Below are 55,420 nucleotides of genomic sequence, written 5' to 3' on the forward strand. Positions count from 1 at the left end.
CGGTTCGAAGAGGCTCTCGACCTCGAAAGCGGGGACCGGCGCACCGCTGTTCTCCACGGTGAGCACGGCGCGGTCGCCGATCGCTCGGGACCGGATCGCCACCCAGCCGTGCTCGGGAAGGTTGTAGCGCAGTGCGTTGTCCAGCAGATTGAGCACGAGGCGTTCCAGCAGCAGCGGATCTCCGAGCACGGTCGCGGATTCGAGATCGGCGGAGATCTCGGCCCCCGGCCGCGCGGCGCATGTTGCGACCGCGTCGGCGGCGATGTCGGCGACGTCGATGCGACGGTGTTCGGTCAGCCGCTGTTCGCTGGTCGCCAGCACCAGAAGGCCGTCGATGAGCCGTTCGTGCCTGCGGTTGACCTCCAGCAGCGTCGCCCCGAGCCGGCGGGTGGACTCGGGAACGCCGGGGTCTTCCAGCGCCACCTCGATCAGCGTCCGGTTGATGGTCAGCGGTGTGCGCAGCTCGTGGGAGGCGTTCGCCACGAACCGGCGCTGTCCGTCGAAGGCCCGGTCCAGGCGCTCGAGCATCGCGTCGAACGTGTCGGCCAGATCCTTGATCTCGTCCCGCGGACCGTCGAGGGCGATGCGCTCGTGCAGGCTGGTGTCGGCGACGCGCCGCGCGGTCGCGGTGATCCGCTGCAAGGGATGCAGGGCGCGTCCGGCCAGCAACCAGCCGAATCCGCCCGCGGCGATCCCCACCGCGCCGAGCGATACCAGCGACCAGACCAGCATGGCGCGCAAGGTGTCCCGCCGATTCCGCTGGGCCTGCTCGGTCAGCGCTTCGAACAACTCCGTGGAGACCGGCGCCCGGTTCCGCTCGGCGCGCTCGAGCAGATACTCCCGTACCACTTGCTGCGCGCCGCCGCCGGGCCGTCGCTCCAGCGACTGGTTCAGGTAGAAGTACATCAACGCGATGAGTACCGCACCGGCCAGGAAGAACGCCGTCGCGTACAGCAGGGTGAGCCGCAGCCGGATCGTGCGCCCGCTCATCGGATCCGGTACCCCACGCCGGGCTCGGTCTCGATCACCCGCGGCTCGCCCAGCTTCCGCCGCACGTTCATGATCGTGTACCGCACGACGCCGGTGAACGGGTCGATGTGCTCGTCCCAGGCCTTCTCCAGCAGTTGCTCGGCCGAGACCACGCCGCCGTCCGCGCGCAGCAGCTCGGCCAGCACCGCGAACTCCTTGCGCGACAGCGTCACCGGTTCGCCGTTCCTGGTGACGGAGAACCGGTGCGGGTCGAGCCGGATGCCGGAGCGTTCCAGCACCGGGGGAGCGGCGCTGCGCGCCCGGCGCCCGAGCGCCTGAATACGGGCGACCAGCTCGGCGAACGCGAACGGTTTCGTCAGGTAGTCATCGGCGCCCAGCCCCAGACCCGCTACCCGTTCGGCCACGGCGCTCGCCGCTGTGAGCATCAGGATCCGGGCCGAGCCGCCGGACGCGGTGAGCGTGCCGCACACCGCGTCACCGGAGACGCCGGGTAGATCCCGATCGAGTACCACCACGTCGTAGTCGTTGACGCCGGTACGCTCCAGCGCCGCCGCGCCGTCGTACACCACGTCGACCGCCATGGCATGTCGGCGCAGCCCGTCGGCGATCGCGTCGGCCAGCAATGTCTCGTCCTCTACAACAAGCACCCGCACCCCGTCATCGTGCCCCCTGCCGCTGTTGGTCGGCCGTTAGTTCGGCCCGGGGCCGCCGTCCTGGGTAGGCTCGCGACGACCCGGCGCACCCGACTCCGCAGGAGAGACAAGTCATGGCAGGCGACTGGAACACCCAGATCATCGAAGAATTCCGCGCCAACCAGGGCAAGGTGGGCGGCCCCTTCGAGGGCCGCGAGCTGCTGCTGCTCACCAGCATCGGCGCCAAATCCGGTCTTCCGCGCACCAATCCGCTCGCGTTCGTCCGCGACGGCGACGACATCGTGGTCATCGCCTCCAAAGCGGGCGCTCCGACCAATCCGGACTGGTTTCACAACGTGCGCGTCAATCCGACGGTCACCCTCGAGATCGGCATCGAAACCCTCGAGGCGACGGCGACTCCGATCACCGAAGGGCCGGAGCGCGATCGCCTCTACGCCGCGATGGTCGAGGTGATGCCCGGTTTCGCCGAGTACCAGGAGAAGACCGACCGGGTGATTCCGGTCGTCAAGCTGACGCCGCGCTGAGCGGAGCCGGTGCGCGGTTCGATCGATCGCGGCGGGCGTCAGCCTGCCGTGATCCCGGTGATCAGCGTTTGATCGGTTCCGGTACGCGTGGTGATGAACTGGGTGAAGGTGTTCGGTTCTTCTTCCGGGAACTGCTGTGTCAACCGGACTTGCCACCGCGCTTGGCCGTCGGGGCCGTCCCCGGCCCGGGAGATCTCGACACAGTAGCGGGTGCCCGCGGGCACCTGGTTGATGCCGCGCTGGATCTGATCGGCGGGCGAGACCGCCGCGTCGGGGGCCACCACCGCGCGGGCCCGGTACCCGGACCGTTCGGCGTAATAGGCGTACTCGAAGGCGAAGATCGCGTCGGGGCCGTTGCCGGTGCCACCCGGATCGGTGCCGGAAACGACGTCGGCGGTGCGCTTCTGCTCACATCCCAGCGTGGCGATCGCCCACGGGGGCTTGACGCGTGAGGTGGATGCCGAGGTGGTCGGCGCGGGCCCGGCCGTGCCCGGTGGCGACGTCGCCGCCACTTTGCGCGAATTCGCGTCGGACCCGTAGATCATGGCCAGGCCGATGGAAACTGTGGCGACCACGATGCCGAGCACGATCAAGACCGTCAGTGAGCGGTTGCCGCGCTGTTGATCGGTGCGCCGCGGATGGCGCACCGGGGTGCCGGGATGGATGCCGGAGCGATTGACGATCCCGGGCGTCGTGACAGGGCCGTCCGCGGACTCGACCGGCTCCGGCTCCACGGGCGCGGGGCGCTGCTGCGCGGCCACCGGTTGCGGCACTCGCGCGGCCGGTGGCGCGGGTTCGAGCCATTGCTCCCACTCGCCGAGGCGCGGGCGGACACTCTGCCGTTCCGGCGGGCGCGGCGGTTCCGCGGCCTCGTACTCCGGCTCCCGTCGACGAATCTGCTTGCGGCGTCCGGGTGAACGCCGTCGCTTCGATGGCTTGCTCGCGGGAATGCGCAGCATCGGCAGACCCGTGTCGAACGGATTGGCCTGGCCCGCGTCCTGACTGGGATGTTCCCGGTCAGGGGGTGTCATCGTCGAATTCGCCCAGCACCGGTACGACCGCTGTCACAGCGGACGGGATGGTCACGCCGAGCTGTCCGTCGCGCGGCTTGTGCTCGTGGTCCTCGCCGCCCGGCGGCGGAGCAGGTGGCAGCACCATGCCGCCGGTCGGGCCGGGATGAACGGGGCGGTCCGGGCTGCCCGCAGGCGTCGGCGGCGTGGCGTCGCCCGGCGGTGCGACCGCTGGCGCCGGCTTGCTTTCCGGCTTCGGCACGTCCGCCCGCGCGGCGGGCGCGGAGTTGCCGGGCGGGATCACCGAACCGGGCCCGGTCGACGGCTTGTGCTCCTGCGACCCGCCGAAGTCGAACAGCTTCGAGGAATTCTTCGAGTCGTCGCCATTCGTGCCGGAGGTACCGGAGTTGGTGGTCGAGCCCGGGTTGATCAGTTCCGGGATCGCCTTGTCCGCGGCGGCCGCGACGGTGTCGATGCCGTGGATGCCGACTTCGGCGATCTTGTCGATGATGTGCGTGCCGATGTCGACGCCCGCGTTGATGGCCGTGGTGCCGAGGTCCACCCCCGCGGAGATCAGCTGCTGCTGCAATTGGAGTTGCGCGGCCATGGCCGGATCCATGGGTGTCGTGGTGGCGGGCGTCGTGGCGCCGGGCGTGGTGGCGCCGGGTACGACCTGCCCGGAGTTGCCGGGGTAGACGGCCTGCCCCTGTCCGTGGGAGACGCCGGACGGTGCGGTGACCGTGAGCGGTCCCATCTCGTCGAGTCTCCTGGTGTGGTCGTCCATTTCGGTGCGCGCGGCCGTCACGGTGGTGAGCGCGTCGCGCAGCGCCTGGGTGGCGCGGGCGATGACCGCGTCGGTCTCCGGCGCGGAGGTCGAGTTGTCCAGGATCTCCCGTGCGTCGCGCCGGAAGTCGGCGATGATCTGGTCGACCTGCCGCGCCGCCCGCCCCGAGGTGGCGTGCGCGTCGGCGAGGACGGACAGGTAGGCGGGGCCCCGATCGGAGATGTCCCCGATCTGGGTCTGCGTGGTGCGCATCGCGGGCACCGCGCTGTCGGCGGCGCGGGAGGTCCAGGTGGACTCCAGCGCGTGCAGGCCTTCGCGGTGCGGGCCCTCGGTGTCCGCCACCTGGGTGGAGGCGGCCGAGAGCGCCCCGGTCGCGGCCGCGCTCGGCACCCCGACGCCGGTGCCGAGCGAGGAGCGCAGCGTCAGCAGCGGGCGGACCAGCGCGGCCACGATCGGCGGGTCGGCCCCCGGTTCGGTGCTCGACGGCCGGGTGGTCTCGGCGGCGGGCTGGGTGGTGTGCGAGCGTTTCCGCAGTCCCATAAGGCTTCTCATGCCAGTGCCTCCCCCGAACGGGTGATCGCGCCCGCCGTTTCGGCGTCGACCTCCTGCGCGTTCTCGCTGTAACCGCGCAGGACCCGGCCGTAGGCGCCGACCAATTGTCCGGCGGTCGACAGCGCTTCCGCGTGTTCGGATACGGCCGCCGAGAAGCGCGCCGCGAATTCCGCGCCCACGAGACCGAGATCGGCGGCCAGCCGGTCGGGATCCACCGCGCCGGAGGCGACCGTGGCCGCCGACGCCAATTGTTTCGACACCGCGTCCGCAATCGCGGTGTAGGCGGCCATCGCCGCCGGGTCGAGCTTGAGCGTGTCCACTGTTCCCCTCCCGGATCCCAGTCTGTCGCTACCGCGCCATGATTCACCGCCAAGGGTACTGTGCCGGAGCGCTGTCATGCGCCCGATCCTCGGTGGTCCGTTTTGTATAGCCGCCACCCTTCCGCGTGTCCGGCGCGCGGCGCGGCGCGAGCGTGATCCCGCCGCGTCCGCGGGCATGGTCCCTGGTGTCGGCCGACGTCCCTGTTCACGCCCTTCGCCGCACCGGCCGCATCGGCCGTCCACCTGAGCAAACGCGCGCGTGTCGAGATTGTTATTCGAAACAACAAATTAGCTGTTGTGCGCTCCGTCACAGTCCAATATGTTGCTGTGAACAACATTCGCTCCACTCCGACCGGCCGGGAGCTCGTCCCGGCCGGTGATGAAAGGCCCACTCATGCGCAAGGGCATGTTCAGCGCTGCCGCGTTGTCGTTCGCGCTCCTGGCCGCCACGCTCACCGCGTGCGGCGACGATTCCGCGAATTCCGGCGGCAGAACGCAGATCGGCGTGATCCTCCCGGACAGCAAGACCTCCGCCCGTTGGGAGACGGCGGACCGCAAGTACTTACAGCAGGCGTTCGAGGCCGCGGGCGTCCGGGCCGATATCCAGAACGCCCAGGGCGACAAGAACGCCTTCCAGACCATCGCCGACCAGATGATCACCAACGGCGCCTCGGTCCTGGTGATGACCAACCTGGACAGCGGCACCGGCAAAGCGGTGATCCAGAAGGCGAAGTCGCAGGGCGTCACCGTGATCGACTACGACCGGCTCACTCTCGGCGGCGGCGCCCAGTACTACGTCTCCTTCGACAACGTGAAGGTCGGCAGCCTGCTCGGCGAGGGCGTCGCGCAGTGCCTGACCGATCGCAACGCGGCGCGTCCGGTGGTCGCGTATCTCAACGGCGGACCGACCGACAACAACGCCACGCTGTTGAAGACCGGCTACGACGGAGTACTGAAGGCCCGGTTCGACGCGGGCCAGTACGTCAAGGGGCCCGATCAGGCCGTCCCGGAGTGGGACAATACGAAGGCGGGCACCATCTTCGAACAGATGCTCACCGGTCGGCCGGACATCGGGGGTGTTGTCGCGGCAAACGACGGTTTGGCCAACGCCGCGATAGCGGTGCTGAAGAAGCAGAAGCTGAACGGGCAGGTGCCGGTCAGCGGGCAGGACGCCACGGTCCAGGGCCTGCAGAACGTTCTGGCGGGCGACCAGTGCATGACCGTCTACAAGGCGATCCGGAAGGAGGCCGAGGCGACCGCGAAACTCGCGGTGGCCCTGGTGAAGGGGGAGCAGGGCAGCACCAACGGCGCGGTGCGCGACCCGGAGTCGAACGCCGACGTGCCGTCGGTGCTGCTGGAGCCCAAGCCGATCTACCCGCGCGACGTCAAGGACGTGGTGGCCGACGGTTACGTCACCAAGGCCGAGCTGTGCACCGGCGAGTTCGCGAAACTCTGCGCGGACAACGGAATCTGATATCGCACGCCCCTTCCGCGGTTCGATGAGGGGATTGCGGAAGGGGCTCCATCCTTCGGAGGAGCTACCCGAATGTCCGAACTGCCGGTCATCGAATTACGCGGAGTAGAGAAAAGCTTCGGTCCCGTCCACGTCCTGCACGAAGTCGCCTTCAGCGCCTATCCCGGCGAGGTGACCGCTCTCGTCGGCGACAACGGCGCGGGCAAGTCCACGCTGGTCAAATGCATCGGCGGCACCCATCCGATCGACGCGGGCGAATTCCTCTTCGAGGGCACGCCGGTGCAGGTGCACAGCCCGCGCGACGCGGCGGCGCTCGGCATCGAGATCGTCTACCAGGATCTCGCGCTCTGCGACAACCTGGACATCGTCCAGAACATGTTTCTCGGCCGGGAACGCAAGCGCGGTCTCGTGCTCGACGAATACACGATGGAGGAACTCGCCGGGAAGACGCTGGCGAGCCTGTCGGTGCGCACCGTCAAATCGGTCCGGCAGCAGGTCGCCAGCCTGTCCGGCGGACAGCGCCAGACGGTGGCCATCGCGAAAGCCGTGCTGTGGAACAGCAAGGTGGTGATCCTCGACGAGCCGACGGCCGCGCTGGGCGTCGCGCAGACCCAGCAGGTGCTCGAGCTGGTGCGCAGGCTTGCCGACCAGGGGCTGGCGGTGGTGCTCATCTCGCACAACATGAACGACGTCTTCGCGGTGTCCGACCGGATCGCCGCGCTCTACCTCGGCCGGATGGCCGCGCAGGTACGGACCTCCGACGTGACGCACGCGCAGGTCGTCGAATTGATCACGGCGGGACGCAGCGGTGCGCTCGGCCTCGAGGCGAGCGGAGCGACCCGATGACCGCGGTGACCACCGAGCGGCGACCGGCGGCGGCGCCGGTGACCGACCTGATGAGCGGCTACGTCGGCCGGGTGCGCGGCGGCGACATGGGTGCGTTGCCCTCGGTGATCGCACTCGTCGTGCTCTCGGCCGTCTTCTGGGCGGCGCGCCCGGTCTTCATGTCCGAGGCCAACTTCGCCAATCTGTTCACGCAGGGTGCGGCGATCGCGGTGATCGCGATGGGGCTGATCTTCGTGCTGCTGCTCGGCGAGATCGACTTGTCGGCCGGGTTCACCAGCGGTGTGTGCGCCGCCGTGCTCGCCGTGCTGCTCACCGACAAAGGATGGCCGTGGTACGCGGCGGTGCTGGTGTCGCTGCTCACCGGCGTGGTGATCGGGCTCGTGATCGGCACGGTCGTGGTGAAGATCGGGATCCCGTCGTTCGTGGTGACGCTGGCGGCGTTCCTCGCGCTGCAGGGCGTGGCGCTGAAGATCATGGACAACGGCCGCAACATCTCCATCCGCGACGAGACGATCGTCGCGATCGCGAACAAGAACGTGCCGCCGGCGATCGGCTGGGCGTTGTACGCGGTGCTGGTCGCCGGATTCGCGCTCGTGCAGTACCGGAAGTTGCGGGCGCGCACGAAACTCGGGCTCACCGGCACGACGGCGCGGGCGGTCGTGGTGCGCGTAGCGCTGCTGGCGATCGTGGCGGGCGCGGCGGTGCTGGTGCTCAACGGCGAGCGCAGCCGCAACCCCGCGTTGCACTCGCTGGCGGGAATGCCCGTCGTCGTGCCGCTGATCGTGGCGCTGTTGCTGCTGTGGACGTTCGTGCTGGACCGCACCGCGTTCGGCAGGCACATCTACGCCGTCGGCGGCAATGCCGAGGCCGCCCGACGCGCGGGCATCGCCGTGGATCGCGTGAAGATCACCGCCTTCGTGCTGTGTTCGACCATGGCGGCGGTCGGCGGACTCATCGCGGCGTCGCGCGCGAACTCCGTCGATCCGAACACCGGCGGCAGCGACGTGCTGCTCACTGCGGTCGGCGCGGCGGTGATCGGCGGCACCAGCCTGTTCGGCGGCCGCGGGCGGATGCTGGACGCCGTGCTGGGCGCCGCGGTGGTCGCGGTGATCAACAACGGCATGGGGCTGATGGGCTATAGCGCGGGCACGAAATTCGTTGTGACAGGATTCGTGCTGCTCTTGGCGGCCGGAGTGGACGCCCTGTCCCGTAGGCGTGCGCTCCTCCAGCGATGAACCCCCCAGCCCCGTGACGAAAGCCCGGTGAATGCGAGCAGCACCTTCGCCCGAGGAGATCCGCACGCGCAATCTCGCCGCGTTGCTGCGGCATGTGCACCGTGACGGCGCGGTGTCGCGCGCCGCGCTCGCCGAGCGAATGGGGTTGAACCGCAGCACCATTCTCGCGCTCACCACCGATCTGGCGGCGGCGGGTCTGGTGAGCGAGGAATTGCCAGGGCAGACCGGACGGGCGGGCAGGCCGTCGCTGGTGGTGCGGCCGCGGGCCGACCGGGTCTACGTCGTCGCGCTGGACGTCGGCGCCGACCGCCTCGCCGCCGCGCGGGTCGGGCTGGGCGGTTCGGTGCTCGAGCGCACCGAGACCGCCCGTCCCGGCGGCGCGTTCGACCCGGGCGAGGTGATCGCCGCGCTCGCGGCGATGGCCAGGGCGATGATCGCCACGGCCGCGCCCGACGCTCGGTGCGTAGGCGTCGGGGTCGCGTTCTGCGGCATGGTGCGCGAGGAGGACGGCGTGGTGCGGTACGGGCCGAACCTCGGCTGGGTGGACGTCGCGTTCGGCGCCGAGCTGACCAGGGAACTCGATCTCGGCCTTCGCGTCGCGGTCGGCAACAACGCCAACCTCGGCGCGCTGGCCGAACGCGAACGCGGTGTCTGCGTCGGCCTGGCGAACTCGATCTACCTGCACGGCGACGTCGGCATCGGCGGCGGCATCATCGTCAACGGCGAATTGCTCGGTGGGGACGGCGGTTACGGCGGGGAAGTCGGCCACATGATCGTGAATCCGGGTGGGCGGCCCTGCGCCTGCGGATCCCGGGGCTGTCTGGAGGCCGAAGCGGGCGAACTCGGGTTGATCGCGGCGGCGGGTCGCAGCGATCCGCCCGGGCAAGCGGCGGTGGACGCGATCGTCGAGGCCGCCGCCCGCGGCGACACGACGGCACGGGACGCGCTGCGCCAGGTCGGCGAATGGCTCGGGTACGGCGTCGCCAATCTGGTGAACGTCTTCAATCCGTCGGTGGTGGTGTTCGGCGGCGTGCTGCGGGAGATCTATCTGGCCTCGGCGGCGCAGGTGCGCAGCCGGTTGGCGGTGAACGGCCTGCAAGCCGTCCGCGAACGGGTCCGTTTGCGCACCAGCGCGCTCGGCGGTGACGCGACCCTGATCGGCGCCGCGGAACTGGCCTTCACCGACGTGCTCACCGATCCGTTGCAGACGCCGGCCCGACCGTCCGCCGCGCGCGCCTGAGGATTCCGGCCGGATTCACGCGGCCCCTGCCGCGCTGAACTCCGACAGGTGGCCGGCGAGCAGTCGTACGCGCACCCGCTGTTCCTCGGTGGTTTCCTCGGGGTGGTGGATCTCGATGCTCAGGCGGTCGTCGAAGGTGCTGATGATGATGGTGCCGCTCGGCTGCTGGAGCCGGTGCCCGGTCTTGTCCGGCTTGCCGAGCATGATCGAGCGGAAGTCGGTGATCCGCAGTTCGTCCGGCACCCGTGGTCTGCGCACGCGTCCCCAGTTGGTGGCCAGCACGATTCCCGGTGCGCGCGGTGGAGGGCCCGCGGTGATCTCGGGGATGTGCAGCGGGGTCTGCTGCACCATGCCCGTGTCGAGTCCGGCGCGCAGCGTATCGCTGATGTCGCGGGCCAGATCGACGAGCGTCGCGCCGGTCCGCCGCGCCGGGGCGAAGTTCGCGAAGCCGAGCACGTTGGTGCCTTCGGTCATCCCGATCGGTGGCGTCACCCGGCTGCGCAGGTCGACCGAGTAGGTGTAGGACAGGTCGGTGAGCGGCAGCCCGCGCAACTCGGCCTCGGTGAGCAGGATCGCGGCGGAGGCGAGGCCGTTGATCGTGGTGTGCTCCCGGTGCCCGAGCTCGACCAGCGCCGCGGTCTGCTTCCGGGTCAGCCTGCAGCGTGCGGTGCGGGGGACGAGGTAGCCCGGATCCTCCGGGCCCGAGCCACTCCGGGCGACCTCCATGGGGCGGTGTGGCACGGCCGGGGCGTCGATCTTCCGCACTCCGCGCTCGTGCAGCAGGTCTTCCACCGGACGCGGGAAGCCGTGCGGGGGCAGGTCGGCCTGCCCGCTTCGGACGAGGTCGGTGTAGCAGGACCACAGCTCGGCGAACACGGCCAGCGAATGATAGGCATCCGCGACGCTGTGGTGGGTCACCAAGGTGACCCCCGCGCCGGCGCCGTCGCGGACGACGCTCAGCGCGGTGACCGCGGTGCGCTGGTCCAGCCGAGCGCCGGTGAGCAACCGCTCGGGAGCGGCTTCGGCGACCGTCAGCTCCGGTGCGGCTCCCGGTGATTCGAGCAGAAGGTGCCCGCCGCGCCCGTCCGGCTCCAGGCGGGCGCCGAGGATCGGGCGGGAGCGAACCACGGTTTCGAACGCCGCCGACAGCGCGGCGAGATCCAACCGCCCCGCGACCCGAAGCGAATAGCCGACGAGCACTTCGCTGTTGGCGAAGATCTCCTCGCTCGGCGCCAGCGGGCGGATGACGGTTGCTGCGGTCATGTCGCTTCCTTCACCTGAGCCTGTCCCGAGGCTAGTCCGAAGCCTGGACGCGCCAGGATTTTTCGGCAGCATCATGTGTTTCCTGTATCGGCTGATCTGCGGCCGCCGTTTCGTCTCGTTGCCGTAACGACACCTCGTCCGAGACCCACCCTCCGGCTCGGAGCCCAGGGTTAGCTGCGCCAGCTTCTAGAGTGATACTCTAGAGTTCTGCTCTAGAGGAGGCTGCCATGACCGAACTCGTCACCTACCGGCTCGACGGCGGGGTCGCCACGATCACGCTCGACGACGGCAAGGCGAATGTCATGTCCGAGCACATGATCGGCGCCATCGCCGCCGCCCTGGACCGGGCCGAGGCCGACCGGGCGGTCGTCCTGTTGACCGGGCGCCCCCGGATGTTCTCGGCCGGCTACGACCTGGCGACGTTCTCCCGTTCCGTCGACGACATCCGCCGTACTCTGCGAGCCGGCGGCAACCTGGTCCATCGGCTACTCGGTTTCCCGTATCCCGTCGTGGCGGCCTGTCCGGGGCACGCGATCGCCCAGGGGGCGTTCACGCTGCTGGCCACGGACGTGCGATTCGGTGTCACGGGGGATTTCAAGCTGGGCCTCAACGAGGTCGCCATCGGGCTGACCATCCCGCACTACGGCGTGGAAGCGGCGCGGCACCGGCTCACCGCGCCCGGCTTCGACCGGGCGGCGAACACCGGAATCCTGGTGGGGCCCGAGGAGGCCAGGGATTTGGGCTTTCTCGACGTGCTCGCCGCCGACGCGGACGACCTGCGCACGCGCGCGACGGCCGAAGCGCACCGATTGACCGGAATCGACTTCGCGGCGCACGCCGGGACGAAACTGCGGGTGCGTGCGCAGGTGCTCGCCGCGGTCCGGTCCGGCATCGACGCCGAGTTCGGCGCGTAGCGGGCCGTGCGCACCCGGGAGCGGATCCTGGCCGAGGCGACCGAACAGCTTCTGGCCAAGGGGTATCCGTCGTTCACGATGGCCGGCGTGCGCGATCGGCTGGGCTTGTCCAGCGGCAGCATGTTCCACGCGTTCGGATCGAAAGCCGAATTGGCCGCCGCGGTCTACGTCTGCGGGATGCTCGACTATCAGCGGACGGTACTGGACCACCTCGACGCGCCGGATATCGGTCCCGAGCGGGCGATCCGCGCGATGCTCGCGGCCCATCTCGGCTGGGTGCAGGATCATCGCGACCTCGCCCGCTTCCTGTTCGCCACCTTGCCGGACGAGGTGGCGCGCGCCGCCGAGCCCGAACTGGCCCAGCACAATCGGGCCTTCTTCGCCGCGCTGCGGCGCAGGTACCGAGAGCTGCTCGCAAGCGCGGACGGGGGCGGCGACGGCTATCCGGTGGCCCACGCGATCTGCGTCGGACCGGCGCAGGAGTATTGCAGGCAGTGGGTGCGCGGGCGGGTATCGTCGCCGCCGCGCTCGCTGACCACGACCTTCCAGGATGCCGCCGTCGCCGCCCTCGCCACGCTGAGGCGTTAGCCGCTCGACGACCGCGGTCGATCGCTGCTCACCACAAGACGGGGACGTGAACGAACGATCGAGTAGCGCAGCCCACCGGACGCGGGTCCGCGCCGAGCGTGGCGCGGTGACTCGCCGCCGATGCACGAACCGGCACACCGTCGCCTGCTGTTCACCGCAGTGCGGCCCGGGTCGCGCGGCATCGATGGCCGTCGGCGCTCGCACGCGGATCTCCGCGCCGGTTGCGGATCGGCCACGGGTGATCGACAGTGGTTGTCGAGTTTCGGTGCGGCGACGGGAGGCCACCATGGACCGTGCGGACGTGGTAGTCGTCGGGGCGGGATATGCCGGGCTGTGTGCGGCGCGGACGTTGCGAGCGGCCGGTCGGGATGTCGTCGTCCTGGAGGCGAGTGACCGTGCGGGCGGTCGCACGCTGACCGCGCGGGTCGGGGACGGATGGGCCGTCGATCTGGGCGGACAGTGGATCTCGGGCGCGCACACGCGATTCGCCGCGCTGGCCGAGGAGTACGGCGCCGCGACCTTCGCGCCGCCCGAAGGGGTCGACCTGCTGGTGGAGGGAGTGGTCCGGCGGCCGTTCGCCGGCGCCCGCCCGCCGCTTCCGACGTTCGTCCTGCTCGTGCTCGCCCAGGCCATGTGGCGGATGGAACGGATGGCCGCCCGCATCGACCTCGCCCGCCCGTGGACCACACCGGGCGCGGACCGGCTGGACGCGATGACCGCGGCGACGTGGTTGCGCCGGAACGTGCCGGAGCGGCGCGCGCGGAACCTGGCGGAGGTGATGATCGGCGAGGAGCTGTGCGTCGACGTGGGCAGCATCTCGATGCTCGGTCTGCTCACCACGATTCGCTCGGCGGGCGGCGTCGAGGCGGGGATCACCGCCGAGACGGTGACCCGCCTGTTCGTCGACGGCGCCGATGGGCCCGCGCTGGCCATCGCCGCCGAACTGGGCGACGCGGTGCGTCTCGGCGCGGCGGTCACGAGTATCCGTCAGAGGGCGGACGGTGTGCGGGTGAGCGCCGACTCCGGTGACGTGGACGCCGGGCACGTGATCGTGGCGGTGCCGCCCACCCTGGCCGGACGCATCGCCTACGACCCACCGCTGCCCGCCGCGCGGGACCAACTGACCCAGCGCATGCCGATGGGCTCGGTCCTGAAATCGTTCGCGGTCTACGAGAGGCCGTTCTGGCGCGACGACTCGTTCACCGGCCAGTCGCTGAACCTGCACGATCCGGTGCCGGTCACCTTCGACGCGACCCGCCCCGGCGGTCCGGGCGTGCTCGGCGCGCTGGTGCCGGGCCGGGCCGCGCAACGGCTGGCCGCCCTACCCCCCGGCGAGCGACGCGCCATGATCATCGGTTCGCTCGTGCGCGCCTTCGGGCACGTCGCCCGCGAGCCGATCGAGTGGCACGAAAAGGTCTGGGCCGACGATCCATTCACCCGCGGCGGCTACAACTCCTTCTTCCCGCCGGGCGTCTTGACCACCCTCGGCTCGGCGCTGCGCCACCCGGTCGGCGCGATCCACTGGGCCGGAAGCGAAACAGCCACGGAGTGGTCGGGCTACATCGAGGGGGCGATCCGCTCGGGCGAGCGCGCGGCCGCCGAAGTGCTGGCGGCCGATCGTGCCGTCGCGACAGCCTGATTGCCGCAAGGTTGCCAGAAGGCTGGCTCCGGCCTGGGGGAGGGATCACAATGGAGAGGTGTTCCAGCGGATCGTGGTGGGTTACGACGACTCGCCCGGCGCCAGGGCCGCCTTGACGATGGCGCTCGACTTGGCGTCGGTGCACCACGCCGCGCTCACGGTCGTCGCGGTCGAAGAGTATCTGCCGCACTACGGCCCGGTGGTCGGTGAGATCGAGGACGAACGCTCGATCGGGGAACAGACCTGCCGCCGATGGCTCGCCACCGCCGCCGAGACCGCCGAACAGCGCGGCATCGCGGTGCGGGCCGAACTCCGCGCGGGTCAGGCGGCGCGGGAACTGGCCACGGCCGCCGCCGATCACGATGCCGACCTGCTGGTGCTGGGGCGCAGCGGGCACTCGGGCATCTGGGGGCGTTTCATGGGCAGCACCGCGGAGAAGGCCGCACGGCACGTCGGGTGTTCGGTTCTCGTCGCGCACGACGGCGTCGAGAAGGCCGGGCAGGAGTGAGTGCGGCGTCGTTGCCCGCGGTGGCGCCGCCGCGAAGGCTTCGGGTAAGAGTTCTGCGTGACCGATGAACTGACCGAGGAACCGGCAGGCATCGCCGATCGCGCGCGGGGCCCCGCGCGACGGCGGGATTTCTGGCGAACCCATGGCTCGGCCTCGGTGGTCGTCGCCCTCGGCGGGGCGCTCGGTGCGCTCGCGCGCTACGGTCTCGCCCAGGGGTTGCCCGGCCGCCCCGGGCACTTCCCGCTGGCCACCTTCGTCACCAATGTCGCGGGCTGCTTCGCGATCGGCGTGCTCATGGTCGCGGTGACCGAGATCTGGACTGTCCACCGGTTGCTGCGCCCCTTCCTCGGGGTGGGCGTGCTGGGCGGGTTCACGACCTTCTCGACCTACGCCAACGAGGTCCGCGGTCTGCTGCGACCGGGCACGATCCTCGTCGCCGCCGGTTATCTGGCGGGCACCCTGATCTGCGCCCTGCTGGCCACCCTCATCGCCATGTGGCTCACCAGGGCCGGATACGAGCGCCTGCGGCACGGGTGGAGGAGGGCGTCATGACCGTGCTTCTGGTTCTCGTAGGGGGTGCGATCGGCGCGCCGTTGCGATATCTCATCGACCGCGCGGTGCAGGATCGCCGCGACAGCCTGTTCCCCTGGGGCACGTTCTCGGTCAATCTGATCGGCTGTCTCGTGCTCGGCGCGCTCAGCGGAGCGGGGACGGCGCTGGCCTCGCCGCTGTTCGTCCTGCTCGGCACCGGACTCTGTGGAGCGCTGACCACCTACAGCACCTTCGCTTACGAAACCCTGCGGCTGGCCGAGCGCGGTGCCTATTTCTTCGCGGCGATGAACGTGGTGGTCAGTGTCGCCGCAGGGCTGATCGCGACGGTGTCGACCTATGCGGCAGTGCACGCCCTGTTCGGCTGACCCGCGCCGACGAGCGCGTGTGCGACGTGATCCAGCTCACTTCGCCGCACTGTCGCGCGCCGCTCGGGGTCGGCTAAGCTGACGTGACAGATGCAGATATGCGCATACATTCGGTGCTGGAAGGGGTCTGGGTCGATGGGACACGAACATGGTCACGCGCACGGGCACGGGCTGTCGGGTGCGGCCGATCGCAGGTGGCTGACCATCGCGCTGGCCCTCATCGCCGGTTTCATGTCGGTCGAGGTCGTGATCGGCGTGCTGGCCAACTCGCTGGCGCTGCTGTCGGACGCGGCGCACATGCTCACCGACGCCGCGTCCATTGTCCTCGCGCTCATCGCGATCCGGCTCGCGGCCCGCCCGGCGAACGGCAAGTACACCTACGGCTACAAGCGCGCCGAGATCCTTTCGGCGCAGGCCAACGGAGTCACGTTGCTCGTGCTGGCGGGCTGGCTCACCTACGAGGCCGTGCGCCGTCTGCTGGAGCCGCCCGAGGTGACCGGTGGCCTCGTGCTGGCGACCGCGCTGGCCGGTGTGGTGGTCAATATCGCGGCCACCTGGGCGATCAGCAAGGCCAACCGCTCCAGTCTCAACGTGGAGGGCGCCTTCCAGCATGTGCTCAACGACCTCTACGGGTTCATCGCCACCGCCGTTGCCGGCCTGGTCGTGCTGACCACCGGCTTCGCCAGGGCGGACGCGATCGCCACGCTGATCGTGGTCGCGCTGATGGTCAAGGCGGGGCTCGGGCTGGTGCGCGAATCCGGCCGGATCTTCCTGGAGGCGGCGCCCGCGGGCGTCGATCCGGACGCGCTCGGGCGCGGACTGGTGGACATCGAGGGCGTCGACGAGGTGCACGACCTGCACGTCTGGCAGATCACCTCCGGTGACATCGCCCTGTCGGCGCATGTGCTGGTCCGCGCGGGTGCGGACTGCCACGGACTGCGTCAGCGGATCGAGCATCTGCTCGATCACGACTACGGCATCACCCACACCACGTTGCAGGTCGATCACACCCACGCCGTCACCTCCTCGGCGGGCGCGGAGGCGCAGCGCCTGCTGCCGGTGCTGGAGGACCACTGCGACGACGCCCACGGCCCGGTGCACCGCGACCGCCCGTCATCCGCGGCGAACGCCGCGCCCTGACCTACCGGGCACCACGCGCATGGACGATGGCGGGCGGGATGTCCCGCAGCTACGTTCGACGCCCCACGGAATCGGCGGCACCGTGTAGTGCGGTGTCTTGGCGCGGTCAGTGATCCAGGCGGGGGAACGGCCGCTCGGCCTCCACCAGATAGGCCAGCTCCAGCAGGGTGCGTTCGTTGCCGCGGGTGGCGGCGAACTGCACACCGACGGGCAGCCCCGCGTCGGTCAGGCCCGCGGGAACGGTGAGGGCCGGCGTCCCGGTGATGTTGTTGATCGGAGTGAAGCAGACGTAGGCGCGCAATCGGTCGATGAGTTCGTCGAACGGCACGGTCGGGCTGAGGTAGCCGAGTTCCGGCGTGGTGTGGCCGAGCGTGGGAAGCAGCACCGCGTCGTAGGGTCCGAGTGCCTGTTCGTAGGTGGCCGCCGCCGCGCGTAGTCGGTAGAGCGTGAGCGGAGTGTGCAAGGCCCGGCGGAGGAAGAGGGCGCGGAGGCCGACGGTGAGGTCGTCCACGCGGCGCGCGTCGAATCGGCGGTCGAGGAACCGTCCCGTCATGGTGATCGCGGCCGCGAGCAGGCCCCAGTAGTGCAGGAAGGCGCGTTCGATCGTCGCGTCGAACGGCAGCGGGACCGGCTCGACCGAATGGCCGCCTGCCTCGAGGACACGCGCCACATTCTCGACTGCCTCCCGGGTCGGACCTGCGGCCAGCGGCCCTGCGAGGTTGTCGAGCACGACCGCTATCCGCATGCGCCGGGTCGGCGGGCCGTCGACCCGGCCGATCGGTGGCAGCGCCGGATTGCGCCAGTACTGTTCGGCCGCCGCGGTGTACACCGCCGTGTCGCGCACCGTCCTGGTCAGCACTCCTTCACTGACGATGTCGACCGGCAACGTGCGCGCCAGCCCGGACACCACATGCCGTCCCCGCGTCGGCTTCAAGCCGACCAGTCCGGCGCACGCCGCGGGGATCCGGATCGATCCGCCACCGTCGTTCCCGTGCGCGATCGGGACGACACCCGCCGCCACCAGCGCGGCGGCCCCGCCCGACGAGCCGCCCACCGAATAGCCGGTGTGCCACGGGTTGCGGGTGGGCGCGAGGTGCGGCGTCTCACTGCTGGCATTGAAACCGAACTCGGGCATGGCGCTCTTGCCGAGAACGGTGAGGCCGGTGCTGAGGAACTGCCGGGTATAGCCGCTGTGCGCACCGGCGGGGCGCGCGCGGAACGCGGCCGTGCCCTGATTCGTCGGCATCCCGGCCACGTCGGTGTTGTCCTTCACGAAACTGGGCACGCCATACAAGGCGCCGGTCCGCTCGGCGGGCAGCAGCGGTTGCGCATAGCTCGGGTAGGCGACGGCCGCCAGCTCTTCGACCTGCCCGGCGCGCGCCGCCGCGGCGGCGGCGAGTTCACCTGGCGAGAGTTCGCCGTCGCGCACCAGGGTGGCCAGGGCGACGGCGTCGTGGTCACCGAGCGCGTCGTCACCGAAGGCGTGGACGCGCGTGGGTAGTGGAATATGAGCGTCGGCGGTCATCCCCCGAATCTAATGTGTGCAGCAGGCAGCTCGTCCAGAGCGGAAAGGACAGCAGGTGGCGGCGACATATCCGGATCCGGTGCCGCCGAAGGGCCGGGTCGGCTCGCTGTTGTTCGCCCTGCCGCCCGCGGGCAGGCGGTGGAGCGTGGCGCTGCGCGCCGCGCTGGCGTTCGCCGTCCCCGCCGCGATCGTCACCGGTCTGGGACACGCGGACGCGGCCGTGTTCGTCATGTTCGGCGCCTTCGCGGTGCTCTACGGCGAAGGGCGGCCGTTCCGGGTGCGCGGCAGGGTCGTGCTGACGGCCGGATCGGCGCTGCTCGCCGCCTGTGGCGCGGGCGCGCTGATCGGCGGAGTGCTGGACGCGGGGTTCGGTTCGTCGCTGCTCATGGTGCTCGTGCTGTCGGCGATCGCGGTCGTGGCGGTGTTCGTCATCGACGCGCTGCGGCTCGGTCCGCCGGGTGCGCTGTTCTTCGCGCTGGTCTGCGCGGGCGCGATGAAAGCCGTTGAGGCCGGGGCTGATGTGGTGACGCTGTTGCTCTGTACGGCCTGCGGTGTGGTCGCGTCGATCGTCGTCTCGATGGCCGGGGCGCTGCGCGATCGCCGCAAACCCGAACGGATCGCGGTCGACGCGGCGGTCCGGGCGGTCGACGCCTACGTCGCGGCCCGGGAGGCGGGGACGCCCGCCATCGACCTGCGCCACCGGGCGGGCGCGGCGATGGCGGACGCGTGGGCGGCGGTGTACGACGCGGGCGTGCCCTCGGATCCCGGGGAAGCCGAACTGCTGACCACCCTGCAGGGTGCGCGGCGCGGCCTCGCCGGGCACGTTCCCGACGACGACACCGACGATCTGCTGGTCGATCCGCTGGTCTCGTTCGCCCGGCCCGGCGTCGGTTTCCGGCTGCGGCGCTCCCTGTCGTTCTCCTCGCACGCGGCGATCAGCGCGATGCGCGTCGCCGCGGGCTGTGTGGGCGCGGGTGCGCTGAGCGCGCTGCTCGGTCTGGACCGGCCGCACTGGGCGGTGCTCAGCGCCCTCATCGTCCTGCAAGCCGGGCCCGATCGCGTGCGCGGGCAAGTGCGGGCCATTCACCGGTTCGTCGGAACGATCGCGGGCCTCGGGCTGTTCGCGCTCATCTACCAGCTCGGGCCGACCGGGTACGCGCTGATCGCACTGGTCGCCGCGTTGCAGTTCTGCATCGAGCTGTTCGTGCCGCGGAATTACGCGCTGGCCGTCGTCTTCATCACGCCGGTCGCGCTGATCGCGGGTGGGGTCGCCACCACGGGCGGCCCGATCGGGCCGGTGATCCGCGATCGGCTGTGGGAGACGATGATCGGCGTCGCCGTCGCCGTGCTGGCGCTGCACGGCGTCGCGCCCCACGGGCACCGGCGCACCTTCCACCGGATGGAACAGCGGGTGCGCGCCGCCGCCCGCGCTCTGCTCGACCACCTGCGCCGCAAGCCGATGGACGCCGAAGCGTGGGTGCTGGTCCAGCATCTGCAATTCGAACTGGTCGGCGTGGTCCGCAGCGGCATCGACTCGGCGACCGACGACCCCGAGTGGACCAGCGAGTACTGGCCGGAGCACGCGGCCCTCGCGCACTTCGGCCACGATCTGCTCGCCGCTTGCTGGGTGCTGCAACCCGGACAGCGGCTGTCCGACGTGGACGGCTGGGCGGCCCGCCTGACAGCAGCCCGGTTCGACCCGGAGGCGACGGCGGGACCGCCTGCTAGCGTTCGGCGCATGCATGACAGCGTGACCGTCCGGATGGCCGCCCCCGCCGACGAGATCTGGGAATTGGTCAGTGACATCGAGAACACCGGGCGGTTCAGTCCGGAGACGTTCGCGGCGGAGTGGCTCGGCGGCGCCACCGGGCCCGCGGTCGGCGTGAAGTTCCGCGGTCACGTCAACCGCAACGGCTGGGGGCTGAAGTACGCGACGGTGTGCCGCATCGTCGCCTGCGAGCCCGGTCGCGAGTTCGCGTTCACCGTGCTGGGACCGAAGGGCATGCCGGTCAACACATGGCGCTACGTCTTCGAACCGGTCGACGGCGGCACCGATGTCACCGAGTCGTTTCAACTGCACAGCAACCCTGTGCTGCGGCTGTACTGGTTGCTCGCCGGGTGGACGCGCGGCAAGACCAACGTCGAGGGCATGCGCGAGACGCTGAACCGGATCAAGGCCGTCGTCGAATGACCGACAGCCGCCCGGCCCCGGAAACCTCGACTGCTCCCGTGCTGCTCGTGCTCGGCGCCGGTCCCGGTGTCGGGCTGTCGGTCGCAGGCCTGTTCGCCGCCGACGGCTTCACCACCGTGCTGGCCTGCCGGTTACCCGAGGAGGCCGAACCGCTGGCGGCGTGAGGCCGATCCGTTGCAGCTCTCGGTCGCCGCGTTGATCGAGGACTTCACCGTGGGCGCCGCGGCTCTACTGCCCGCGGTCCAGGCAGCGCGTCCATTCCTGGCCGATGGCGCGCGCGTGCTGGTCACCGGCAGTGCGGCCGCGGACAGGCCGTGGCACCGGGCCGCCTCGCTCGGCGTCCAGAAGGCGGCGGTGCGCAACCTGGTCACCAGCTTGGACGCCACCCTCGCGCCCGTCGGCGTACGGGCCGTCGCGGTGCAGGTCAACGGAGTGCTCGGCGAGGGAGCGTTCACGCGGGACCGGGTCGCCGCGGCGCTGCACGTGGCGGCCACTCGCCCCGTCGAGGGGTGGACGCCGCACGTCTCCTACGACGGCTGACTACCTGGGCCGGATCGCCGCGAACTCGATGGGCAGGTGCGCGGGCCCGCGCAGATTCACGTGTTCCCGGTACGGCGGCGGGTCCACCGGCAGCGAGGGGTCTTTCATTCGTTGCGCGAACCGGGTCAACGCCACTCGCGCCTCCAAGCGAGCCAGGGGAGCGCCGAGGCAGAAATGCGCCCCGAGGCCGAAGGCCAGGTGGCGATTCTCGCGCGCCGGATCGAATCGGTCGGGGTCGCCGAACACCGACGGATCGCGGTGCGCGGCGGCGATCAGCAGCACCACCAGATCGCCGCGCTCGATGTCCATGCCGCCGATGCTGAGCTCGTCGGCGGCGACGCGCGGGATCAGCTGGACCGGCGGGTCGAAGCGCAGCGTCTCCTCGACGACGCCCGCCGCCCGGTCCGGATCCGCGCGGAGGGCGGCGAGTTCCTCCGGCCTGCGCAGCAGCGCGAGGATCGCGTTGGCGATCAGGTTGACGGTGGTCTCGTGCCCGGCGACCAGCAGCAGCGCGCAGGTCGAGATCAGTTCCGCGTGGGTGAGCACGTCCCCGGCGTCTTCGGCGGCGATGAGTTCGGACAGCAGATCCGGGCCCGGGGTGCGCCTGCGGCGGTCGATGAGTTCTTCGAAGTAGGCATGCAATTCGGTCCCGGCGCGCCGGATCTCGGCGGGGTCGGCGCGGAATTGGGCGGCCGCGCGGGAGGTCGGGTCGAGCGTGCGGGACAGCAGCGCCGACCAGGCGCTCAACCGCGCCTCGTCCGCCAGCGGGACGCCGAGCAATTCGCAGATGACGGTCACCGGCAGCGGATAGGCCAAGTGGTCGACGGCGTCGAAACGTCCCGCACGAGCGCGCTGGTCGAGCAAGTCGTCGACGATCTCGGTGATCCGGGGCTCGAGCTGCCGCACGACGCGCGGGGTGAACGCCTTGGACACCAGGCGGCGCAGGCGAGTGTGATCGGGCGGGTCGAGGAACAGGAACGACGGTTTCGCCTGTGCCGCACCGTCTTCGCGGGTCCCGTCGTAGATCGGCATCGAACCGAGCTGCAACCGGGCCAGCGACCGGTCGACGCTCGCGCGCGGATCGCGCAATACCGCGGCGCAGTCGGCGTAGCGGGTCAGCACGACCACCGGCGCCGTGCCGATCCGGAACGCGCCGCAGTCGCGTAGCCGCGCGAACAGCGGGTACGGATCCGGCCGTACCGCGGGGTCGAGCAGGCGCACGTAATCGTCGGTCGGGTGGTTCGTGGTCGTCATCGACACTCCCAGCTGTCCGGCCCGGAACGGGCACCGGTATGTCAGTATTATTCCGATACCATCAGTAGGAAAGCAATACCGTGACGGGATGCGAAAATAGCGCCATGACATTGCGGCGCCCGGTCGACGATTCGGTCACCCGCGTCGTCGAACTGCTCGGCGACCGGTGGACCATCCTGCTCATCGCCGAGGCGTTCTTCGGGGTGCATCGTTTCAGCGATTTCGCCCGCAATATCGGCATCACGAACCGCAACCTGCTCACCAGCCGCCTGCGCATGCTGATCGAGGCGGGCATCTTCACCCGCACCGACCACGGCGGCGGGCGCGTCGACTACCACCTCACCGCCGCGGGCCGCGAGTTGTATCCGATCGTCACGGCGATGATGGTCTGGGGTGATCACCATTTGGTCGGGCCGGAGGGCAGGCCGGTCGTCCTGGAACATCGCACCTGCGGGCAGGAGACCTCACCCATGCTGGTCTGCGACCACTGCCGCGAGCCGATCGACCCGCGCGAGGTCGAACCGAAGGCGGGCCCCGGCTTCCATCAGCCACCGGGCGCCGAACAGGCCGGTTGAGAAGATCGCTCGGGCCGAGCATCCGGGCATCGGCGCTGACGACGCATCGAACTCGCGGTGGGCGTCACCTGTTCCGAGCGGTACGAGAGGGGGTAGGCCGAGCGCGGCGCGTCGATGGCGGGAGCGGCCCCCTGAAGTGTGTTGCGGCCGAGCCGCGCTCAGGACAGCTGGTTGACGAATGCCTCGGCGAGATAGAGCGGTAGGAGTAGGTAGTACAGCAGCATCGCCATCGAGCCGGCTCCGATCGTCAACGCGGGGTCCCGCGCGGTGCCGTCGCGGGTGTGCCGCGCAGGGATTGGAGACCGATTGGTCTCGCGAGTGCAGGAATGTAGTGCAGCTTCCCGGCATCGGCAAGGGCGGCCAGCGTGTCGGCCGGACGGACCCTATCGAAGCGCGCTGCCCTGCACCCACTGATCCCACGGCAGCCCCCAGTCGCCGTTCTGCCAGACTTCCAGCGGGGCGCCTCCGGTGTTGCGGATCTCCACGACGTCGCCGGGGACGGCGAAATCGAAGAACCACCGGGCGTTCTCGCCGCTGAGATTGAGGCAGCCGTGCGAGACGTCGGTGTTGCCCTGGGCCCAGATGGTCGAGTCGAGCTGGTGCAGGTAGATGCCGTCGGTGCTGATCCGGGTCGCCCAGCCGATGGCCTCCTTGTAGCCGAGGCGCGAGTTGATCGGCAGGCCGTAGGTGGAGGAATCCATGATCACCGGATTGGCCTTGTCCATCACGGTGTAGATCCCGGGCTGGGTCCAGAACGTGAGCGTCTTGCCGCCGATGACCTCGCTGCCGCCCATACCCATGGAGGTCGGCATGGTGCGGATCAGCTTGCCGTTCTCGAAGACTTGGATCTGCTTGGTGTTGTCGTCGGCGATCGAGACGTGCGACGCGCCGATGGTGAACGTGGTCTTGGTGTCCTCTTGGCCGTAGAGCCCGCGGCCGAGTTCCTGGCCGTAGATGTTCGCCGCCACACTGACCTTGGTGCCCGGGGTGTAGTACTCCCGCGGACGCCAATGCACGTTGCGATCGTCGAGCCAGTACCAGGATCCCTCCACCGGCGGGTCGGTGGTGACCGACAAGTGCTTCTCGGCGACGGCGCGGTCGGGGACGTCCTCGTCGAAGTGGGCCACCACCACGGTGCCCACCCCGAACGTGCCGCCGTCGGACAGCGGAGTGCCGCCCGTGGTGGTCAGCGACACCTTCGTCTGATTGTTCGGGGTCAGCGTGGAGAAGGTCGCGGTGGTCGGCCCGGTCCTGCCGGTGACGGTGAGCCCTTCCGCGGTCACCGTGTAGGTGCGGCCGTAGCCGAGCGGCTCGGTGGGCTTCCAGGCCGTCTTGTCCGGCGTCATGATCCCCTCGACGGCGTTGCCCTGCTCGTTGGTCATGGTGACCGAGGTCAGCTGCCCCTCGGTGGCGCTGACCTGGATCGGTGCGAGCGGATCGACGTTGCGGGCCCCCGACGCGGGCGTGATGGTGAGGGGCGAGGGCGCCGGGCCTGCCGCTCCCGGCGTACCGCCCGGCTCGGACGACGACGAGCACGCCGCCACGATCACCGCCATGACCAGGGCGATCCCCGCGACGACTCCGGATCGGACGCGACTGGTCGCCAATGCATTTCTCCTGTTTCAGCCCAGCGCAAACGAATGGCGCACCCGCGCCCACTGCCCCTTCGCATTTTACCGACCGCTCCATGCGCAACCCCACGCGAAGGAGGACCCACGGCAGATTCCCAGCCGGCGCACAGGAAGGGACTCGGCGGCGGGATCGTCACGGCTGCGCGGCCAGGGGTGACGGCCGAAAGTGCCGATCGGGACGGTACCGGTGCGTGCCATGCTGGGGGCCGGAACCGACCGAGGGGAACGCGTGCAGAATCGCCCATCGGCAGCGGAGCTGCTGGAATCGATCGCCGAATTGCTCGAGCAGACGCTGCTGCCCGCCCTGCCAGCGGGGTTGCAGCACAAAGCGCGGGTGGGCGCCAATCTCGCCAGGATCGTGCGCAGGGAGATCGAATCGGGCCCCGCCGCGGCCGAGCACGAGCTGCTCGACGCGGTGGCCGACGGGGATGACGAGCGACTCTGGGAAGCGCTGGTTTCGATCGTGCGGGCCGATCTGGCGATCGCCAAACCCGGGTACGACGCCTGGACGGGCGAGTGAGCGCCGACCTGGCACGCGGTCTGGCCCGGTTCCTCGAGGCGGGGAGCGGCCGCGCGGTGACGGTGTCGAACGTCGAATACCTCTCCGCGGGCGCCCGTCGCCGAAACGTCGCCTTCGAAACCGACCTGGAGGGCGGAACGCGACGCTTGGTCGCGACCATCGTGCCGAGCGCGATCGAGCTGGTTCCGGTCGACGTGGAGGCCGCCGTCCGCGAACTGGCAAGGACGCACGGTGTGCCGGTGCCTCCCGTGGTGGCGATCTGTACCGACAGCGCCTACGTCGGCGGGCCGTTCGTGGTCTCCGAACGGGTGGACGGGGAGACCGTGCCCCGCAAGGTATTACGGCTGACGGAGGCGGCGCGTCTCGGCGAACGAGTGGCCGAACAGCTCGGTGCGGCCATGGGCCGTCTGCATGCCATCGACCCCGCGTCCGCGCCCGCTCGCCTGCCCGAAGCGGCCGCCGATCCGGAACGCCAGCTGGCCGAGGCGGGCGAGCAGGTGCGCGCGCTCTTGCCGGACCGGCCGGTGTTCGCCCTCGCGCTGCGCTGGCTGGAACGCCACTGTCCGCCCGCGCCGCCCCGTACCGCGCTGCTGCACACCGACATGCGCAACGGCAACATCGTCGTCGGGCCCGACGGCCTGCGAGCGGTGCTGGACTGGGAAGGCGCGCAGCGCCACGGCGATCCGATGCGCGACGTGGCCTGGCCCGCGCTGCGCATGTGGCGCTTCCGCGCGGACGACCGGGAATTCGGCGGGCTCGCGGGCCGCGCCGCGTTCGTGCGCGGCTACCGGCGCGCGGGCGGCGATTTCGATGAGGACCGGTTCCGCTGGTGGAAGGTGATGTGCACGCTCGCCTGGGGCATCGGGCTGGCCGGGCAGGCCGCGGCCCACTCGGACGGCAGCGTGCGAGACATCGTGATGGCGGCCAGCGGGCGCCGCGTGCCGGAAATCGAATGGGACCTGCTGATGCAGATCCGACCCACTGCGAAAGGCTGATGCCCGATGGATTTCGAGCTACCCGCGGAACTGGTCGAATACCTGGCCGAACTCGACGCGTTCATCGAACGCGAGATCACGCCGCTCGAGCAGGCCGACGACAACATCCGCTTCTTCGACCACCGCCGCGAGGACGCCCGCACCGACTGGGAGCGCGGCGGCCTGCCGAACGCGCGATGGGAGGACCTGCTGGCGGAGGTACGCAGGCGCGCCGACGCCGCCGGGCATCTGCGGTACGCGTTCCCCGCGCGGTACGGCGGCCGGGACGGCACCAACCTGGGCATGGCCGTGATCCGCGAGCACCTGGCCCGGCGCGGCCTCGGCCTGCACTGCGATCTACAGAACGAGCACGCCATCGTCGCCAACAACGTCGGCCTGCTGCTCATGCTCGAACACGGCACACCCGCGCAGCGCGCGGAGTGGGTGGACGGCTTGGCCTCGGGGACGAAGTTCTTCGCCTTCGGCATCACCGAGCCCGAGCACGGCTCCGACGCCACCCACATGGAGACCGCGGCGGTCCGCGAGGGTGACGACTGGGTGATCACCGGGCAGAAGACCTGGAACACCGGCGTGCACATCGCCGACGCCGACCTGATCTTCGCGCGCACCTCGGGCGGGCCCGGCGACGCGGCGGGCATCACCGCCTTCCTGGTGCCCACCGACGCCCCGGGTTTCGTCGTCGAGGAATACCTCTGGACTTTCAACATGCCCACCGACCACGCCCGTGTCTCCCTGAACGGCGTCCGGGTCCCCGACAGCGCCGTCTTCGGCGGCGAGGGGCGCGGCCTGGCGGTGGTGCAGCACTTCTTCAACGAGAACCGGATCCGCCAGGCCGCGTCCAGTCTGGGTGCGGCGCAGTACTGCGTCGACCAGTCGGTGGCCTACGCCAAACAGCGCAAGCCCTTCGGCAAGCCGCTGGCCGCCAACCAGGCGATCCAGTTCCCTTTGGTGGAGCTGCACACCCAGTGCGAGATGTTGCGCGCCCTCATCCACAAGACCGCCTGGTCGATGGACACCTACGGCACGTTCGCCGTCTCCGAGCAGGTCTCGATGTGCAACTACTGGGCCAACCGGTTGTGCTGCGAGGCCGCCGACCGCGCCATGCAGGTGCACGGCGGCCTCGGCTACTCCCGGCACAAGCCGTTCGAGCACATCTACCGCCACCACCGGCGCTACCGGATCACCGAGGGAGCCGAGGAGATCCAGATGCGGCGGGTGGCGGGCTACCTGTTCGGCTTCATGGGAAGCAAAGCGCCGAAGGGCGTGTGACTCAGAGGCGGCGGATCCGGGCCAGCCACGCGGCGAGGTCGACGTGGCCGGACGCGGAGACCTCCAGGTTCGCCACGTCCTGGGCCGCCGGGTCGGTCACCCGCCCCCGGTAGCGCGCCTGCCGCACGTCTTCCACCGTCCAGCCGTCGCGGAACGACTCCCGGATCAAGGTGTCGCTGATCCGCGGGCCGAACCCCGGCTCGGCATCGGAGAGCGCGAGAACATGGACGGTGCCGCCCGGCTTGCAGATCGCGTGCAGGCTGCGGACATAGGCGGCGCGCGGCTCGTCCTCGGTCCCGAAGACGTGGAACAGCGCGCTGTCGACGATGGTGTCGAACGCGGGCGCGGAGCCGGGCGGATCACCGGCGAACTCCGGCCGGTCGCCGAGCGCGAGGGCGTCGGCCACCTCGAAGGCGGCCGACGGCACACCCTGCTCGGCGGCGTTGGCGCGCGCGTACGCCACCGCGCTCGGCGACATGTCGATTCCGCGTACGTCGTACCCGAGCCTGGTCAGCAGGATCGTGTGCTCACCGGCGCCACAGCCCGGGTCGAGCACGCGTCCGGTGATGCCGCCGTCCCGCTCGAGCGCGACGATGGCCGGTTGCGGCTCGCCGATCACCCAGGGGGCGGTGTCGTTGTCATAGACGGTGTTCCAGAAATCAGCTGGACGAGTCATGCTCACCATGCTCCATCCTCAACCGTGCTCGAGGTCAACCCGCCACTCCCGCCGAGAGTGCCGATCCTGCTTTCCGCCGAGGCGAGGTGCGTGCGTCAGGGCCGCACCGCTGGGTACGCGCGGGTTATGAGCACACCGAATGTCGATCCGACGACGGCGGAGTCGATGCAGCAGGACGCGGATTTCGCCGACGAGCACACCAAGCCGACGCACGCCGACGAGCACCCGGCCGGCGCCGAACTCGAGACCGACGAGTCGACGCCGAGCGGGCACAGCGGCATGGATCAGTGAGCCCGGCGCGGTTCCGTGTGGGAACCGTGCCAGGGGCTCAGGCCACGGCGATCAGCCGGGCCGCGTTCGCGGATTCGTCGTCGGCCGCCTGGTTGGCGGCCAATTCGGCGTGCACCCGATCGCGGTAGCGGGTGATCTCCCGCTCGGTGGCCGCGGCGTCCCAGCCGAGGTACGCGCCGATCAGCCGAGCCACCCCGGGCGCGGCGGCCAGGCCTCGGTCGGCCGTTTCGATGGATACCCGGGTGCGGCGGGTGAGCACGTCGTCCAAGTGCAGTGCGCCCTCGTGCGTCACCGCGTACACCACCTCCGCGCCCGAGTATTCGGGTGCTCCGGTGAGCGGCTCACCCAACTCGGGCTCGCGGGCGATCAGGTCGAACAGGTCGGTGATCGTCGAGCCGTAACGGCCGAGCAGTCGCTGCACCGTCGCGCGCGGCAGGCCCGCGCGCTGCGCCAGGCTGTCGAGGTCGGCGGCGAGTTCCTGGTAGCCCACCGCGCCGAGGATCGGCAGGTGCTCGGTCACCGACGGCGCGACCGCCCGGCCGAGCCCCGCCACCGCCGCGTCCACGACGTCGGCGGCCATCACCCGGTAGGTGGTGTACTTGCCACCCGCGATGACGAACAGGCCGGGGGCCGGTTCGGCGACCGCGTGCTCCCGCGACAGCGTCGCGGTGTCGGACGACGCGCCGGACAGCAGCGGGCGCAGACCCGCGTAGGTGCCGACGATGTCGTCGCGGGTGAGCGGCTCCCGCAACACCCGGTTGACCTGATCGAGCAGGTAGCGCACGTCGGCATCGCTGGCGGCCGGGTGGTCCTTGTCCAGCGACCAGTCCGTGTCGGTGGTGCCGATGATCCAGTGCCCGTGCCACGGGATGACGAACAGCACGCTCTTCTCGGTGCGCATGATCAGGCCGGTGTCCAAGTGCAGGCGATGGCGCGGCACCAGGATGTGCACGCCCTTGGACATCCGGACGTGGAAGGGGAACTCGACGCCGGTCATCCGGTTCATCTCGTCGGTCCACACTCCGGTGGCGCTGATCACCCGGCGCGCGCGGACCGCGTGCACCCGCCCGGTCTCCAGGTCGGTGACCTCCGCGCCGACGACGCGCTCGCCGTCGCGCAGCAGCGCCGTCACCTTGGTGCGGGTGAGCACGGTCGCGCCGTGCCCGGCCGCCGTGCGCGCGATCATCATCGTGTGCCGGGCGTCGTCGACCTGCGCGTCGAAGTACCGGATGGCCCCGGTCAGCGCGTCCTCGCGCAGGGCGGGCGCGAGTTCCAGCGCGCGCGTGCGGGACAGGTGCCGGTGCATCGGCAGGGCGCGGGCGCCGCCGATGGTGTCGTACAGGGCGACGCCCGCGCCGATGTAGGCGCGCTCCCACACACGATGCCGCAACGGCAGCAGGAACGACACCGGCCGTACCAGGTGCGGAGCCAGCCGGTGCAGTAGCAGGCCGCGTTCCTTCAATGCCTCTCGCACCAGCCAGAAGTCCAGCTGTTCCAGGTAGCGCAGCCCGCCGTGGATGAGCTTGCTGGAGCGGCTCGAGGTGCCCGCGGCGAAGTCCCTTGCCTCCACCAGGGTCACGGTCAGGCCGCGGGAGGCGGCGTCGAGCGCGGCGCCCGCGCCGACCACGCCACCGCCGATGACGAGCACGTCGATCTCGGTGTCACCGAGCGAGTTCACCGCGCGGTCGCGGTATCGGGCATCCAATCGGGCGGACACAGCGCTGTCTCTCCTTGTTTCGGGGATATTCGGGTACGACGGGGTCGCCGGCTCAGTCCTCGTCGTCGATCCAATCGAGGGTGCGGGCGACCGCTTTCTTCCAGCGCGCGTAGCCGCGCTCACGCTGCGGTGGCGACCAGGCCGGGTGCCAGCGCTTCGCTTCGTTCCAGTTCCGGGCGAGTTCGTCGGTGTCGTTCCAGAAGCCGACCGCCAGCCCGGCCGCGTAGGCGGCGCCCAGGGCGGTGGTCTCGGCGACCACCGGGCGCGACACCGGCACGCCGAGGAAGTCGGCCTGCAACTGCATGCACAGCTCGTTGGCGGTGACGCCGCCGTCCACCCGCAGCACGTCCAGCCGGACGCCGGAGTCGGCCTGCATCGCCTCGACCACGTCGCGGGTCTGGTAGCAGATCGATTCCAGCGTCGCCCGCGCGAGATGGGCGTTGGTGCTGTAGCGGGACAGGCCGACGATCGCGCCGCGCGCGTCCGATCGCCAGTAGGGCGCGAACAAGCCGGAGAACGCGGGTACGAAGTACACCCCGCCGTTGTCCTCGGCCTGCCGGGCCAGCGACTCGCTCTGCGCCGCACCGGAGATGATGCCGAGCTGGTCGCGCAGCCACTGCACCGCCGAGCCCGTGACCGCGATCGAGCCTTCCAGCGCGTACACCGGCTTCTGCGAGCCGAATCGGTAGGCCACGGTGGTGAGCAGTCCGTGTTGCGATCGCACGATCTCGGTCCCGGTGTTGAGCAACAGGAAGTTGCCGGTGCCGTAGGTGTTCTTCGCCTCGCCGGGACGGAAGCAGACCTGTCCGACGGTGGCGGCCTGCTGGTCGCCGAGCACACCGGCGAGCGGGACCGCGCCGCCGAACGGCCCGTCGGGCCGGGTGCGGCCGAACAGGTCCGGATTCGCCGACGGCGCGATCCTGGGCAGCATCGCGCGCGGCACCCCGAACAAGCCCAGCAGCTCGTCGTCCCAGTTTAATGTCTCCAGGTCCATCAGCATGGTGCGGCTGGCGTTGGTCGGGTCGGTGACGTGCACGCCGCCGTCCACCCCGCCGGTCAGCTGCCACAGCAGCCAGCTGTCGGTGGTGCCGAACAGCGCGTCGCCGCGTTCGGCGTCCCGGGCCACCCCGGGGACGTTGTCGAGGATCCAGCGCAGTTTGCCGCCGGAGAAATAGGTCGCGGGCGGCAGGCCCGCCTTGCGCCGGATGGTGTCGCCGTGCCCGGCCCGCTCCAATTCGGCGGCGATGCGATCGGTGCGGGTGTCCTGCCAGACGATCGCGTTGCAGTACGGCCGCCCGGTCCTGCGGTTCCACACCACCGTGGTCTCCCGCTGGTTGGTGACGCCGACCGCGGCGAGGTCGCTCGCGACGAGATCGGCCTTGGTCAGCGTGGTCTGCACGACCGCGCGGGTGCGCTCCCAGATCTCGGTCGGATTGTGCTCCACCCACCCGGGGCGCGGCAGGATCTGCTCGTGCTCGAGCTGGTGGCGGGCGACCTCGTTGCCCCCGTGGTCGAACACCATGAAGCGGGTGCTCGTGGTGCCCTGGTCGATGGCGCCGACGTACCGGCTACCGCCCCGAGTCATCGCTGAGCCTCCGTTCGCCGCGCAGGTCGCGGACGCGACCGTGCTCGAAACGGAAACTACGGCGGAATGCCGGACCCGGATAGCGCTGCCATTCGACAATGTCGAACGCGCGGGCCGGTCGCGGAGAACGCAATGGCTGACCGACTCCGGCGAGGCGAAGGTATGGCGCAGCTCATACCGGGTGCGCCGGGCGTCCCACACGATTGTCGAATCACGACGCGGGGGATAGGTTTCCGGACATGCCGGGTCCGATCCAGTCGATCGAGCGGGCGGCGGCCGTGCTGCGACTGCTGGCCCGCGGCTCCGGTCGTCTCGGCGTCGGCGACATCGCGGGCGCGCTCGACCTGCCCAAGCCGACCGCGCACGGCATCCTGCGCACGCTCCAGGGCGTCGGCTTCGTCGACCAGGACCCGGCGAGCGGCAAGTACCGGCTCGGCGCGGCATTGCCGCACCTGGGCGGCGGCTACCTCGACGCGAACGAGTTGCGCTCCCGCGCGATCAACTGGGCCGACGCGCTGGCGGCGCGCACGGGCGAGGCGGTGCGGATCGGCGCGCCGCTGGACGGCGCGGTGGTTGTGGTCCACCACGTGTTCCGGCCGGACAACACCGAACAGGCGCTCGAACTCGGCGAACTCCTGCCGCCGCACGCCACCGCGCTGGGCAAGGTGCTGCTCGCCTATGACGCCGACCTGGCCGCGACGGTGCGCCGGGCCGAGCCTGCCGCGCTCACGCACCGCACTCTCGTCGACCGCGCCGCGCTCACCAGGGAACTGGCCGGCGTGCGGCGGGCCGGATGGGCGGGCGACATCGAGGAGTTCCGGACCGGCGAGGCGGGTATCGCGGCGCCGATCCGGGCGCCGGGTGGGCTCGTGGTCGGCGCCATCGGCATCACCGGCGCGGTGGACCGGCTCTGTGACGCGAAGTCGCGGCACCGGCCCGCGCTCGTCGGCCGGGTGCTGGACGCCGCACGGGCGGTGTCGCGCGATCTCGGCGCGGGCGACCGACCGCCGTCACGCCGGTGACCAGCGGATTTCCTCCAGGAGCAGTATGAAGCAGCGTTATGTGCTCGCCATCGATCAGGGCACCACCTCCACGCGGTGCATCCTGTTCGATCAGCGTGCCCGGCTCGTCGGGGTAGCCCAGCGCTCGCACCGGCAGCACTACCCGCGGCCGGGGTGGGCCGAGCAGGACGCCGTGGAGATCTGGCGCAACGTCGAGCGGATCGTGCCGCAGGCGCTGCGCGATTCCGGTGTGGCCGCCGATCAGATCGTCGCGCTCGGCATCGCCAACCAGCGCGAGACCACCGTGGTGTGGGACCGCCGCACCGGCACGCCGGTCGGGCGCGCCATCGTCTGGCAGGACGTGCGGACCGAAGAACTGGTCCGGGAATTGGAGGGCAAGCCGGGCGCCGACCGGATCCGCGAACTGTGCGGTCTGCCACCGGCGAGCTATTTCGCCGCGCCGCGACTGCGCTGGATGCTGGACACGATGCCGGGTCTGCGCGAGCGCGCCGAGCGGGGCGAGGTGCTGTTCGGCACCATGGAGACCTGGCTGATCTGGAACCTCACCGGCGGTCCGGACGGTGGCCTGCACCGCACCGACGTCACCAACGCGGGCCGTACCCTCCTGATGAACATCGGCACCCTCGCCTGGGACGACGAACTGCTGGAGTTCTTCGGCATCCCGGCGGGGATGCTGCCGCGCATCCAGCCATCGACCGCGTCATACGGCAGTACGCGCCGGGTGGTGCCCGGCATCCCGATCGCCGCCGCGCTCGGCGACCAGCACGCCGCCTTGTTCGGCCAGACCTGTTTCGCGCGTGGGGAAACCAAGTGCACCTACGGAACGGGTGGATTCCTCATGATGAACACCGGGCGTGAGCTGGTGCGCTCCGGACACGGCCTGCTCACCACGATCGGCTACCAGATCGGCCCGGAGCCGGTCTACGCGCTGGAGGGCCCGATTGCGGTCACCGGTTCGCTCGTGCAGTGGGTGCGCGACAACATCGGGCTCGTCACGAGTGCGCCGGAGATCGAAACCCTCGCCCGCACCGTCGAAGACAACGGCGGCTGCTACGTCGTGCCCGCGTTCTCCGGGCTCTACGCACCGCATTGGCGCAGCGACGCCCGCGGTCTCATCGCCGGACTGACCTCCTACATCACCAAGGGCCACATCGCCCGCGCCGTGCTGGAGGCCACCGCCTGGCAGACCCGCGACGTGGTGGAGGCGATGAACGCCGATTCGGGCCTGCGCGCCGAGGCGCTGCGCGTGGACGGTGGCATGACCTCCAACAACCTGCTCATGCAAATCGTGGCCGACGTCCTCGACGTTCCGGTGTCGCGTCCGTTCGTCGCCGAGACGGTCTCGCTCGGCGCCGCGTACGCCGCGGGCCTGGCCGTCGGTTACTGGCCCGATCTGGAAGGACTGCGGAACAACCGGCGCCTTGCCGCGCAATGGGTTCCATCGATGGACGCCGAGTTGCGAGCGGAGGAGTACGACAACTGGAAGCGCGCCGTGGAGCTGACCTTCGGCTGGGTCCGGTCGGCGAAGCGGGCGCGGCGGTGAGTCCCGGTCGTGGTCGCGTGCCACCGGGACGAGCGTGTCGGGATGGTGGGTTAGCGTCGGAAGCATGCGGCTTCACGTGGGATGTGCGATGTGGACGCACGCGGCTCGGCAGGAAAGGCAGCTCGCGCCGGGGGAGCGGCTGCGCTGGTACGCCACGTGGTGCAATGCGGTCGAAGGCAATACGACCTTCTACGCGACGCCGTCACGGCGCACAGTGGAATCGTGGGCGAGTCAATGCGATCCCGCGTTCCGGTTCGTCCTCAAGCTGCCCAAGCCCATCACCCATGAACGCAGGCTGACCGGCGTCGAGGAGGATCTGCGCTCGTTCCTCGCCGCGATGGAGCCGCTCGGGGAACGCATCCACGCCCTGTGGGTGCAGCTGCCCGGCTCGTTCGGCCCCACCGATCTCGGTGCGCTGGCCGGATTCCTGCGGCAATTGCCGCGCACCTACCGGGCAGCCGTCGAGGTTCGCCATCCCGCGTTCTTCGCCGACGAGCAGGCGGCGCGCAGGCTGGAATACGTCTTGTCCAGGGTGGGCGCCGAATGGGTTCCGTTCGACACCACCGTGCTGTTCGACGGTCCGCCCACCAGTGCGGCGGAACAGGAGGCGGCGTCGAAGAAGCCGCGGGTGCGGCGCAGGATGCGCGCCCTGACCGAGTACCCGATCGTGCGGTACCACGGCCGCGACGATGTCGAGCGCACCGTCGACGGCTGGCAGCCGTGGGTCGGCACGGTCGCCGAGTGGCTGCGCGAAGGCCGGTCGCCGACGGTGTTCGTGCACACCCCCGACAACGCGGGCTCGCTGGAGCTGGCCCGCCGCTTCCACGACGAGGTCCGCGCCCGGCTGCCACAGCTCGACCCGTTGCCGGAGCCGACGCCTGCCGAGCCGATGACCCTCTTCTGACGAAAAGAACGGTCCCGCGGGCAACTGCCGCGGGACCGTCCGGATCACTCAGGACTGCAAACCGACCTCGATCTCGAGGGTGAGCGTGATCTTGTCGCCGATCACCGCGCCGCCGTCGGGCAGGGGCATGTCGATGGTGATGCCGAAGTCGCGGCGGTTGATCACGGTCTTGGCCTCGAAGCCGGCGACCGGCCCGTGGCCCATGCCGGGGTTGACGCCGAGGAACTCCACGTCCAGCGTGACCGGCTTGGTGACGCCGCGGATGGTGAACTCGCCGTCCACGATGAAGTCGTCGCCGTTCACCCGGAAACCGGTGGACTCGAAGGTGGCCACCGGAAACTCCTCGGCCTGGAAGAAGTCCGCGGTGCGCAGGTGCGCGTCGCGCTGTTCGTTGTCGGTGGTGACCGAGTCGACCCGGATCTCTGCGGTGGCCGAGGCGCTGCCGTCCTCGCCGATGACCAGCTTGCCGGAGAAGTCGGTGAAGCGGCCGCGTACCTTGCTGACCATCAGGTGGCGTACCGAGAAGCCCAGGGTGGAGTGGGCGGGGTCGATCGCCCAAGTGCCCGCGGTGAGAGCGTTGGTGGTTCCGGTCGACATGGTGTTCTCCTTGATGATTGAGAATTGAACTAGTTGGATGTGGGTCGGGCTCGGTCGGTGGGGAAAGGGTCAGTGGGTGCCCAGTAGCTGCGCGAACGGTACCGGGTGGTCGTACGGATCGGCGGCGCGCTCGCGCGGTGTGCCGGTCAGCAGGGCGGCGAATTCCGCTGCGGCACGGTCGATCCGGGTGCTCAATCCGCCCGCCGCCGCGGATGCCCAGTCCTCGGACGCCGCGTAGACGGCGGTGGGCGCGACCACCGCGCGCAGGTAGCTGAACATCGGCCGCAGTGCGTGCTCCAGCGCCAGCGAATGGCGCGCCGAGCCGCCGGTCGCCCCGAGCAGTACCGGCATCCCGGCCAGCGCGTCCGGTTCCAGGACGTCGAAGAACGTCTTGAACAGGCCGCTGTAGGACGCGTTGAAGATCGGCGTGACGGCGATCAAGCCGTCGGCGCCGGTCACCGTATCGATCGTCGCGCGCAGCCCGCCGGGCGCGAACCCGGTCAGCAGGTTGTCGGCCAGATCGCGGGCGTGTCCGCGTACTTCGACCACGTCGAATGTCACGTCCGCGCCCGGCGCGGACAGCGCCGCGCCGGTGGCGGCAGCGAGCCGATCGGCGAGCAGCCGGGTCGAGGACGGCTGTGACAAGCCCGCGGCGACGACGGCGATGCGGGTCATCGGGTTGCCTCCAGTGCGGCGTCACGGGCGGCGACCAGGCTCGCGTGCGTCGGCGCGTCGGGCACGTGCGCCGGGCGCAGAGCCGCGAATTCCTTGCGCAGCACCGGAACCACTTCCTCGCCGAGCAGGTCCAGTTGCTCCAGGACGGTTTTCAGCGGAAGGCCCGCGTGATCCATCAAGAACAGCTGGCGCTGGTAGTCGCCGAACGCCGCACGGAAGGTGAGCGTCTTGTCGATGACCTCCTGCGGGCTGCCCACCGTGAGCGGGGTCTGCTCGGTGAACTCTTCCAGCGACGGGCCGTGCCCGTACACCGGCGCGTTGTCGAAGTAGGGCCGGAACTCGCGCACCGCGTCCTGGGAGTTCTTGCGCATGAACACCTGTCCGCCCAGGCCGACGATCGCCTGGTCGGCGGAGCCGTGGCCGTAGTGCTCGTAGCGCTGCCGGTACAGCGCGATCAGCCGCTGGAAGTGCTCCTTCGGCCAGAAGATGTTGTTGGCGAAGAATCCGTCGCCGTAGTAGGCCGCCTGCTCGGCGATCTCGGGGCTGCGGATCGAGCCGTGCCAGACGAACGGCGGTACGTCGTCCAGCGGGCGCGGCGTCGAGGTGAACGATTGCAGCGGCGTGCGGAACTTGCCCTCCCAGTCGACCACGTCTTCGCGCCAGAGCCGGTGCAGCAGGTGATAGTTCTCGATCGCCAGCGGGATGCCGTCGCGGATGTCCTTGCCGAACCAGGGGTAGACCGGCCCGGTGTTGCCGCGGCCGAGCATCAGGTCCACCCGCCCCTCGGCGAGGTGTTGCAGCATGGCGAAGTCCTCGGCGATCTTCACCGGGTCGTTCGTGGTGATCAGCGTCGTGGCGGTGGAGAGCTGGAGCCGCTCGGTCCGCGCCGCGATGTAGCCGAGCATGGTGGTCGGCGACGACGGCACGAACGGCCGGTTGTGGTGCTCGCCGGTGGCGAACACGTCCAGCCCGACCTCTTCGGCCTTGCGGGCGATCGTCACCATGGCCGTGATGCGCTCGTGCTCACTGGGCGTCCGGCCGGTCGTGGGGTCGGTCGTCACATCACCGACCGTGAAAATTCCGAACTGCACGACGCCTCCTTCGTTCTCAGTCTGTCTCAATTTGGTGGATATGGCAACCAAAGGAACGGAGCGGGGTACGTGGGTATTCCCGCTCCGGCGATGTGGCGTCGGTTACGGCAGGTATTCCGTCAGCCAGGTGCGGGTGAGTTCGCGGGTGACCAGCGCACCGGTGTCGAGTTCGGTGGTGCCGAAGGCGTGATCGAGGAAGGGGAGCTCGACGCAGCGGTGCGGCACGCGCGCGGTCTCCAGAGTCGCGGCGTAGGCGGCGGTGTGCTCGGCGAGCACCAGGTGATCGTTGGCGCCCTGGATCAGCAGGGTGGGCGGGGAGTCGCCGGTGACCTGCGCGGCGGCGCCGGTCGCGGAATAGCGGTCGGGGTACTGGTCGGGCGTTCCGCCGAGGTACTGCCGGGCCGCGTCGACACCGAGCGCGGTCTCGCTGCCTGACGCGGCGAGGTCGACCGCCGGATACAGCGCCACCGCCGCGCGTACCTTCGGCAGCTCGGCGGCGCTACCGCAGCTGGGCCGCAGGGCACCCGCGTTGATCTTGTTCGCGACGTTGACGGCCAGATTGCCGCCCGCCGACTCGCCGAACGTGGCGACCCGCCGCATATCCCAGTCGTACCGCTGCGCGTTCGCGGCGGCCCAGCTCAGCGCGCAGGCGACGTCGGCGTCCGCGGTGTTCCAGCGGTGGTTGTCTTCGTCGGAGAGGCGGTAGTCCACATCGAGGACGGCGTATCCGTTGTCGGCCAGCCAGGTCGTGTAGGCGTCGGTGCCACGGCTGCCCGTGACGAAAGCGCCGCCGTGAATGCTCACCACCAGCGGCGCCGGTCGCGGCCCCGGAGCGGGCAGGTACAGGTCCGCCTGGATCGGTTGTCCGTCCACGGTCGCGTAGGTGACGGTCTCGTCGGGCGGGTCGCCGATGGTGCTGAACGGCACGGCCGGGGCGAACGGAATCCAGACGCCCGCGGCGTCACGCGCCGCGAACACCAGCGTCGCGCTGGTCACGACGGACAGCACCAGGCCGAGGGCGGCGACGCCGGTCACCGTGCCCGCGAGGCGCCGTCCGCGCTCGCCCCCGCGAAACGCCGTCAGCGCGAGCGCGGTCGCGACCACCGCCAGCACCATGTTCCACGAGCCGAGCGCGTCGCGGACGGCGCCGAGCAAGAGCACGGCCGACTGCGCGACCGCGTTGCCGAGCAACGGCATCACCCAGGAAACCGGCAGGATCGCGATCAGTTGCGCGAGTGCGAGATACGCGGCGAGCGCTCCGGCGAGCGTGAGCAGGCCGATGCGGACCAGGCGACGCGGGGTCGCGGACTTTCCGGGCACGGTCACGTCCGCTCCTCGCTCGTCGGTCATCAAGGTCTCCGGTTCCGGGTCGGGTTCGCCGGCTCCAACATAGGTCGGTCTTCGTAGCCGCCGGTTTCCGGTGGTGGCGTGCCGGGACGGATTCGGGTAGCCGACTACGCGCGACTTCCGGTGGCTGGTCCGCAGAATCGGTCCCCACAGGGTTCGACCACCGGGTTCTCGAAGGGATGTGCATGGCTGGTTATCAGGATTGGTTGGCGCCTGCTCCGAATCCGGAGCCGCCCTTGGACAGTCGCCGCCGCGCCGAGGCGGAGCCGATGGCCTGCGATCCGGCACCAGCTCGGGCGCTACCGTGCCGGTCGCGGCCACACGCGACCTCCGGTCGGTCCAGTGCCGGGATACGCAGCGTGGTGCGGCGAAGCCATGCCTCCACCGCGCGGGGCGAGGACGAGTCGCGGTCGGCGGCACGCCGATTCGCCGAGTCGGCGGTGCGAGTCGTCCTCGAGGTGCTCGACCGCAGGAGGCCCGTGCCGCAACTGGCCGTGGTCGCCGACGCCACGGTTGTCGCCGCGGTGCGCACGTTGATCGGCGCCGGTCTCGTGCCCGGCCGCGACCTCGGCGTCGCGGTGCCGATGCGGGTGAACGTGGTCCTGGTGGACGCCAAGACCGCCGAGGTCTTCGCCACCTACGGCCGGGGCAGGCGTCATTTCGCCTTGGCGGCGCGCATCGCGCGGACCCGCTCGGCGGGCTGGCGGCTGACGGCGCTGCGCATCCGATGACGTGGTCGGCCGTACAGGGCTCGCGACCTCGGTCGCGGTGGCGCCGCCTCGCGGACCGTCGGCACCTGCGCTCAGCCGAGCTGAATGGATCGGCGTGCCATGCCGAACCAGTAGCCGTCGATGACGGTACGCAGCGTGCCGAAATCCTCCTCGCCCGCGCCGAGCGCGACGAACAGTGGCGCGAAGTGGTCGGCGCGTGGATGGGCCAGGCGAGCTGCGGGCGCGGTGCGCTCGAAGTCGAGCAGTGCGTCCAGGTCGCGGGCGGCCAGCGTCTCGCGGCCCCACGCGTCGAATTCGGCCGTGAAGGAGGGTACGTGCTCGTCGTCGGCGGTCAGCGCGCGCAAATTGTGCGTGAAGAATCCGCTGCCGACGATCAGTACGCCTTCGTCGCGCAGCGGCGCCAGCTTCCGGCCGATGCCCAACAGGACCTGCGGGTCCAGCGTCGGCATGGACAGCTGCAACACCGGGATGCCGGCGTCCGGATACATCTCCTTCAACGGCACGTAGGCGCCGTGATCGAGCCCGCGATCCGGCACGTCCGCCACCGCGGCGCCCGGTCCGCGCAACAGATTCCGCACCTTGCCGGCCAGCTCGGGCGCGCCCGGCGCGGGATAACGCACCTGGTAGTACCGCTCCGGAAAGCCCCAGAAGTCGTAGACCAGCGGCACCGTCCTGGTGGCGCCGAGCGCGATCGGCGCGGCCTCCCAGTGCGCGGAAACGATCAGGACGGCGCGGGGCCGGGGCAACGCGCGCGACCACGCCGCCAGTTCGGCGGGCCACCTCTCGTGGTCGGCGAGTGGCGGAGCGCCATGCGAGAGATACAGCACCGGCATTCTTTCGGTGGCCACGGTCATAGTGCTCCTCCCGGCTCGGTCGCCCAGGTAGTTCAAATTCGAACTCAACTGTAGCTGGTTGTTCAAATTTGAACAAGGGGCTAGGGTGGAGCTGTGGAGACCACGTGGCTGAACGTCCGCGAGATGGCGGTGTGGCAGAACTTCCTGGCGGCCGGCGCGCTGGTGGGTCGCGAGGTGGAACGGCAGCTCAAGCGGGAAGGGCTGTCGCACACCCAGTACGAGGTGCTCGTGCGGCTCGCGGACGCGCCGGAGGGCCGCCTGCGGATGACCGAACTCGCCGAGGCGCTCTACACCTCCAAAAGCGGTCTGACCTATCAGGTGACGCAGTTGGAGAAGACCGGGTTGCTGGTCCGCGAGGCCTGTCCGACCGACGTGCGCGGCGTCATCGCCGTACTCACCGCCGCGGGCCGGGAAAGGCTGGCCCAGGTCGCGCCTGGCCATGTCGCGACCGTCCGCCGCGTCCTCGTCGACGTGCTCACCGACGCGCAGCAGGGCGCTGTCGCGGACAGTCTGGGCGAGGTCGCGCGGCGACTCGCTCCCTGACTCAGGCCAGCGACGCCAGCCAGTCGTGCATCCACGACAGCGCGGTCGCTCCGCCTCCGACGGGGTAGCTGCCGTAGGCGGTGTGCGCTTCGGAGCGGTAGAACTCGTCCAGCAGCCGAGCCCGTTCCTGGTTGGCCGACTCCGAGAGCTGGCTCTGCAAAAGGGGGATTCCGCCGTTGGACATCAGGTCGCCGACGATGGCGCCCATTTCCATCTGGTAGCGCCACAGGTAGGCCGGGTCGGGGTGCGAGGTCTGGGCCAGGAAGCCCGCGAAGCGGGTCACGAAATCGTCCGACGCCGTGGTGCAGTAAAGATCGCCGATCGCGCAGATGGTGCGGGTCTGCGGGGTGAGGAGACCGAACCCGCCGATGCGCGGACCACCCGCGCCCGCGCCGCCGACCGGGGGACCGACCAGTGCGTCGGTGGGGGAGCGGCGGGGATCGGAGATGAGCCCCACCGCGGCGATCCGATGCGGCGGCACGACGCCGAGTCCGGTGCCGATCTCGGCGGCGAGATCACCGGCGGCGTCCGCGCCCTGGCTGTAGCCCAGCAGCGCGATCCTGGTCGCGCCGCACTCCCGGCCCATCGCCGCGATCATGCCGCGCGCGTTGTCGACGGCCTCGCGTTTGGAGGCGCCGTATACCTCGCTCTCCCAAGGGAAGGCGGTCGCCGCGTAACTCACGTAGTCCACCGACGCCGAGGACGGCAGGCCGCGGGTGACTCCGGCCAGCATCCCGGGCCCGGGGCGTTCACCGTCCGCGGTGGTCTCCCATGTTCCCGGGATCGCCACCACATACAGACTCGGGCAATCCGGTGCGGCGACGGCGGGCCCGCTGCCCGGCCCCACACACGACAGCGCCATCACCGCGAAACCGATGGCCGCCGAGATCAACTTCGATCGCATGGCGTTTGCTCCTGGTAGTACAGGCGCCGCAGGCGCTCCCCGGCAGGAATCGGCCTCCGCGGGCGCCGTGCGGTGGTCGGACCCGGCCCCGTCGAAGGCTGCATTGAGACTCGGTGGTCTCAAAGTGCAGCCAGGATAGCGACAGTGTGGGAGAGTGCACAATCGGAGTCTGAAGTGACGCGTATCACAGTCGATTCGGAGCCATCGGCGCTCGCCGATTGCTAGTGGCCTTGGGCGAGAAGAACTGTCATGGCCTCCGCCCATCGATCGATGGTTGCCGCCGCGGCGCGCTCGGAGGTGCGCAGCGGCCGGGACATCGCGGTGCCGCGCAGTATCGCGATGGTGAGGTCGCGGACGGCCGGGTACCGCGGATGGGCGACCAGGTCCGGACCGAACAGTGCGTCCACCACGCGCCGCAAGTCGCGCCCGGCTTTTCGTTCGGCCGCGCGCAACGCCTCGGCAAGCGCCGGATCGGTCCGCGCGGCCGCCCACAGTTCGAACTCGGCTTGCGCCGCCGGGCGCGCCATCGACTCGTACAGGGCGGTCAAGGCGCGGCGTAGCGGATCGGTCCCCGTGCCGAGCCCGGCCGCGACCTCTCGCACCGCCGCCTCGTTGCGTGCGACCAGATGTCCGACCAGTTCACCGATCAACGCGCCGAGGGTCGGGAAGTGATGCAGCAGCGCCCCGCGGCTCACGCTCGCGGCCCGCTGCACGGACAACGTGGACAGCGCCCGGTAGCCCTGCTCGGCCAGCAGGTCGGCGGCGGCGTCGAGGATGCGAACGCGGGTCGCCCGCTTCTGTTCCTCGCGTCGTCCGGCCATACCAGCTCCTCCCGTCGCCGCGACATTTTCACAGTCAATGTTGACTGTCAAATGGTGGGTACGCCAGACTGCGGAGACCGGTTCGCACCAGCGTCGAAGGGAAAGCGATGACCGACAGTGACAGCCAGGCCGACAGCGGGGCGGGCGCGTGGTATCGCAATTGGACCGAGACACCGGACACCCCGTGGGCCGGACGCCCCGACCCGGACGACGCCCGCGAGTACCGGACGCTGACCTACGAGCGGGACGGTCGCATCGCCCGCATCACCTTCGACCGGCCGGAGAAGGGCAACGCGATCACGCCCGATACGCCGCACGATCTGGCGCACGCGGTCGAACGCGCGGATCTGGACCCGCGGGTGCACGTGATCCTGGTGTCCGGGCGCGGCAAGGGATTCTGTGGCGGCTACGACCTGAGCATGTTCGCCGAGCAGAGTTTCGCGGTGGCGGGCGGGCCCGATGAGGTGGCGGGAACCGTCGTCGATCCGGTGGTGCAGGGCCGCAATCACGATCCGGCGCGGACCTGGGACCCGATGATCGACTACGCGATGATGAGCCGGTTCAACCGCGGTTTCGCCAGCCTGATGCAGGCGAACAAGCCGACCGTGGCCAAGCTGCACGGCTTCGCCGTCGCGGGCGGCAGCGACATCGCGCTGTTCGCCGACCAGATCATCTGCGCCGACGACACGAAGATCGGCTACCCGCCCACCCGGGTCTGGGGTGTCCCGGCAGCGGGCATGTGGGCGCATCGCCTCGGTGACCAGCGCGCCAAGCGCCTGCTGTTCACCGGCGACTGCCTTACCGGGAAGCAGGCGGTGGAATGGGGCCTGGCCATCGAATCCTGGCCCGCCGCCGAACTCGACGCGCGCACCGAGGAATTCGTCGCCCGGATTGCGCGCATGCCCGTCAACCAGCTGATGATGGCCAAGCTGGCGCTCAACTCGGCGCTGTACGCGCAGGGGGTGGCGAACTCCGGCATGATCAGCACCGTCTTCGACGGCATCTCCCGGCACACCAGCGAGGGATACGCCTTCCAGACGCGGGCCGCCACAACCGGTTTCCGCGAGGCGGTCCGGGAACGCGACGAACCGTTCGGCGATCACAAACGGCATCGGGCGCAGGAATGAACCCCTGCTGACGGATCGTCAGCGGGCGGGCGGGACGTTTCCCGTCGTCTCTTCCTCGATGCCGCTGTAGCCGAGCCGCACATCGTGCGCGACTTCGCCGCCGCTCACCGTGACCTGGCTGGTCACCGGCGGATAGCCGCGCGCGACGATCGTGTAGTCGCCTTCGGCGAGATCCGTGACGACATAGCGCCCGTTCTCGTCGGTGCGCGTCGTCGCGGTCGGCACGCCCGCGGCGTCGAGCACGCTGATCTGCACGTCCGGGACCGCCCGGCCGCCGTCCGACCACGCCGACCCGGCCAGCACCGCCATCGGCGTGAGTTCGATGTCGTGGTGTAGCAGCCCGCTTTCCGGCACGGTCAGCGCGGTCGCGCTGGGTCGCATGTGTTCGGCGACCGCGACCAGGGTGTACGTGCCCGGCACCACGCCGTGGCACAGGTAAGCGCCGTCGGCCGCCGCGGTGGCCGAGCCGACCACCTCGCCGTCGAGGTCGGTCAGCGTGATGGTCGCGCCGGGCAGCGGCTCGCCTTGCCTGCCGGACCGGACCACACCGGACAGCTCGCCGGAGCCGAGCAGGGTGATGTCGAGTTGCTGCGGACGGTCACCGACGGCGACGTTCACCGCGGCGGGCTGATGCCCGGCGGCCGAGACGATCAGCACGTAACCGCCCGCGTCGGGCGCGCCGAGGAGGTAACGGCCGTCGGCGCCGCCGCCCGTGCGCGCTGCCTGCCGCCCGTGCTGGTCGATCAGGGTGAGCGCGGCCGCGGGCACCGGGCGGCCGTCCTCGCGATGGACATAGCCGCTGAGTGAACGCCCTTCGTGCTCCGCGCCGTCGAAGCTCGCGCGAGGTTCGCGCCGGTGTGCGCCGTTGCTCGCGGGGTCGCCCGCGCCGTAGCCGCCTCCGGCCGCGGCGAGCACCGGTTCCGGCTCCGACAGCGCCTGCGCGGCGCCTTCCCAGACCTGATCCGCGTCCCAGTGCGACTCGGCGGCCTCCGGCTCCTCGATCGGCGTCTGCGCGACGGGCGCCGGAGCGTCCTGCAGCGGAATCTCCTTCATGAACATCAGCACCACGCAGGCCAGCAGGGCGACCCCGGCCGCCGTGTAGAACACGCCGTGCATGGAGTCGGTGAAGCCGGTGAGGATCGGCGCCTTCAGCGCGTCGGGCAGCGCCGCGATGCCGCTGGTGTTGGACTGCATGCCGCTGAGCTGGTCGGCGCCGAACCCGGGCGGCAGCGCGCCGCCGAACGCGTCGATGATCCGGTTCGGCAGCAGGTTGAACAGGATGGTCAGGAACACCGCTACGCCGAGCGTGCCGCCCATCTGCCGGAAGAAGGTGGCCGAGGCGGTGGAGACACCCATGTCCTTACGCGGTCCGGCGTTCTGCGCCGCGATGATCAGCGTCTGCATGCAACAGCCGAGCCCGAGCCCGATCACCGCGCCGATCGCCAGCGGCTGCCACAGCGGGCTGTCGTACCGCACCTGCGCGTACAAGGCCGCACCGACCGCGACTATGAAAGTGCCCGCCACCGGCAGGATCTTGTAGCGCCCCGTCTGCTTGGTGATCCGTCCCGCCGCCTGCGAGCCGACGGTGATGCCGAGCACCAGCGGCAACATGAGCAGGCCCGCCTTCGTCGGCGAGTAGCCGCGCACGACCTGGAAGTACTGCGGAACCATGGTGATCGCGCCGAACATCGCCACACCGACGATGAATCCACCGGCGATGGTGACGCTGAAGGTCGAGTTCCGGAACAGCCGCAAGGGGATCAGCGCCGAGTCCTTCATCAGGAACTCCACCAGGACGAACAGCGCCAGCCCCGCCGCCCCGATGCCGTAGCAGAGCAGCGACTTCTCCGACGACCATCCCCAGTGGCGTCCCTGTTCGGCGACGATCAGCAGCGGCACCACGCCGACCGTCAGCGTCAGCGCGCCGAACCAGTCGATCCGGTGGTGCTGGCGCTGGTGCGGCACGTTGAGCACCTTGGCCACCACGAGCAGGGCGAGCAGGCCGACCGGGACGTTCACCAGGAACACCCACCGCCAGCCGTCGACGCCGCCGAGTTCTTCGTAGTCGGAGAAGAAGCCGCCGAGCACCGGGCCGAGCACCGTCGCGGTGCCGAAGACCATCATGAAATAGCCCTGATAGCGCACCCGTTCCCGCACCGGGACGATATCGCCGATGATGGTGAACGCCAGCGACATCAGTCCGCCGGCGCCCAAGCCCTGGAACGCGCGGAACGCGGCGAGCTGGTACATCGAGTCGGCGAAGGTGCACGCCACCGAGCCGATGACGAACAGTCCGATCGCCGTGAGATAGAACGGTTTACGGCCGTAGATGTCGGCCAGCTTGCCGTATAGCGGCGTGGTGATCGTCGCGGTGATCAGGTAAGCGGTGGTCGCCCACGCCTGCTCGTCGAAACCGTGCAGGTCGTTGGCGATCTTGACGATCGCGACGCTGACGATGTTCTGGTCGAGCGCGGCCAGGAACATGCCGAGCAACAGCCCGGACAGGATGGTCAGGATCTGCCGGTGCGACAGTGACGTGTCCGCGCCCGCGTCCGGGTTCCGCGGAGCCCGGATGGTGGAATTCGTCATGAATGAGCCCTATTTCGGATCGGCGTGGTGTCGGGGAGTGGTGGTCTCTATTCCTGCGGTGAGCCGGTCGAGCAGTGCGGTCAAGGTGTCGCGGTCGGTCGCGGGCCAGTCGGCCAGGATGTCGGCCAGCCACCGGTTGCGCAGCGCGCGGTTCTCCTCGAAGACGCGAACGCCTTCCGCGGTGGCCGCCAGCACGCACGCGCGGCCGTCGACCGGGTCGGCCCGGCGCTCCACCAGGCCGTGCGCCACGAGTGATCTGCTCTGTCTGCTGATGGTCGATGCCTCGGTGTGCAGCAATTCGGCGAGCCTGCCCGCGCGCTGTGGTCCCTCGTGCACCAGGCAGAAGAGCACGGAGTAGGCGAGTCGTTCCAGGCCGTCCGGACCGGGCCGAGCGGGCAGCCACTTCGCCCGGTTGACCGCGCGCATGAACCGGACCAGTCGCTGACCGAGTTCGTCGGCGGCCGCGAGTTCGGCCGCCGTGACCCGGCGCTCGCGAGCGGTTGCGGACATGACACCACCTCGATGTTCCCCACCAGCAGATTTGATTAGCAACCACAACTAGTTGCTTTGAGCAACTATACATCCGGGTTGCCAGAGGTCTGCGCGGTGGGCCACTCGCGGGTCGCGTTGCTACCGTCGATGGCGTGTCCGAGCCGCTTGTTCGCTTCCGCGCAGCCCTGCCGTCCGATTGCCGATGGGAGCCGGTCGGCGGCGGGGAGTCCGGCGCCCGGGTTTTCCGGTCCGCCGACGGGTCCCGCTACGCCAAGTGTGTCGCTCCCGGCGAGGTCGCCGACCTCGCGCTGGAGCGGGACAAGATCACCTGGCTCGGCGGCCACGATATACCCGGCCCTCGGGTACTGGACTGGCGGCCCGATGGCGACGGCGCCTGCTTGGTCACCAGCGCCGTGCCCGGTGTGCCCGCGAACGCTGTCTCCGCGCAAGATCTCGCCCTCGCATGGGATTCCGTCGCGGACACGGTGCGGCGCCTGCACGATCTACCCACCGCGGAGTGCCCGTTCGACCGTGGCCTGGCGCGGATGTTCGCGATCGCCCAGGACGTGGTGGTCCGGGGTGCGGTGCACACCGAGTTCCTTCCCGAGGAGCAGCAGGACACTCCGCCCACGGTCCTGCTCACCAGGCTGGCCACCCGGTTGGAGCCCAGGATGACGCAGGAGTCCGCCGAAGCGGTGGTCTGCCACGGCGATCTGTGCCTGCCGAACATCGTCCTCGATCCGGAAACGCGCACCGTCGCCGGATTCGTCGACCTCGGCCGCCTCGGCGTCGCCGATCCGTACGCCGATATCGCCCTGCTGCTGGCCGATGCTCGGGAGTCATGGCAGGACGAGCGGCGCGCCGGAAAGGCCGACCGCGCCTTCGCCGATCGCTACGGCATCGATCTGGATGCCGAGCGGCAGCGGTTCTTCCTCCATCTGGATCCGCTCACCTGGGGATAGCCCGAGTCACGTCGCGGGCTGAAGCAGTACCGCGGTGCCGTAGGCCGCCACCTCGCTCATGGTGCCCGCGATCTCGTTGCAGTCGAAGCGCATGGCGATGACCGCGTTCGCACCGAACGACATCGCGTGCTGGCACATTCGCATGATCGCCTCGTGCCGGGACTGGTAGAGCAACTGGGTGTACTCGGGGATCTCCCCGCCGCCCAGCGAACGGAAACCGGCGCTGAAGTTCGACCCGAAGCTGCGGCTGCGCACGGTGAGTCCGGCGACCTCGCCGAACACCCGGACGATCTCCTGGCCGGGCACATCGTTCATGGTGGAGACCAGGATCGGGAACTGCGGTCCGGGTGGCGGGGGCGGGGGATACGGCTGGGGTGGCTGCTGGTGCGCGGGATATTGCTGGTACGGCTGCGGTGGCTGGCTCATGTGCGGGATGCTACGGGCGGCGGCGATTCCGTTGCGGCCGAGGGATGCCCGCCGGTCCGGAACCGCACCGACCGCCCGGTCCTGATCGGCCGGTATCGCGTGTTCCGGGGACCGCCGCGCCGCGATTCGGCCTTTTCTGTTGGGCATTCGACCGGCAGAAGCCGAAGAGATATGCAATGTTGTTATTGCGCAACGGCATTGAGAGGGAACCCACGGTGGCCGAGTAGGCACCGGTAAAAGGGGGTGCGGCGAGATCATGTCGTCGAACACGTCCGAGCCCGGCGCCCGCCGAGGCCAGGTCCGGACCGGACGCGTGCCCACGTGGCCGGGAATGATCTCCGGACAGGAGCCACCGCACCGCAGCGACCGGCATCGGGCGTCCCGCGGTCGGCGCCGCGCTCGTCGCGGCCCACGCCGCGCTTGGCTGGTCGGCGGCGTCGGGCTGGCCGCATCGCTCGCCGCCGCCGCGCTGGTCCTGGTGTACACGGACGCGGCCTCCGCGCCCCGGCAATCGGCCACGGTGGCGGACCCGGTGCTCGGCGGCGGCCCAGGCTGCGAGCCGACCCGGGGCGGACAGTTGGTGCGCGGCAACGGCACCGGCTCGACCGCGTCGGGGCCGGAGGTGATCCTGGCGTTTCAGCACGCCTACTACGTGACTCGCTCGGGAGCGGTCGCGCGATCGCTGACGGTCCCGGACGCCGCGGTGCCGCCGGTCACCGTGATCGATGCGGGCATCGCCTCCGTGCCCACCGGAACGCAGCACTGCGTCATGATCACCCCCATGCTCGACGGACGCTACGACGTGGTCATCACCGAGCTGCGCCCCGACTCCACCAATCGCACCTATCGCCAATTCGTCACCGTGGCCACCACCGACGGTAAGGCGACCATCATCAAGATCGCCGCGCCGAACTGAATTCGGCCGATCTTCCGTTGTGCCATTCGCGCAGGTGGACTTTCGCTACGATGCCACTGCCGGGGCGGTCGGTCGGCGAAACGCATGGCATCTGCGGTCGATTCCAGGGGAGGTCGTCGATGGTGTTCGCCCGGTGGTGTGTGCTTGCCGGTACTGCTTTTTCGATGCTGCTGGCGCTGCCGGTCGCACCGTCGGCGGCGGAGCCGGAATTTGCGGTGGCGCCGCCCGAGCAGGACCCTTTCTATCGGCCTTCCGCCGAGCTGGTCGCGTCGAAGCGGCCCGGCGAGATACTCGCCGCGCGGCCGGTCGCCATCGCCAATCAGCTCGACGGGGCGCTGGACGCCGAGGCCTGGCAGGTCTCCTATCGGTCCGGCAACAGCGCCGACCAGCCCATCGCCGCCGTCGCGACATTGCTGAAACCCTCTGCGGGGAACGGCAAATTGGTGTCCCTGCACGCCGCCGAGGATTCCACCGGACTGTTCTGCGCGCCGTCCTACACGGTGCGCCGGTCGGCGCAGGCCGGTCTGCTGGACGGGCAGATCGACCCGTTGCGCAGCGCCCCGGCGTTGCTGGCGCAGGGATGGACGGTCGTGGTGCCGGACCATCAAGGCCCGAATTCGGCGTTCGCCCACGGCCCGCTGGCCGCGCGGATCGCCTTGGACGGCATCCGCGCCGCGGAGCGTTTCGGTCCGCTGCACCTGCCGGGAGCGGCCACCGAGGTGGCGATGTGGGGATACTCGGGAGGGTCGATCCCCACGCTGCACGGCGCGGAACTGCGCAGCGCGTACGCGCCGGAGGTGAATCTCGTCGGCGTCGTCTCCGGCGGTACCGACGTCGATCTCGAAGTTCTGTCCCGCGAGGCGAACAAGGGGCCCGGCGCCGGTCTGGTCGCGGCCGCCATCATCGGTCTCGCGCGCGAGGAACCCGAACTGGACGCCTACCTGTGGGCGAACGCCACACCACGCGGACGGCAGCTACTGACCGCGAAGGACCGAGGTTGCGTGCTGCACCAAGCCGCGCTGGAACCATTCCTCGACATCGACAGCCTGGTGCAAGGCGGCATACTGCACACACCGGTGCTGCGCGCGGTCTTCGACCGCACGAGGATGGGCAAGGCGGTCCCCGACGCCCCGGTCTTCCTCTACCACGCGACCGCCGACTGGCTCGTCCCCATCGGCCCCGCCGACGCGCTCGCCTCCACCTACTGCCGCGATCCCGCCGCGCGAGTCACCTACATCCGCGACCATGCGAGCGAACACCTGACCCTCAACACACTCGCCGAGAACCGCGTGATCGCGTGGCTGCGCGACCGGTTCACGGGAGTGCCGGTGCAGGACAACTGCACCGTCACCGATATGGCCTCCATCGCGCTCGGGCGATGAAGGTCTCCGAACCGCCCTACTCGAGCCCGGCGACCTTCCGGCAGCGCCAGTCCAGGTAGTTGATCAGCGTCCAGAAGTCCTTGAACGCCGGGTTCGTGGTCTGGCCGTGGTGGTAGCGGTAGTAGATCTGCTGGGCGATGACGGCCAGGCGGAACAATCCGAAGACCTCGTAGAACGGCCAGTTCTCGGCCGAGCGGCCGGTGCGCGCGCAATAGTGTTCGACGATCTGCGCGCGGGTCAGCATGCCCGGCAGGTGACTCGGCTGGCGGCGGGAAGCGCGCATCACCTCGTCGTCGTCCGCCTGCACCCAATAGGCCAGCGCCCCGCCGAGATCCATCAGGGGATCGCCCAGGGTCGCCATCTCCCAGTCCAGCACGCCGACGATCGCGCCCGAGCCCGCGGGGTCCAGCACCAGATTGTCGAGCCGGAAGTCGTTGTGGATGACGGTGGTGGCGACGTCCGCGGGCTGATTGGCGTCGAGCCAGGCCATCACCGCGGCGAAATCGCTGACATTGTCGGTGCGGGCGTCCACGAAACGCCGCGACCAGCCCGCGACCTGGCGGGCGACGTAACCGGCGCCTTTGCCGATTCCGGTGAGACCGGCCGCGACCGGGTCCACTTCGTGCAGCTCGATCAGGCAGTCGAAAGCCGTAGTGGACAACCGTCGTGCCTGCTCCGGGGACAGGCTGGTGCCTGCGGGAAGATCGCCGCGCAGGATGGTGCCCGCCACGCGCTCCATCACGTAGAACTCGCTGCCGATCACCTCCGGATCGGCGCAGCGAGCCACCATCCGCGGCACGTAGCGGTAGTGCGGGCGCAACCGCTGCTGCACCAGGAATTCGCGGCCCATATCGTGCGCCGAAGCCGCCTTGGTGCCGCCGGGTGGGCGGCGCAGGATCAAGTCGCGATCCGGGTACCGCAGCAGATACGTCAGATTGGACGCGCCTCCGGAGAATTGGCGCACCTCGGGCGGCTCGTTCAGACCGGGCACCTGCTCGGCGAGCCAGGCGTGCATCGCGGCGACGTCGAAGGCGTCCTCCGCGCGGACGGCGGCGGCGTCCGCAGCGTTCACCGGTCGGTTCCGTATTTGCGCAGCTCCTGCCGGGCGATCACGCCGAGGTGCACCTCGTCGGGACCATCGGCGAAGCGCAGCGAACGAATGCCCGCGAATGCGCGTGCCAGCGGGAAATCGTCGGAAAGTCCTGCGCCGCCGTGCAACTGGATCGCCATGTCGAGCACCTCTTGGGTCATCCGCGGCACGACCGCCTTGATCTGGGAGACCTCGCTGCGCGCGCCGGCCAGTCCCTTGGTGTCCAGCAGCCAGGCGGTGTGCAGGACGAGCAATCGCGCCTGGTCGATCGCGACGCGCGCGTTGGCGATCCGCTCCCGGTTCCCGCCGAGGTTGGCCAGCGGCTTGCCGAACGCCGTGCGCGACAGGGCGCGGCGGCAGCCCAGTTCGAGCGCGCGCTCGGCCAGGCCGATGGCGCGCATGCAGTGGTGGATGCGGCCGGGGCCGAGGCGGCCCTGGGCGATCTCGAATCCGCGTCCCGGCCCGGCGATCACGGCGTCCAGCGGAAGGCGCACGTCGGTGAAGGTGACCTCGCCGTGGCCGAAGGGCTCGTCCAGGTAGCCGAAGGTGGTGAGCATCCGTTCGACCCGCACGCCGGGCGTGTCCAGCGGGACCAGCACCATGGAGTGCCGCTGATACGGGTGCGCCTCCGGGTCGGTGAGCCCCATGAAGATGACGAACGCGCAGTTCGGATGGCCGATGCCGGTGCTCCACCACTTGCGGCCGTTGAGCACGATCTCCTCGCCGTCCACCACGGCGGTCGCGGCCATATTGGTCGCGTCCGAGGAGGCGACCTCTGGTTCGGTCATGCAGAACGCCGAGCGGATCGTGCCGTCCAGCAGCGGCCGCAACCACTGCTCCCGCTGCTCGGGGCTGCCGTAGTGCAGCAGGACCTCGGCATTGCCGGTATCGGGCGCGTTGCAGTTGAACACCTCCGGCGCCCAGCCGGAGGCCCCCATCACCTCGGCCATCGGCGCGTACTCGACGTTGCTCAGGCCCGCCCCGAGTTCCGGATCGGGAAGGAAGAGGTTCCACAGACCCGCCGCCCGCGCCTTCTCCTTGAGCTCTTCGACCACCGGCGGCACCGCCCAGGGCGATTCGCGCAGGGCGGCCGCGTGCTCCTCGTCGCGCGGCTCGATCTCGTCGCGCACGAACTGCCGCACCTGCTCGGTGAGGCGGACGGCTCGGTCGGAATGCGTGAAATCCATACCCATCCTCGTGGCTCGCTGAGCATTGCTCAACTTCCGGTCGAGTCCATTGGTAGCATATTGTTGAGCATTGCTCAATAGAGGAGGGTGGATGACCGAGGTTGCCGTGCAGGCGAGCGGCCGCCGCTCGGCGGACGACCGGCGCAGACAACTGATCGGCATCGGTTTGGGCATGCTGATCGATCGCCCCTGGCACCAGATCACCATCGACGCGGTCGCGCAGCAGGCGGGCATCTCACGCGGGCTGCTCTTCCACTATTTCCCGACCAAGCAGGACTACTACGCACAGCTGGTGCACGCCGCCTCGCAGCGATTCCTGCGCGGTACCGGCCCCGACCCGGACGCCGCCGACCCGCTCGCGTCGATGATCGCCAATTTCGTCGGCTACATGCGCAGGCGCAGGGGACCGCTGGTGAGCCTGCTCCGCGCCGCCGGGCAGGATCCGGTGCTCGAGTCGATCATGGAGCGGATGCATGACGAGCTGACCGATCGGGTATTCGCCGCGCTCGGCAGGCCCGCGCGGTCGACCGCCGAGCGCCTGGTGGTGCGATCGTGGTGGGCCATGGCCGAGGACCTCACGGTGCAGTGGTTGTCGCGCGACGAAGTAGACCAGGACCGGCTGGACCGGCTGCTGTTCGACACGTTGACCCGGGTGCTCGACTCGGTGGACGCCGAAAGCTGAGCGGTTCGCCCGCCCCGGGAATCGCCCTGGCGAAACTCCTGCGCGATTCGGGGCGTGCACCGAAATACCCATGGCGCGATGGCCGGTGCGGAGAGTGGCCGGCCCGGTGCCGCCGAGGGGCGAATCTCGGCGGCACCGGCGTATCCGAACGCGCTGCGGGAGCGCACGCGCCGCCGCGAAGGGAAAGCGCGCCACTCCAGCATAGAGCGATCAATGGTCTGGTGCGCGGCGGCGAAGAAGTGCCTGCGACCCGCGGGAAATCATCTCGTGCCGCGTGTGTCGGCCGCGGCACGCCGAATAGTTGGGTGAGATGGCAAATGAACAGTTTCGCCAGTAGCGGTGGATCGACTATGAATGAGACGTGCCGTTGCCATACGTGATCACTTGTCTGCCATCGACTCTCTCGTGCGGAGAGCGCTGATGGTCATCGAACATCCCATCGAGGACGAGGTTACACAGCTGGCGAGGCGGGTCGAGAAGGCCCGTGGACGGCTCGCCTACCAGTTCGATCCGGCGCTGACCGAGGCGCTGTCGGAGGACGAACTGTATGCCGAACGTGAGCTCGCCGAACGGATTCGCACCCAGGAGCGCGGACAGCGCTGGAAAGAGGCGCAGGCTGCCGCCGCGGCATCCGACCGCGCCAGGCAGACCACCGAAGCGATCGAGAAGGCCGACATGCGAGACCTCCTGCTCGCCCGCAAGGCGATTGCCGCGCAACGACGCGAATCCAGCCCGCACGCGAAGCTGGCCTCGCTCTACCGGCATCGGTCCTGGTCGCTGCGCGCGCTGGCCGGTGTCGTCGCGGCGGGCATGCTGTGGTCGGCGGTCAACGTCCAGCACAACATCGCTCCCGGTGGCGCGACCGATCCGCTGTACTGGTTCAGCTACCTGCTCGAAGGCATGATCAGCGTCTGCCTGATCATCATCATGATCGGCACCAACAAGGTCGCCGAATGGGGCGTGGTGGACAACCGCCGCCAGGTCGCGACCGCCGAAATGGCCCTGCTGGCCTTGACCGTTAGCCTCAACACCTACCCGTACCTGCGCGCGGGCGCCTGGTACGACGCGGCCGTGCACGCCATCGCGCCGGTAATGATCGGTGTCGCGCTGCTTATCCACGACGCGGCCAGCGCCCGCTACGGCCTCGCCATCGCCAGGGCCACCGAGCAGGTCCGCGACCTGCCCGACCCGGCCGAGCAGATCCGGCTCACGCTGCCCCGATACCGGATGCCGGTGGCGCCGGAGGCTCCGGGCATCCCGCACGAGCACGTGATCCCCGACCCGCAGCCCGTCGTGGTGGCGCCCCCGGTGGAGGTCGTCGACCCGGAGGCGGTGGAGGCCGTCGAAACCAACGGCGCTCAGGTGGAATTCGAAGAGCAGCCCGAGGTCGTGGTGCAGGTCGAGAAGAAGCGGCCGCCGGTCGAGGCGCCGCGCAAGCCGGTGCTGCCCGAGTCCATCGAAGACCTCGACGCGATGGATGTCTTCCAGACGCGTCCGACGACGCCGGTGAAGGTCGAGGACACCGACGTCGCGATCGCCGCCAACGGCGCGCCCTCGACCAACGGCAAGAAACTCGTCGCGAGCGAGCCTGTCGCGCCCGCACCGGTTCCGGCGGCCAAGTCCGAGGACCGGCCGGCCGCGCGGGTGCCCGTCGAAGAGCCCGCCGCGGCGAAGGTGGTCGTCCGGCAGCCGTCCGCGGCCAAGCCGAACACCACGGTCTCCGAGGCGGAGGGGCCGACGGCCGAACTCCCGGCAGTCACCCGGCGTCCGTCGGCCGAGGTGAAGAGCGACGGTCCGGCGCCGGAGCCGAAGAACGGCAAGGACACTCCCAAGCCCGACGTCGCGCAGCCGCCGACGGCCCGCACCCCGGATATCTACGACACCGGTTCTTTCCGCGTCGCCGACATCCTGGAGCAGGAACTCGCCGAGTTGCAGGCCGAACGCCGCCGCGCTCGCGCGGCGAGCAGGCAGCGTTCCGCCTCGACAGCGGGCCGCGAGTCCTAGCGAGCCCCGTCTTCGACGATGCCCGCCCGCGCACTAGGCGCGGGCGGGCATCGGCGTCTTCGGGCACCGCTCGGGATCGGGTCGCCGCTGTGGTCAGGAGGCCGCTCACGGCGTCGGCGGACCGACTGCTGAGAGCGGATCTGCCGAGGGCAGCGAGGGAGCGGT

55 protein-coding genes and 1 pseudogene (1 of these 56 cut by a window edge) are annotated in these 55,420 nt (G+C 70.1%); 32 read left to right on the forward strand and 24 right to left on the reverse strand.

Annotated elements, in window-relative coordinates; translation table 11 throughout:
* Both ON29_RS06455 and ON29_RS06460 read right to left on the reverse strand, forming a co-directional pair.
* Positions 1-990: the 5' portion of a sensor histidine kinase gene (locus ON29_RS06455; RefSeq protein WP_040865229.1), read on the reverse strand. 174 nt of this gene lie to the left of the window's left edge; only the first 990 of its 1,164 coding nucleotides appear in the window; its start codon is at positions 988-990; its stop codon lies off the left edge, out of view.
* The gene (locus tag ON29_RS06460) at positions 987-1,643 is read right to left on the reverse strand and encodes a response regulator transcription factor (protein WP_174371785.1); all 657 of its coding nucleotides are present in this window, start codon (positions 1,641-1,643) and stop codon (positions 987-989) included. Before ON29_RS06460 ends, ON29_RS06455 begins: the two co-directional genes overlap by 4 nt.
* 113 nt (positions 1,644-1,756) lie before the next feature.
* Between ON29_RS06460 and ON29_RS06465 the strand changes: the two genes are divergently transcribed.
* Positions 1,757-2,167, forward strand: coding sequence for a nitroreductase family deazaflavin-dependent oxidoreductase (locus tag ON29_RS06465; protein WP_040865230.1), 411 nt, complete (start codon positions 1,757-1,759; stop codon positions 2,165-2,167).
* A gap of 38 nt (positions 2,168-2,205) precedes the next feature.
* Here ON29_RS06465 and ON29_RS33635 read toward each other — a convergent pair whose 3' ends face one another.
* The 3 genes from ON29_RS33635 to ON29_RS06480 are packed head-to-tail and all read right to left on the reverse strand — an operon-like array spanning position 2,206 to position 4,833.
* Entirely contained in the window at positions 2,206-3,198 is a 993-nt protein-coding gene (locus ON29_RS33635) for a DUF8176 domain-containing protein (RefSeq protein ID WP_051174915.1), read from the reverse strand.
* The gene (locus tag ON29_RS06475) at positions 3,185-4,513 is read right to left on the reverse strand and encodes a hypothetical protein (protein WP_040865231.1); all 1,329 of its coding nucleotides are present in this window, start codon (positions 4,511-4,513) and stop codon (positions 3,185-3,187) included. The genes ON29_RS33635 and ON29_RS06475 overlap by 14 nt, the downstream gene beginning before the upstream one ends.
* Complete coding sequence (locus ON29_RS06480) at positions 4,510-4,833, reverse strand: hypothetical protein (RefSeq protein WP_040865232.1); 324 nt, start codon at positions 4,831-4,833, stop codon at positions 4,510-4,512. The genes ON29_RS06475 and ON29_RS06480 overlap by 4 nt, the downstream gene beginning before the upstream one ends.
* 379 nt (positions 4,834-5,212) lie before the next feature.
* On the opposite strand from ON29_RS06480, the gene ON29_RS06485 reads away from it, so the two are divergent.
* The 4 genes from ON29_RS06485 (at position 5,213) to ON29_RS06500 (ending at position 9,628) form a co-directional block, all read left to right on the forward strand.
* Complete coding sequence (locus ON29_RS06485) at positions 5,213-6,307, forward strand: sugar ABC transporter substrate-binding protein (RefSeq protein WP_245548841.1); 1,095 nt, start codon at positions 5,213-5,215, stop codon at positions 6,305-6,307.
* Between the two features lie 72 nt (positions 6,308-6,379).
* Positions 6,380-7,153, forward strand: coding sequence for an ATP-binding cassette domain-containing protein (locus ON29_RS06490; protein WP_040865233.1), 774 nt, complete (start codon positions 6,380-6,382; stop codon positions 7,151-7,153).
* A complete protein-coding gene (locus ON29_RS06495) occupies positions 7,150-8,388 on the forward strand; it encodes a sugar ABC transporter permease (RefSeq protein WP_040865234.1) in 1,239 nt (412 codons plus the stop codon). Before ON29_RS06490 ends, ON29_RS06495 begins: the two co-directional genes overlap by 4 nt.
* A 31-nt stretch (positions 8,389-8,419) precedes the next feature.
* Positions 8,420-9,628: an ROK family transcriptional regulator gene (locus tag ON29_RS06500; protein WP_040865235.1), complete on the forward strand. Its 1,209-nt coding sequence runs from the start codon at positions 8,420-8,422 to the stop codon at positions 9,626-9,628.
* 15 nt (positions 9,629-9,643) lie between these two features.
* Here ON29_RS06500 and ON29_RS06505 read toward each other — a convergent pair whose 3' ends face one another.
* The gene (locus ON29_RS06505) at positions 9,644-10,891 is read right to left on the reverse strand and encodes a phthiocerol/phthiodiolone dimycocerosyl transferase family protein (protein ID WP_051174916.1); all 1,248 of its coding nucleotides are present in this window, start codon (positions 10,889-10,891) and stop codon (positions 9,644-9,646) included.
* Positions 10,892-11,118: 227 nt separating this feature from the next.
* Here ON29_RS06505 and ON29_RS06510 point away from each other — a divergent pair, with 227 nt between their 5' ends.
* The 7 genes from ON29_RS06510 to ON29_RS06540 all read left to right on the forward strand — a co-directional run bounded on the left by ON29_RS06510 (position 11,119) and on the right by ON29_RS06540 (position 16,597).
* Complete coding sequence (locus tag ON29_RS06510; RefSeq protein WP_040865236.1) at positions 11,119-11,805, forward strand: crotonase/enoyl-CoA hydratase family protein; 687 nt, start codon at positions 11,119-11,121, stop codon at positions 11,803-11,805.
* A gap of 6 nt (positions 11,806-11,811) precedes the next feature.
* A complete protein-coding gene (locus ON29_RS06515; RefSeq protein WP_040865237.1) occupies positions 11,812-12,393 on the forward strand; it encodes a TetR/AcrR family transcriptional regulator in 582 nt (193 codons plus the stop codon).
* Between the two features lie 184 nt (positions 12,394-12,577).
* Entirely contained in the window at positions 12,578-14,032 is a 1,455-nt protein-coding gene (locus ON29_RS06520; RefSeq protein WP_085994836.1) for a flavin monoamine oxidase family protein, read from the forward strand.
* A gap of 58 nt (positions 14,033-14,090) precedes the next feature.
* A complete protein-coding gene (locus ON29_RS06525; RefSeq protein ID WP_051174917.1) occupies positions 14,091-14,540 on the forward strand; it encodes a universal stress protein in 450 nt (149 codons plus the stop codon).
* 57 nt (positions 14,541-14,597) lie between these two features.
* Positions 14,598-15,092: a fluoride efflux transporter FluC gene (locus tag ON29_RS06530; RefSeq protein ID WP_306307210.1), complete on the forward strand. Its 495-nt coding sequence runs from the start codon at positions 14,598-14,600 to the stop codon at positions 15,090-15,092.
* Positions 15,089-15,457, forward strand: a complete 369-nt coding sequence (gene crcB, locus ON29_RS06535) for a fluoride efflux transporter CrcB (RefSeq protein ID WP_040865309.1) — start codon at positions 15,089-15,091, stop codon at positions 15,455-15,457. The genes ON29_RS06530 and crcB overlap by 4 nt, the downstream gene beginning before the upstream one ends.
* Positions 15,458-15,592: 135 nt before the next feature.
* Positions 15,593-16,597: a cation diffusion facilitator family transporter gene (locus ON29_RS06540; protein ID WP_040865239.1), complete on the forward strand. Its 1,005-nt coding sequence runs from the start codon at positions 15,593-15,595 to the stop codon at positions 16,595-16,597.
* 106 nt (positions 16,598-16,703) lie between these two features.
* On the opposite strand, the gene ON29_RS06545 is transcribed toward ON29_RS06540, so the two are convergent.
* A complete protein-coding gene (locus tag ON29_RS06545; RefSeq protein WP_040865240.1) occupies positions 16,704-18,122 on the reverse strand; it encodes an amidase in 1,419 nt (472 codons plus the stop codon).
* 943 nt (positions 18,123-19,065) lie between these two features.
* Between ON29_RS06545 and ON29_RS37615 the strand changes: the two are divergent.
* From ON29_RS37615 to ON29_RS33640, 4 genes and pseudogenes are all read left to right on the forward strand, one after another.
* A pseudogene (locus ON29_RS37615) lies at positions 19,066-19,461 on the forward strand (FUSC family protein); the annotation flags it as partial.
* 399 nt (positions 19,462-19,860) lie between these two features.
* Positions 19,861-20,313: an SRPBCC family protein gene (locus tag ON29_RS37620; RefSeq protein ID WP_083863284.1), complete on the forward strand. Its 453-nt coding sequence runs from the start codon at positions 19,861-19,863 to the stop codon at positions 20,311-20,313.
* A complete protein-coding gene (locus tag ON29_RS36880; RefSeq protein ID WP_245548842.1) occupies positions 20,310-20,477 on the forward strand; it encodes a hypothetical protein in 168 nt (55 codons plus the stop codon). Before ON29_RS37620 ends, ON29_RS36880 begins: the two co-directional genes overlap by 4 nt.
* Before the next feature lie 10 nt (positions 20,478-20,487).
* A complete protein-coding gene (locus ON29_RS33640) occupies positions 20,488-20,853 on the forward strand; it encodes an SDR family oxidoreductase (RefSeq protein WP_245548843.1) in 366 nt (121 codons plus the stop codon).
* On the opposite strand, the gene ON29_RS06560 is transcribed toward ON29_RS33640, so the two are convergent.
* Positions 20,854-22,107, reverse strand: a complete 1,254-nt coding sequence (locus ON29_RS06560) for a cytochrome P450 (RefSeq protein WP_040865241.1) — start codon at positions 22,105-22,107, stop codon at positions 20,854-20,856.
* A gap of 104 nt (positions 22,108-22,211) precedes the next feature.
* Between ON29_RS06560 and ON29_RS06565 the strand changes: the two genes are divergently transcribed.
* Positions 22,212-22,682 carry a winged helix-turn-helix transcriptional regulator gene (locus ON29_RS06565; protein ID WP_040865242.1) on the forward strand — a complete coding sequence of 157 codons (471 nt, stop codon included), beginning with the start codon at positions 22,212-22,214 and terminating at the stop codon, positions 22,680-22,682.
* Positions 22,683-23,065: 383 nt separating this feature from the next.
* On the opposite strand, the gene ON29_RS06570 is transcribed toward ON29_RS06565, so the two are convergent.
* Positions 23,066-24,238, reverse strand: coding sequence for a L,D-transpeptidase (locus ON29_RS06570; RefSeq protein ID WP_051174941.1), 1,173 nt, complete (start codon positions 24,236-24,238; stop codon positions 23,066-23,068).
* A gap of 304 nt (positions 24,239-24,542) precedes the next feature.
* Between ON29_RS06570 and ON29_RS06575 the strand changes: the two genes are divergently transcribed.
* Genes ON29_RS06575 through ON29_RS06585 form a run of 3 tightly spaced genes read left to right on the forward strand, consistent with a single transcriptional unit; the run spans position 24,543 to position 27,097 of the window.
* Positions 24,543-24,833 carry a DUF6285 domain-containing protein gene (locus ON29_RS06575; protein WP_040865313.1) on the forward strand — a complete coding sequence of 97 codons (291 nt, stop codon included), beginning with the start codon at positions 24,543-24,545 and terminating at the stop codon, positions 24,831-24,833.
* Complete coding sequence (locus ON29_RS06580; protein WP_051174920.1) at positions 24,830-25,828, forward strand: phosphotransferase family protein; 999 nt, start codon at positions 24,830-24,832, stop codon at positions 25,826-25,828. Before ON29_RS06575 ends, ON29_RS06580 begins: the two co-directional genes overlap by 4 nt.
* Before the next feature lie 6 nt (positions 25,829-25,834).
* Positions 25,835-27,097, forward strand: coding sequence for an acyl-CoA dehydrogenase family protein (locus ON29_RS06585; RefSeq protein ID WP_040865244.1), 1,263 nt, complete (start codon positions 25,835-25,837; stop codon positions 27,095-27,097).
* A 1-nt stretch (position 27,098) separates the two neighbouring features.
* Here ON29_RS06585 and ON29_RS06590 read toward each other — a convergent pair whose 3' ends face one another.
* Entirely contained in the window at positions 27,099-27,773 is a 675-nt protein-coding gene (locus ON29_RS06590; RefSeq protein ID WP_085994840.1) for a class I SAM-dependent methyltransferase, read from the reverse strand.
* Positions 27,774-27,899: 126 nt separating this feature from the next.
* On the opposite strand from ON29_RS06590, the gene ON29_RS36355 reads away from it, so the two are divergent.
* Positions 27,900-28,064 carry a hypothetical protein gene (locus tag ON29_RS36355; protein WP_168434229.1) on the forward strand — a complete coding sequence of 55 codons (165 nt, stop codon included), beginning with the start codon at positions 27,900-27,902 and terminating at the stop codon, positions 28,062-28,064.
* Positions 28,065-28,101: 37 nt separating this feature from the next.
* Here the strand turns inward: ON29_RS36355 and glpD are convergent, their stop codons facing one another.
* Positions 28,102-29,781, reverse strand: coding sequence for a glycerol-3-phosphate dehydrogenase (glpD, locus tag ON29_RS06595; protein ID WP_040865246.1), 1,680 nt, complete (start codon positions 29,779-29,781; stop codon positions 28,102-28,104).
* A gap of 52 nt (positions 29,782-29,833) precedes the next feature.
* Entirely contained in the window at positions 29,834-31,366 is a 1,533-nt protein-coding gene (gene glpK, locus ON29_RS06600) for a glycerol kinase GlpK (protein ID WP_040865247.1), read from the reverse strand.
* 239 nt (positions 31,367-31,605) lie between these two features.
* Here glpK (ON29_RS06600) and ON29_RS06605 point away from each other — a divergent pair, with 239 nt between their 5' ends.
* The 3 genes from ON29_RS06605 to ON29_RS06615 all read left to right on the forward strand — a co-directional run bounded on the left by ON29_RS06605 (position 31,606) and on the right by ON29_RS06615 (position 34,835).
* The gene (locus tag ON29_RS06605; protein ID WP_040865248.1) at positions 31,606-32,388 is read left to right on the forward strand and encodes an IclR family transcriptional regulator; all 783 of its coding nucleotides are present in this window, start codon (positions 31,606-31,608) and stop codon (positions 32,386-32,388) included.
* 25 nt (positions 32,389-32,413) lie between these two features.
* Positions 32,414-33,931 (forward strand): glycerol kinase GlpK, encoded by a 1,518-nt coding sequence (glpK, locus tag ON29_RS06610; RefSeq protein ID WP_040865249.1) that lies wholly within the window; start codon positions 32,414-32,416, stop codon positions 33,929-33,931.
* A gap of 64 nt (positions 33,932-33,995) precedes the next feature.
* Positions 33,996-34,835 carry a DUF72 domain-containing protein gene (locus tag ON29_RS06615; protein ID WP_217999085.1) on the forward strand — a complete coding sequence of 280 codons (840 nt, stop codon included), beginning with the start codon at positions 33,996-33,998 and terminating at the stop codon, positions 34,833-34,835.
* A 48-nt stretch (positions 34,836-34,883) separates the two neighbouring features.
* Here the strand turns inward: ON29_RS06615 and ON29_RS06620 are convergent, their stop codons facing one another.
* The 4 genes from ON29_RS06620 to ON29_RS06635 all read right to left on the reverse strand — a co-directional run bounded on the left by ON29_RS06620 (position 34,884) and on the right by ON29_RS06635 (position 38,548).
* Positions 34,884-35,432 carry a YceI family protein gene (locus tag ON29_RS06620; RefSeq protein ID WP_040865251.1) on the reverse strand — a complete coding sequence of 183 codons (549 nt, stop codon included), beginning with the start codon at positions 35,430-35,432 and terminating at the stop codon, positions 34,884-34,886.
* Positions 35,433-35,501: 69 nt separating this feature from the next.
* Positions 35,502-36,107 carry an FMN reductase gene (locus ON29_RS06625; protein ID WP_040865252.1) on the reverse strand — a complete coding sequence of 202 codons (606 nt, stop codon included), beginning with the start codon at positions 36,105-36,107 and terminating at the stop codon, positions 35,502-35,504.
* On the reverse strand, positions 36,104-37,198 hold the full coding sequence (locus ON29_RS06630; protein ID WP_040865253.1) for an LLM class flavin-dependent oxidoreductase: 1,095 nt from the start codon (positions 37,196-37,198) through the stop codon (positions 36,104-36,106). Before ON29_RS06630 ends, ON29_RS06625 begins: the two co-directional genes overlap by 4 nt.
* A 102-nt stretch (positions 37,199-37,300) precedes the next feature.
* A complete protein-coding gene (locus ON29_RS06635) occupies positions 37,301-38,548 on the reverse strand; it encodes an alpha/beta hydrolase (protein ID WP_051174921.1) in 1,248 nt (415 codons plus the stop codon).
* A gap of 356 nt (positions 38,549-38,904) precedes the next feature.
* Here ON29_RS06635 and ON29_RS06640 point away from each other — a divergent pair, with 356 nt between their 5' ends.
* Positions 38,905-39,276, forward strand: coding sequence for an Rv3235 family protein (locus ON29_RS06640; protein WP_051174922.1), 372 nt, complete (start codon positions 38,905-38,907; stop codon positions 39,274-39,276).
* A 71-nt stretch (positions 39,277-39,347) separates the two neighbouring features.
* On the opposite strand, the gene ON29_RS06645 is transcribed toward ON29_RS06640, so the two are convergent.
* Positions 39,348-40,130 (reverse strand): dioxygenase family protein, encoded by a 783-nt coding sequence (locus tag ON29_RS06645; protein ID WP_040865254.1) that lies wholly within the window; start codon positions 40,128-40,130, stop codon positions 39,348-39,350.
* Positions 40,131-40,223: 93 nt separating this feature from the next.
* Between ON29_RS06645 and ON29_RS06650 the strand changes: the two genes are divergently transcribed.
* Positions 40,224-40,673 carry a MarR family winged helix-turn-helix transcriptional regulator gene (locus ON29_RS06650; protein WP_245548844.1) on the forward strand — a complete coding sequence of 150 codons (450 nt, stop codon included), beginning with the start codon at positions 40,224-40,226 and terminating at the stop codon, positions 40,671-40,673.
* A 1-nt stretch (position 40,674) separates the two neighbouring features.
* Here ON29_RS06650 and ON29_RS06655 read toward each other — a convergent pair whose 3' ends face one another.
* Both ON29_RS06655 and ON29_RS06660 read right to left on the reverse strand, forming a co-directional pair.
* The gene (locus ON29_RS06655; protein WP_083863271.1) at positions 40,675-41,577 is read right to left on the reverse strand and encodes a cutinase family protein; all 903 of its coding nucleotides are present in this window, start codon (positions 41,575-41,577) and stop codon (positions 40,675-40,677) included.
* A gap of 221 nt (positions 41,578-41,798) precedes the next feature.
* Complete coding sequence (locus ON29_RS06660; RefSeq protein WP_040865255.1) at positions 41,799-42,398, reverse strand: TetR/AcrR family transcriptional regulator; 600 nt, start codon at positions 42,396-42,398, stop codon at positions 41,799-41,801.
* 107 nt (positions 42,399-42,505) lie between these two features.
* Between ON29_RS06660 and ON29_RS06665 the strand changes: the two genes are divergently transcribed.
* Positions 42,506-43,525 carry a crotonase/enoyl-CoA hydratase family protein gene (locus tag ON29_RS06665; RefSeq protein WP_040865256.1) on the forward strand — a complete coding sequence of 340 codons (1,020 nt, stop codon included), beginning with the start codon at positions 42,506-42,508 and terminating at the stop codon, positions 43,523-43,525.
* Positions 43,526-43,543: 18 nt separating this feature from the next.
* Here the strand turns inward: ON29_RS06665 and ON29_RS06670 are convergent, their stop codons facing one another.
* Positions 43,544-46,114 (reverse strand): MFS transporter, encoded by a 2,571-nt coding sequence (locus tag ON29_RS06670; protein ID WP_040865257.1) that lies wholly within the window; start codon positions 46,112-46,114, stop codon positions 43,544-43,546.
* A gap of 9 nt (positions 46,115-46,123) precedes the next feature.
* Positions 46,124-46,624 (reverse strand): MarR family winged helix-turn-helix transcriptional regulator, encoded by a 501-nt coding sequence (locus ON29_RS06675; RefSeq protein WP_040865258.1) that lies wholly within the window; start codon positions 46,622-46,624, stop codon positions 46,124-46,126.
* A 134-nt stretch (positions 46,625-46,758) separates the two neighbouring features.
* Between ON29_RS06675 and ON29_RS06680 the strand changes: the two genes are divergently transcribed.
* Positions 46,759-47,568 carry an APH(3'') family aminoglycoside O-phosphotransferase gene (locus ON29_RS06680; protein ID WP_083863272.1) on the forward strand — a complete coding sequence of 270 codons (810 nt, stop codon included), beginning with the start codon at positions 46,759-46,761 and terminating at the stop codon, positions 47,566-47,568.
* A gap of 6 nt (positions 47,569-47,574) precedes the next feature.
* On the opposite strand, the gene ON29_RS06685 is transcribed toward ON29_RS06680, so the two are convergent.
* A complete protein-coding gene (locus ON29_RS06685; RefSeq protein ID WP_217999093.1) occupies positions 47,575-47,898 on the reverse strand; it encodes a YbjQ family protein in 324 nt (107 codons plus the stop codon).
* 352 nt (positions 47,899-48,250) lie between these two features.
* Between ON29_RS06685 and ON29_RS06690 the strand changes: the two genes are divergently transcribed.
* Together ON29_RS06690 and ON29_RS06695 are read left to right on the forward strand one after the other, a co-directional pair.
* On the forward strand, positions 48,251-48,910 hold the full coding sequence (locus ON29_RS06690) for a DUF8176 domain-containing protein (protein WP_040865259.1): 660 nt from the start codon (positions 48,251-48,253) through the stop codon (positions 48,908-48,910).
* Positions 48,911-49,029: 119 nt separating this feature from the next.
* Positions 49,030-50,292: a lipase family protein gene (locus tag ON29_RS06695; RefSeq protein ID WP_157172671.1), complete on the forward strand. Its 1,263-nt coding sequence runs from the start codon at positions 49,030-49,032 to the stop codon at positions 50,290-50,292.
* A 16-nt stretch (positions 50,293-50,308) separates the two neighbouring features.
* On the opposite strand, the gene ON29_RS06700 is transcribed toward ON29_RS06695, so the two are convergent.
* Positions 50,309-51,307, reverse strand: coding sequence for a phosphotransferase family protein (locus tag ON29_RS06700; protein WP_051174943.1), 999 nt, complete (start codon positions 51,305-51,307; stop codon positions 50,309-50,311).
* Between the two features lie 53 nt (positions 51,308-51,360).
* Positions 51,361-52,569: an acyl-CoA dehydrogenase family protein gene (locus tag ON29_RS06705; protein ID WP_040865321.1), complete on the reverse strand. Its 1,209-nt coding sequence runs from the start codon at positions 52,567-52,569 to the stop codon at positions 51,361-51,363.
* Positions 52,570-52,660: 91 nt separating this feature from the next.
* Between ON29_RS06705 and ON29_RS06710 the strand changes: the two genes are divergently transcribed.
* Together ON29_RS06710 and ON29_RS06715 are read left to right on the forward strand one after the other, a co-directional pair.
* Positions 52,661-53,251 (forward strand): TetR/AcrR family transcriptional regulator, encoded by a 591-nt coding sequence (locus ON29_RS06710; protein ID WP_051174924.1) that lies wholly within the window; start codon positions 52,661-52,663, stop codon positions 53,249-53,251.
* Between the two features lie 420 nt (positions 53,252-53,671).
* On the forward strand, positions 53,672-55,255 hold the full coding sequence (locus ON29_RS06715; protein WP_040865261.1) for a hypothetical protein: 1,584 nt from the start codon (positions 53,672-53,674) through the stop codon (positions 55,253-55,255).
* Positions 55,256-55,420 lie beyond the last annotated feature (165 nt).

This window comes from Nocardia exalbida NBRC 100660 (assembly GCF_000308575.1).
Lineage (GTDB): Bacteria > Actinomycetota > Actinomycetes > Mycobacteriales > Mycobacteriaceae > Nocardia > Nocardia exalbida.

What these genes read in the sequence shown, in the direction of transcription:
- ON29_RS06465 (WP_040865230.1), top strand. Translation starts at nt 1,757, where the DNA reads ATGGCAGGCGACTGGAACACCCAGATCATCGAAGAATTCCGCGCCAAC.
- ON29_RS33635 (WP_051174915.1), bottom strand. Translation starts at nt 3,198, where the DNA reads ATGACACCCCCTGACCGGGAACATCCCAGTCAGGACGCGGGCCAGGCC.
- ON29_RS06475 (WP_040865231.1), bottom strand. Translation starts at nt 4,513, where the DNA reads ATGAGAAGCCTTATGGGACTGCGGAAACGCTCGCACACCACCCAGCCC.
- ON29_RS06485 (WP_245548841.1), top strand. Translation starts at nt 5,213, where the DNA reads ATGAAAGGCCCACTCATGCGCAAGGGCATGTTCAGCGCTGCCGCGTTG.
- ON29_RS06490 (WP_040865233.1), top strand. Translation starts at nt 6,380, where the DNA reads ATGTCCGAACTGCCGGTCATCGAATTACGCGGAGTAGAGAAAAGCTTC.
- ON29_RS06495 (WP_040865234.1), top strand. Translation starts at nt 7,150, where the DNA reads ATGACCGCGGTGACCACCGAGCGGCGACCGGCGGCGGCGCCGGTGACC.
- ON29_RS06500 (WP_040865235.1), top strand. Translation starts at nt 8,420, where the DNA reads ATGCGAGCAGCACCTTCGCCCGAGGAGATCCGCACGCGCAATCTCGCC.
- ON29_RS06505 (WP_051174916.1), bottom strand. Translation starts at nt 10,891, where the DNA reads ATGACCGCAGCAACCGTCATCCGCCCGCTGGCGCCGAGCGAGGAGATC.
- ON29_RS06510 (WP_040865236.1), top strand. Translation starts at nt 11,119, where the DNA reads ATGACCGAACTCGTCACCTACCGGCTCGACGGCGGGGTCGCCACGATC.
- ON29_RS06520 (WP_085994836.1), top strand. Translation starts at nt 12,578, where the DNA reads ATGGCCGTCGGCGCTCGCACGCGGATCTCCGCGCCGGTTGCGGATCGG.
- crcB (WP_040865309.1), top strand. Translation starts at nt 15,089, where the DNA reads ATGACCGTGCTTCTGGTTCTCGTAGGGGGTGCGATCGGCGCGCCGTTG.
- ON29_RS06540 (WP_040865239.1), top strand. Translation starts at nt 15,593, where the DNA reads ATGGGACACGAACATGGTCACGCGCACGGGCACGGGCTGTCGGGTGCG.
- ON29_RS06545 (WP_040865240.1), bottom strand. Translation starts at nt 18,122, where the DNA reads ATGACCGCCGACGCTCATATTCCACTACCCACGCGCGTCCACGCCTTC.
- ON29_RS37620 (WP_083863284.1), top strand. Translation starts at nt 19,861, where the DNA reads ATGCATGACAGCGTGACCGTCCGGATGGCCGCCCCCGCCGACGAGATC.
- ON29_RS36880 (WP_245548842.1), top strand. Translation starts at nt 20,310, where the DNA reads ATGACCGACAGCCGCCCGGCCCCGGAAACCTCGACTGCTCCCGTGCTG.
- ON29_RS06560 (WP_040865241.1), bottom strand. Translation starts at nt 22,107, where the DNA reads ATGACGACCACGAACCACCCGACCGACGATTACGTGCGCCTGCTCGAC.
- ON29_RS06565 (WP_040865242.1), top strand. Translation starts at nt 22,212, where the DNA reads ATGACATTGCGGCGCCCGGTCGACGATTCGGTCACCCGCGTCGTCGAA.
- ON29_RS06570 (WP_051174941.1), bottom strand. Translation starts at nt 24,238, where the DNA reads ATGGCGGTGATCGTGGCGGCGTGCTCGTCGTCGTCCGAGCCGGGCGGT.
- ON29_RS06585 (WP_040865244.1), top strand. Translation starts at nt 25,835, where the DNA reads ATGGATTTCGAGCTACCCGCGGAACTGGTCGAATACCTGGCCGAACTC.
- ON29_RS06590 (WP_085994840.1), bottom strand. Translation starts at nt 27,773, where the DNA reads ATGACTCGTCCAGCTGATTTCTGGAACACCGTCTATGACAACGACACC.
- ON29_RS36355 (WP_168434229.1), top strand. Translation starts at nt 27,900, where the DNA reads ATGAGCACACCGAATGTCGATCCGACGACGGCGGAGTCGATGCAGCAG.
- glpK (WP_040865247.1), bottom strand. Translation starts at nt 31,366, where the DNA reads ATGACTCGGGGCGGTAGCCGGTACGTCGGCGCCATCGACCAGGGCACC.
- ON29_RS06605 (WP_040865248.1), top strand. Translation starts at nt 31,606, where the DNA reads ATGCCGGGTCCGATCCAGTCGATCGAGCGGGCGGCGGCCGTGCTGCGA.
- glpK (WP_040865249.1), top strand. Translation starts at nt 32,414, where the DNA reads ATGAAGCAGCGTTATGTGCTCGCCATCGATCAGGGCACCACCTCCACG.
- ON29_RS06615 (WP_217999085.1), top strand. Translation starts at nt 33,996, where the DNA reads ATGCGGCTTCACGTGGGATGTGCGATGTGGACGCACGCGGCTCGGCAG.
- ON29_RS06620 (WP_040865251.1), bottom strand. Translation starts at nt 35,432, where the DNA reads ATGTCGACCGGAACCACCAACGCTCTCACCGCGGGCACTTGGGCGATC.
- ON29_RS06625 (WP_040865252.1), bottom strand. Translation starts at nt 36,107, where the DNA reads ATGACCCGCATCGCCGTCGTCGCCGCGGGCTTGTCACAGCCGTCCTCG.
- ON29_RS06635 (WP_051174921.1), bottom strand. Translation starts at nt 38,548, where the DNA reads ATGACCGACGAGCGAGGAGCGGACGTGACCGTGCCCGGAAAGTCCGCG.
- ON29_RS06645 (WP_040865254.1), bottom strand. Translation starts at nt 40,130, where the DNA reads ATGACCGTGGCCACCGAAAGAATGCCGGTGCTGTATCTCTCGCATGGC.
- ON29_RS06655 (WP_083863271.1), bottom strand. Translation starts at nt 41,577, where the DNA reads ATGCGATCGAAGTTGATCTCGGCGGCCATCGGTTTCGCGGTGATGGCG.
- ON29_RS06660 (WP_040865255.1), bottom strand. Translation starts at nt 42,398, where the DNA reads ATGGCCGGACGACGCGAGGAACAGAAGCGGGCGACCCGCGTTCGCATC.
- ON29_RS06665 (WP_040865256.1), top strand. Translation starts at nt 42,506, where the DNA reads ATGACCGACAGTGACAGCCAGGCCGACAGCGGGGCGGGCGCGTGGTAT.
- ON29_RS06670 (WP_040865257.1), bottom strand. Translation starts at nt 46,114, where the DNA reads ATGACGAATTCCACCATCCGGGCTCCGCGGAACCCGGACGCGGGCGCG.
- ON29_RS06675 (WP_040865258.1), bottom strand. Translation starts at nt 46,624, where the DNA reads ATGTCCGCAACCGCTCGCGAGCGCCGGGTCACGGCGGCCGAACTCGCG.
- ON29_RS06690 (WP_040865259.1), top strand. Translation starts at nt 48,251, where the DNA reads ATGTCGTCGAACACGTCCGAGCCCGGCGCCCGCCGAGGCCAGGTCCGG.
- ON29_RS06695 (WP_157172671.1), top strand. Translation starts at nt 49,030, where the DNA reads ATGGTGTTCGCCCGGTGGTGTGTGCTTGCCGGTACTGCTTTTTCGATG.
- ON29_RS06700 (WP_051174943.1), bottom strand. Translation starts at nt 51,307, where the DNA reads ATGCACGCCTGGCTCGCCGAGCAGGTGCCCGGTCTGAACGAGCCGCCC.
- ON29_RS06705 (WP_040865321.1), bottom strand. Translation starts at nt 52,569, where the DNA reads ATGGATTTCACGCATTCCGACCGAGCCGTCCGCCTCACCGAGCAGGTG.
- ON29_RS06710 (WP_051174924.1), top strand. Translation starts at nt 52,661, where the DNA reads ATGACCGAGGTTGCCGTGCAGGCGAGCGGCCGCCGCTCGGCGGACGAC.
- ON29_RS06715 (WP_040865261.1), top strand. Translation starts at nt 53,672, where the DNA reads ATGGTCATCGAACATCCCATCGAGGACGAGGTTACACAGCTGGCGAGG.